Below are 57,671 nucleotides of genomic sequence, written 5' to 3' on the forward strand. Positions count from 1 at the left end.
CAGGTGTACATTGACCATCCAGATATTTCTGAAGTAATTGTTTTTGAGAATCTATGGGTTTATTTTCCTTCATACATCCTTATAACCCGACTTTGGGTGAATAAGTACCGAAAAAAAGTAAAATAATTATTTGAGTTTAAATTTGAGTCTATTCAGCGCCATAGAAACATTATTTTTGACAGTCTGCTCAGATAAAGAAAGTTGATTGGCAATGTCTTTTATTGACATATCTTCACTCCTGCTGAGTCTAAAAACAGAACGCATAGTATCAGGCATAAGAGACATTTCATTTTCTAAAAGCCTTGCAAGTTCTTTAGCGATCAGTTCATCTTCACTGGTAGTGCCGATAAGATATTGATCTTTATTAATCTCAAGATAATCAAGATGACGATTTCTTTTTTCACTTTTAATAAGCCAATCAATCATCTCATATTTGGCCGCTTTAAATAAGTAAGGATAAATGGAATCACGCACTTCAATTTTGCTTCGTCTATTCCACATAGAAATAAAAACTTCCTGTATTATATCTTCGACATCTGGAATAGATTCAATCCGCTTTTGGATAAAACGAAAAAGAATATCCGAATATCGATCGAATAAAATTGAAAAGGCCATTTTATTGTCCTTCTTTAATTCCTCAAACAATTCGCTATCAGACCACGTCTTCATGATTTCTTACTCTTGATCAATTTAAATTGCATACTAGAACTTTACATTTCTTCAGTTGCAAAGTTATAATTGGTGTGTTAAGATAGCGTTAAAATAATATTTAACAAAAAACAAATCACATTTTTAATCTGGTTTTTATTAAAAATATTCATTAATCAACTAAAATGTAGTGATCTATCGATGCTACGGTTTTACATAAAAATGAAATAATTCCGGACTAAGACTGCTTATTTAGATAAATTAGTACCTCCACATATAAAATGCAAATTCTAATTATAGTACAAAAGCCCTAGGTATTTAAACATAGGGCTTTTGAACAGTGATTCATTTCCATCTATCAAATTTATAATGAACCTTTAAAAACCCGGATGGGGTTACCACGCTCTATTTCAGCATGATTATGCCATTGGAGGTCTTTTTCTTGCTTAACAGTCAGATCCTGCATATTCATGATCTTTAACGCAAGACGTTCTGTTGCTAATTTTTTATTTTGTAATTGGGATCTTGTATCCATCGCTACGACCATTAACCCTGTCGGCATATGAAGTGCGCGAACAGCAGAACTAACTTTATTTACATGTTGTCCACCAGGTCCCGAACTTCGTATCATTTGATAAAGAATATCATCTTCCGAAATTGCTACCTCATTCTTCTCATTAACAATAAACAAAGCAATGAACCAATTTTTTCTTTTATGAAAAGTACGAAATGGACTTGTACAAGTCCATTGCAAAGAACCTGTCCACGATTGAAGAAATATATCGATATCGTGTCCTGTTAGTTTACAAATTGCAGATCTTATTAATTCCCCCTCACTCTGCTCTTGACTCACAATAGTCACCAATATCTGCTTTTCTAATGCTTCTCTTTTAAAAATACTTAACACCTTTGTAAGGAAAAAGTCACACTCCTTGGGTCCTTTTCCTGAACTTAATTGAATATATACTTCCATTTTATTAACTTTCCATACGAACAAATTTTGGTTTGAAAATTCCCAAAACTGTTACTAATTCTTTTTGATAACTCATCACTTTTTCAATATCCTTATAGGCCATCGGTGATTCGTCCATACTGCCTCCGATAACTTGAACACCAGCATCGGCTAATTTTTTACTCATTGCTGTTTTGGTAAAAAGAGATTTTGCATCAGCTCTCGAATATAATCGTCCCGCACCATGTGAAGCGGAATTTAAACTTCCCACATGTCCCAAGCCTTCTACTAAGTAGCCTGGTGCGGTCATCGATCCGGGGATAATTCCCAAAACACCTTTACCTGCCGGTGTCGCACCTTTACGATGTACAATACATTCCTGACCACCGACCATTTCCTTCCATGCAAAATTGTGATGATTTTCGATTGTCACTACAATACGCTTACCCAAGGCCTTAGCAATCCGCTGATGGATATTTTCATGACATGCTTTTGCATAGTCTCCTGCCAAATTCATTGCTAACCAATATTCCTGCCCATCATGTGTATTCAGGTCTAACCAAGCAAGGTGCTCTACTTGACGTGGTAAAGGACATTGCTTTTTAGCCAGATATGTATAATGTTTTGCAATATTTGCTCCCAATCCACGAGAACCACTGTGTGACAATACGGCTAAGTATTCACCAGCAACAAGTTTCCATTCAGGTTTGGGGTGTGTAAGTTCAATAATTCCAAATTCAACGAAATGATTTCCACCACCTGAGGTTCCCAGTTGCTTATAAGCTTTGTCTTTCAAACTTTTTAAAAGCGGGATGTCCTGAAATTCGGATCGATAGAATAACTCATGGTCACTTTTGTTTTTATGCGTTTCATACATTCCAAATTTGGTGTGTTCTGATAAGATATTTAAGAGCATCGCATCTTTCCCTCTTATGAACGAGGCTGGCAAATTAAAAATAGACATACTCATACGACATCCAATATCTACACCAACACCATAAGGAATAACAGCCTGATGTGTAGCTAAAACGCCCCCAATAGGTAGACCATATCCCGAATGTGCATCGGGCATTAATGCGCCCGCGACTGCAACAGGAAGTTTTAAAGCATCATAGAGTTGAAATTTAGCCTTTTCATCAATCACATCTTCTCCAAAAATGGAAAATGGAGCGCGCTGTTTCAATAACTCCTGCATTTTCACTTCAACAGGCTTGATCAAACCCTCTGCTAACTTGCCCCAAATCCCATGATGATGAAAGATGCTAGGGTTAGACAATACCGCACTTAATTCTTGTAAGACAGCTTCTTTCTTCTCACGCTTTCTATAACGTTGTATTTGATTTAAACCAATATTTATTGTATTATTTTGAGGAAAACCTAATTTTATGAGGTCTTTCCCTGAGATTTTACTTCCCATGATTGTATTATAAAATTGAAAAATGTGTTAAAAAAACACAGTGAATATTTGGAAACAAGTTCCAATAATTGTCAATTCGGGAAAATTTGCATGTAAAATATAGAATAAACAAAAAAGCCCGAATTATCTTCGGGCTTTTAATATAATGATTTGATAGAATCCTTTATATCTGGGCACGAAGAACCATGACCGCATCTTTTGCAGTAATGTTAATGGATGTTATAGTAACTATAGACATTTTTGTGTTCTTCGTTTAAAGGGTTATTATTATTTATCGTGACAAATATATTATTTTTTTTGAATTAAGTAAAAATTATTTTAAAAAAATTTATGATTTTGATTTTCGTATACAATCATTAATTTAATGGAGGATGTTCAATTTTAGATATAATTGTCAAGAACTAAAAAAGCTCCGGTTGATACCGGAGCTGATCTATAAAGTACTTTTATATATAAAATATTTATTGTGCAACGGAAATCAAGACTTTCCATTCGCGTGTAGTTCCATCTGCAGAATACACTTGATACTTGAAATAACCTTTAGAAAAATCGCTAACTACACCTGCAACAGGTGCCCCCTCCAATGGTTCGATCTTTGTACCATAATGGGTAAATCGAATCGCCATTTTACTTAAATCAGTTCCTTTTACTGCAATAATCGTTATTGTTGCATTTTCTGGATTAACAATATTGGAGGAAGTAGGAATAGCATTGTATTTATATCCTGTTACAGGCTCACCATATCCCAGTTCATTCGTTACTTCTATATAATTAAACAGAACGGCTGTTGTTATAAAAGCTTTATCTCCGTAAGTTCCTTCATCAAGTTCAACTCTAGGTTTCAAACAGGAAACCAACGAAAAGTGAAGTAGAAAAAAAGAGAAAACACATACTTTGATATATTTCATCATTTTATTATTTAAAATTTTCAAATTAATTTATCCGATTAGTTCCATCCAGGATTTTGTCCAAGTGTTCCACCATTTACTTGATAGAGCATTATTTGTTTTAGCGGAATACCATTTAAATAATCTCTATTTTTATCAATATACAATCCGCGTCCGCCACTTAAAAAATCAGCTACCTTAAACCAAGGATTGATACTTCCATCAGGGAAACGCGACACATTAGATCCTACTGTAAGTTTGAAGCTATTTTCATATTTTTCTACTACATAGCCATCTTTCCTAATCTGACTATACAGTGCAGGGTTATTACCTTGATCTAAGGAAAACTGTTCTGGTGTTCTGTTATAATAATCCAAATATTCTTGTAACAAAGCTCCTTTGGGCTGATATCCATTGATAACTTTTTCATACACGGCCCATCTTTTCAGATCATTGAGTCTATAACCTTCTAAAGCCAATTCTACCATTCTTTCCCTCCGAACTTCATTAACTAGAGCAGATTCGGATTTGTCGAAACCATATTCTTCATTGTAATTGGTACCTACCCCAGCATTCATTTGCATCGGTAACATTCCCACCCTTGCTCTCATTACATTAATGGTTTTGTCCAGATCTGACTGCGTAATACTTCCTAAAATCGCTTTCGCTTCAGCAAGTGCCAATAAAGATTCTTCATACCGCATCAAGATATCATCAGTCTCGCCTTTTGTGGCTTCTTGTGCAAATACAGCACCTTTAAAATTACGATACCCCGTAGATGTAAAACCTTCAGTATAGGGAGCCTGATGGGCTATAAATGGATATCTAAACGGATCGCCATCTCCGCCTCGTCCTGTTAATTTATTTTGAGGACCTCGGTCTGGTGTCCAGACCGTCTGTTTAAAACGCGGATCCAAATTATTACCCAAATCGTTTAATGAAGGTGTATAATTCTGTCCAAGCGGCTGAGGCGTGCCATCCTTTCTTAAATAAATATCAACCAGATGATTAGTTATTGAATGACCAAAATCCTTTATTTTAAAAAAGAAATTGTGACTGTAAGCTAGCTTAGAGGCATCATAGACTTTATAAAGAAAAACACCATCTATGTTACTGGCATCCTTTTGAGAAAACAATTGATTGTATGCCATCTCTTTGTCACCTGCCATCGTAAAGATACGGCTACCATGACGGTTCAATAATATATTTACAGTCGGTTCAATCAATTTCAAAAACTCTACACCATCTTGACCGGTCATAGCAAATGGTGTACCTTTTTTATTGTGATAATACTCCCAAGTTCCTTCATACAGGGCAACTCTAGCTTTTAAGTTTAATGCGGCCTCTTTATTTAATCGACCAGCCATTGCAGCTTGACCTTCACCTTTCCAGTGCAATCGATCTATAGCTGAATCGATATCACTTATTATCTGTTTAGCGACCTCGTATCGGGAAGATCTCGGTTTGTATAATTTATCCGTATCCTGTTCCGTAAGCAGTTCATTAACTATGGGTACTCCACCGAAGTTTTGCAATAAATTGAAATAGTCCCAAGCTCTAAAGAAATATCCTTCACCGATATAATGCTTTGCTGCATCTGTCTTTTCAGCATTCAAATTTGCATAATGAAGAAAGTAATTATCATTACGGAGACCAACGTAACCATTGTCCCATGTGCTGTTGACATCTGGTGCTGTAGAAGCCGTACTCCATCTATTCAAGCTTGCCGTCACCGAAGTCTGCATTATCATCACATCTGTATTTAAATCCAACCCAAGATTACTATTTCCGCCACTAACAGAACCACTCCCGCCCATCGTATTATATTGAGGTGCAAGTTTGGAATACAATCCATTAGTGTAAATCTGAAGGTCAGATGCTGTTTTGAAAAAATTAGTCGAATTGACTGATGTCAATGGATCTCTGTTTAAGAAATCTTTAGAACAAGAACCCGTCAGTACCACACATACAAACATCATCATTTTGTGGTATTTATTTAATTGTTTATGAGGTTTCATATTTATATTTTAATTTCTAAAAAATGAGATTACAAAGTCAAATTAACACCCAATGAAAAATAGCGCAATGGAGGGTACCCATTTGTACTCGCTGAGAAAAGTCCGCCAAGATTACTCAGGAGCTCAGGATCATACTTTATAAATGATTTATTATATAAAAATCCAAGATTCTCACCACTGAAATAAATATTTGCACGTTTCAATTTCACTTTAGACAAAATTGTTTGTGGAAGATCATAACCAATCGTTATATTACGTACCCTTAGATGGGCTAAGTTGAGTGTATAACGATCAGAAGCTAAGGTTCTACTGGTATTTAAAGCTGGAAAGAAAGCATCCTTATTAGTTGGTGTCCAATAACCAAGCTTGGTACTTTCTTCAAATGCTGGAGTGTAGAAATATGCAGTACCACCGCCACCTGCACTACTTCCCCATACCCAATCAGAGCTTGTAAATATTTTCCAATGCATGACCCCCTCAAGGACAGCTGAAAAATTAAAATTGTTCCAAGAGAATGAAGGAATAATCGAGTAAGATTTACGGGGATAATTAAAGCCATTTTTTATTTGATCACCCTTACTATACCAAAAACCTCCTGTTCCAGATCCAATATAACCATCACCATCTAAATCTTTATAGGTTAAATATCCAGGATAGTTATATTCTCCAGTAAGAGTTTTACCACTTAAGTCTGCAGTATTCTGAGCTATTCCATCGGCCTGATACATATAATTTTGACCAAATAGTTCCCCTACTGTCCAAACTCCGCTTCGGGCACCACTAGCATTTGCAGAATACTTGGTGACATATCCGATATAATCACTCATGTTAAACTTCACATCATATGTAAATGGTTTATTTGCCAATTGAAATTTGTCATTCCAACCAATACTCAATTCCCAACCTCTGGTTTCAGATTCCGAATTATTCAATTGTGGAGCACCCGTACCTAATACTGCTGAGACAGGATTTGCGGGTCCCATCTGATTAATAATCCTACGTTGATACCATTCATAGGTAATATTTAATCTCCTATTTAAAGTGGTTACATCCAGTCCAAGGTTGAGGACTGTTGGTTTCGCCCATGTTAGTGAAGAGCTCACTAAACCAGGAGCACTAGCTACATTCGAAAAATTACCGCCTAAAAGCGTATTTTTATTTACAGAAAATCCAAGTGTGGGTAGGTAGGTATAGTAGTTACTTGATCCCACAGAGGTCAAATCTCCTGATGTTGACCATGATACACGAGGTTTTAATTCACTAATAATGTCTTTTAAAGGCCAAAATGACTCCTTAGCCACATTCCATGCACCAGATATTGATGGGAAAAATCCCCATCGTGATTCGGGAGAGAAACGAGAACTAGCATCTTTTCTTCCTGCAAATTTGATCATGTACTTCTGTTGATAATCGTAGCTCGCAATACCGTAATATCCTAAAGTTGCCCACTCATACATATTATCACCCGCTACTGGATTATTTGCAGCGGCATTCAACGCCTCGATCACATCCTGAGCAAAAAGATCCGTTTTACTGCCGCTCAAAGACTGATAATTATTTTCTTCAGCCTGCATACCCACTTGTACTAAAACATTGTGTTTGTCTGCAAAATTCCTACTGTACTGTGCATTTAATTTAGCGAATTGATATTTCTGAAGTCCACTAGACTTAGCGATGCTACTAATATTTGCAGAGCGATTATTTTGAATTTTTGTTCCATCTGGAAGCTCTGTATATGCGACTTTATCTACTTTGGTAAATTGTGAATTATTGACCCTATAAGTATAGTCTCCGTTAATTTCAAAATATTTGAATGGCTTCAGAGTCGCTCCTCCTGTCATGACAATATCATTACGCTCATTGGTTATTGAACCACCCTCACCCATTATTCCAGCAGCACCTAATATCCATGAATAAGCATTACCAGACGGCACTTTTAGAGGAGTTGCAAAATATTGCATCATGCTACCAAAAATATCGCCATAATTAGCTATTGAGCTACCCGAACCAGCATCTGTTGCAGAGCCCGCTCTGTAATTTGGACCTTTACTTTGTTGCAAAACATAGCTTACATCAGTCCTCAAATCCAACCAATCAGCCGCTTTATAATTCAACTTTGACTGCAGATTATATCGTGTATTATTATTAAGATCTCCCTTAAATAATCCTTTAGTTCCATTGTAACCAAAACTGGAGAAATACTGTGCACGGTCTGTTCCGCCACTTAAATTTACATTGTGCTGACTACTAACCGCCGATTTGTTTAAATAAGCATCATAAAGCTTTGTGGTAGCAAAAGACTGTTCTCTTGTCCAGTTCTTAAAACCAGCATTTGTTGTTGGAAACTGACCGTTTTCAATGTACAATTGTGCCTTATCTCCAAACTGTGCCCGCAATTCATCGAAAGAGGGGTCATTCCAGTCTTTCCGAAGCCATGCTTCCATTCTTTGAATCGTAATAGCATCAACACCATCTGTTCCTGTTCCATCAGGCCAACCGTTCTTTTGCGCCATATTGATATATCTGGCCCAATCAGGAGAATTTGGTTGGGTTGGAAAAGTTACTCGTTTACCGATCTTCACATTTCCGGAATAAGTAATGGACATCTTTCCAGATTTACCACTCTTTGTGGTAATTAAAATAATCCCATAGGGAGCACGAGATCCGTAAATTGCTGTTGAAGCACCGTCCTTTAATATGGAAATACTTTCAACATCATTCGGATTAACATCCTGAATTGGTCTTTCTACTCCGTCAATTAACACGAGAGGTGAAGCAGATCCATTGATAGCGGTAAATCCCCTGATATTTAATGTTGGATTGCTTTCTGGAGCGCCGCTCGGCATTCTGATGTTCAACCCTGGAGAAAGACCGATTAAGCCATCAGCAACATTACGAATTGGACGGTTTGCTAATTTTTCACCACTTACAGTAGCTACCGCATCTGTTAAACTGCTTTTCTTTACTTTCCCATAAGCTGTAATCACTACTTCATCCATTTCGAATAGGTTTTTAGCAATCACCATCGTAATATTGGATAAGTCTTTAGCGGTTATCTCTTTTGTTGTGTAACCCACCCCTGTGATAACGATAATAGCACTGCTGTTACTCACCTTAAATTGAAAATTACCCTTTACATCGGTCCTGGTACTATTCTTCGTACCTTTTTCGGTTAGGTTGATTCCTTCGATCGGATTTCCTTGCTCATCTTTTAAAGTACCTTTCACATTAAAATTTTGTAATGGGCGGCGGGCCTTTGATGATAGATGCTTATTGATAGGCGATAACAAGTTATTCTGATCAATAGCAGTGATGGCAAATGCATTATTTTTTGAAAAGATGAGGGCTAGAGATAGCACACTCGACACTATTGACACTCGAACAATAGGGGCAATAAACTTCCCTTCCCATTTGTTTACGAGAGAAATATTTTTCATATTTGAAAAAATAAGGTTAATTAAAAAACTCGAACTCTTTTGATTCCTTTAAAAGGAGATGTTGTCGCATCTCCTTTATCATTATATATATTTATCTACCCATAAGCTGTTTATTTATATTAGATTTAATGTGGTTAATACTTTTTATTAAAAAGATGATTTAACAATAATACTCAATTTGTTTAAAGTTTACAAATATTAAATTTAAAACACAAAATATCAACAAATATATCAATTGTGTTTAGCTATTGTAAAGTACTGAGGTTAAGAAATTGTTATCTTTTCTTTATAAAATGTACATATCCTGTCGCGAATAAGGCAGTATTAACGTGAATTCTTTTTAATGATTCATTATACATTCACTTATATATTTTTTTGAATTCCCCCGCTAATTCTCACATTTTAAATATTACAGGAATTTTAAAGCTAAAAAAGCCCCCAAAAAAAAATTTCGAAAATCACTTTCCGAAATTTTGTAATAAATAGATTTATTACAAATTGATCAATTAATGTCTAAAGTCTTATATGCTTTTGCAAGATTGACTAGTTCTGGTAAAGCTCTGAAAGTAAAATAAGCGATATCATCATCTTGTCTTTCCCGAAGAAGTTTGGTATAAGCATTGATACTTGCATTAATATGTTCCAAAAATAACTTGTTCCACTTACTTTCGGACTCATCACTGTAATATAAAAAAGATTTCTCTCCTGCTTTCCAGATCTGCTCAAACTGATTTTGATCTAGATCAATGGTTTTACCCTTGATAATGTCGACCAATATCGGTTGTGTATTTTTATAATAATTTCTGATCTGTTTGCATAATACAAGTATATCCTTATTCTTACTGTGTTTTTCCATCAACTGTGTCATCACCAGCCCCTCAGTTCTCATAAAAACAATGTCCCTCAGTATATGCTCATCTTTATAATCCTGCGAAATAACAGCCGAACTTTGAAAAAGTAAAAATATAGTTATGATAATTGAGTATGTTTTTGAATGTGCTTGCATACGATTTGAATTAATGATAAATATTGGGTTGTCACTATTTTACTATAATGGAAGCAATAAATGTGCTTTCTTTTGACAATTATCATTAAAACAGGTATTTATAATAATAAATAAAGAGTTTACCACCTTTAAATGTATTTTTACTTAGAAAATTTTTTAAAGTCCAATGTACAAGTCTACTACACGACATCGAGACCAAGCTACAATTCTATTATCTTCCTATATTTTCATCATTATATGTAATTATCATAGATTTAATAATTTCTATAAAATTCATGAACATAAATCCATTAATAAACGAATACTAAAATATATAGCAACGACATTGCGGTTAAAAAAGACAAATTCACACCTTAATATTATACTAATTATTTTAGTTTTATTTCATTTTTCAAATTAATTTTAGAAGGATTTTTGCACTCAAAAATTGAACTAATTTATTTAGTATCCGGAATCTCATTTTCTCTAATAAATGAGATTAAAAAGAGAAATTAAAATAGCTAACATTTTTAGTTTAATTGATAAACTAACTTATTTTCAATAAGATATAATCACAAATACTTGTGTTTCATTTTTAAGTCATGTTATTAAAAGCACTATGAATCCCTTTAAAATCCATATTTAAAATATGTATAATAAGAAGATTTGCCAATGTTATTTTGAACAAAAAAATATGTGGTCGAAAGACAAGTTCATCCATTTAATTTAGATACTTTGCCAGTACTTCACCTATCACCATCTACTCCGCTATAAAAATACTTTACCCTCTGATGCAAGTAAATTCCATTTGAAAAATTTAAAGTCCTTTTTTTTAACCTCAACACAGGTCACAGGAAAGCTTATAATTATATTTTCGATGTTTTATGTCGTAAACATAACTAGTAGCGTCAGAGGGTTTAAAACAATATAATATCGTAATCAAAAAAAATCCAACCTAGACTATAACTGTATTTTGATACCTAATGAAATATTACGCCCAGGAAGCGGCGCGAGGTATTTCAACAATGAGTTTTGAGGGCGTGCTTCTACATTTAGCAAATTATGACCCGATAAGTAATATGTAAAAACATACTCCCTAATTTTAAAAGAATAACCAACTTGTGCGGCGAGTAATGAATAAGATGGCATCGCTGGCTCAAGATTTATATTTTTCCCAAGGTAGCGTTGCTTTAAATAATGATCAAAAGTTGTATTCCAGTAAAAACTGTTCAAAGTCATCGTAGTAGATACGCCATATCTACTTGTTGGCAAATTAGGCATATAGTCACCCTCCGCCCAAGTACGCATTTTATCATCAGCAGTATTTTTATTTTTGACAAGATCTGCAAAAGTATTTAACTCAAAACTATGTTTATCTTTCCATTTAAAATTATAGGAAGCTTCCAATTCCCATCCTTTGATTTCTGTATCAGAAGCACGCCACTCTTTCACCAGAAAACCGCCAGAACGAGATATACCGGTGTGACCGAGGTAAATATAATTATCATAATTGCTACTGAAGTATGTTGCTGCCAGATGGAACCCACCTAAATTTAATCCCGTACCAAGCTCATAAGATCTTGCCGTTTCTTTACTCAAACGATCATCTCCATTTTCCTCTACCAAAATTGCAAAATGGTCATTTCCCGCATACAGTTCGTTGACCTCTGGAGCACGCTCAGCATGAGAATATGACGCCTGAACATAAGCAATATTTAATAGATGATAACGAATATCACCAGAAAACTGATTCAGATCAAAATCTCTTGGTGTCAATTTTCCACCGGCCATGCCTCTACTGGGTGTGTAACTGTTATCAGAAAGAACACGTCTAGCCACCCAGTCATGACGATAACCGAAATTGACTGTAAATAAATTATGTTCATATTTCTGCAATACAAAAGCTCCCAATTCTCTACTTAGATTGTTGGGAAGATATTTCTGTTCCCCTACCCCATCCATCCGTATAGATGAAAAATCTAAACCACTTATAGCTGTCCAATCTTTACTGAACTGATGAAGTAGTTCTGATCTTGTCGTATGTCTACGTGTATTAAATTTGTTCACCTGATAAATACCGACAAGTTCACGATCATCAGCAAATTGCATCGAATAATTAAATTTTATTTCCGTGATTTGTGAAAAAGATGGTTTAATAGCGCTTTCCATTGATAGGATATGTGACCAAGCACGGGTATTGACGGGTTCATATATTGGAGCTGGCAAAACAACATCATGACTATGTTTTGGTTTTGCCGCTTGTGCAAATCCTGGCACACCATAATAACCTTCTAGAGCCCGGTAACCAATTCCCACGCTGTAGTTTTCTTTAATAAAGCTACTCCCAACATTAACCGAGCGGCTTTCAGCATGACTATTAGGCATAATTCCATGAGTAACCGGAACATAATCTGTTATACCGTGAACAACTTGTGTGTAAAGGGCTGTTGCTGGGTCCTGTCCAGCAATGTATTGGTCATTAGTAGGATTAGGAACCTGCTTACCACCAATAAACGAGTATTGCTGAAAAGTATAAAGATCGGCCTCGGACAATCCCCAATCGGGGTCATTCATATGGTTTTTTACAAATTGACTTATATACGGATATAAGGATAGGTTGCGGATAGTTACCCTATCTACGTGTACCTGTGCCATTGTTTCTGTCAAGTGATCGATAGTCGGGTCGTACGCAATAGGAGCTTTTGTATTTGCGGGAATCTTCAGGTTTTTATGACTCTGATTCATTCCTCCTATATTCCAAACCCAGTGTTTCCCAAGATTACCGGCAATTTGTAAGGCCTGGCGATTACCACTATTAGTTCCAATTTCAACAATTGCTCTTCCTAACGATTTTTTTGAAAGTAATGACTGTGGAACGGTATTATCCTTGAGATCAACAGCTCCACCTATTGCCTTGCCACCATATCGTACACTTGCAGAACCTTTATAAATATCAATACCACTTAAATTATCCATATCCAGATTGACATTCAAATTAGGACTCATCCCAGAAAGGTCATGCATGGAAATTCCATTGCTAAGTATTTTTACTCTATTACCGCTTAAGCTCCGAATCATAACGCTTCCAGAATTTGGTCCAAAAGAAGCATTTTGCACACCAGAAATATGACTGAGACTCGCACTCAAAGTTTGTGTCTGGATCTGATCTAGCTTTTGTCTATTAATTTCTACGCGACGAATATTGTTTGTTTTTTTGCCTATAACCTGTGCACTTGGAAGTTTTATATTTTTCAAAGTGTCAAGAGGAGTCTTAATTTGTCCCGAACTTTCCGCACAGAATAGTAAAAATGCGATGAAAAGAGGATAAGCAATAGTATTATTTGAGGTCATCATACCTTGTTTTACATATATTTTCATGCAAAGGTATAAAACAATACTGTTAATGCAACATAATTGCATTAACAGTGAGAGATAATTATTTTCTCTTTTATTTAGTAATACAGTTGGAGATTTTTAAAAAAAGTGAGAACATGCTTATAAACCTGCTCCTACTTTACTAAAAGACGGTTTTTAAATTGCTTCAACAAAATTTAAAATTATATTTATTCCTCAGATTAAATTTTTCTATGGTACTTATTATCCCGATCCAAATCATACTGTCATACAGAACCTTCTATTTATCAGAGTTTCAGCGACACCTCAGCTATATCTAGAAAAGTATAAGGCAAGCTTTTCATTAGTGCCTACCTAGAAAACTGAATTCCTTATAAAAATAGCAGAGGCATATTTTCAATCAACGTCAATACAGGTATTGTGACTGTACTAAAATTGAAACATTGGAAGCTATAATTTAACAGATTTTAATTAAAACCCTTAAAATTATCGATATGAAGTTTACTACTGACCTCACTATGGTGATGACCACTGAATTATAAAAGGTTACGCAAGCTCGCATTTTAATCAACGATAGATTACCTGCTTATCTCATTTTATAGGCTTCCCACCATTCATCCAACATGTCGATAACCGGCAGAATCGTTTTCCCCATTTCACTCAATTTGTATTCGACTCGTGGCGGTGATTCGAGATAAACTTGTCTACAGATGATACCATCACGTTCAAGCTCACGTAACTGCAACGTTAATGTTGTCTGGGCCATATCTTCCATGTCTCTTCGTAACTCGCCGAAACGCTTTGGGCATTGCTGTGCGATGGTTTTAATTAGCAATACCTTCCATTTTCCACCTATAATTTTAAAAATTCCGTTGACATCGCAACAACTTTCCGAATTTTTGATTTTTTTTTCTTCCATAAGCCACTTATACTGAGCATTAGTGCATAAAACCATACTAAGTATGCATCTTAGAACTACTTGATATCACTAATTATCACGCTTAAATTTGATCGATAAAATTACTAAAAACAATTGATATGCGTTTCCAAATTACCGATTTACTCAAAGTTTCCGTGCTCTCTGCCGGCATATTTCTATTTGTGGTCGATCTCTTCGTTATTAATGTATCTTTACCAACCATGCAGAAATCGCTGCAACTCAGTACCAGCGATACTCAGTGGATCATTATTCTTTATGTCATTGGATATGCCAGTCTGCTCATCAGTTCCGGGAATGCGGGTAATTATTATGGCAGAAAAAAGATGTACCTCATCGGCATGCTGGGATTCACGATTTCGTCATTTATATGTGGCTTTTCTAATCATATCATTATTTTACTGCTTGGCCGATTTTTACAGGGCGTAAGTTCTGGTATTATGGTCCCACAGGGAATTGCGTTGGTTACTTCACTCTTTAAACAAAAAGAAAAACGCACTCTAGCACTTGGTATTTATGGAAGTATAGCTGGTATAGCATCCGTACTCGGGCAATTGTTAGGCGGTATCCTGCCCGATCAGTCCTGGATGAGTGACAGTTGGAGGTTGATTTTTTTAGTAAATATCCCTGTAGGCATATTGGCCCAATTGTTAGTTTATATCATTATTCCTTCTTTTAAACCTGATGTTAAAGCAAAAGTCAGTTACACGCCCATCATCCAACTGTTTGTTTTATTGATTGGATTAATCTGTCCCCTTATTCTGGGGCCTGAGTTACACTGGCCTGTATGGACCATAGTGCTACTTATTGTCTCAATCTTTCTCTTAGTTACATTTCTGCAGCAACAAAAAAAACGAGAACAGTATGGACTTTCATCTCTTATCAATTTCTCATTATTCAAAAACAAAACCTTCAATATAGGTCTAGGGGCCGCATTTAGCTATTATATGGTACAGGATGCTTATTTCATTATCAATTCTAACTATTTGCAAGTTAACAAAAACTTTACACCTACCATGACGGGTATCGCATTTGTATATCAAGGCATCGGATACGTCCTAGCGAGTATTATTGTAAGCAAACATGTTCAAAAAAATGGAAAATCAGTTATTTTATTTGGATTAGCAATCATGGTTGTAGGTTTAATAGCGCATTTGTATATTTATAATCAACCTACAATAACCATCCATCAGATCCATATCTTATTTTTCTTTTACGGCTTAGGTTGCGGTACTGTACTACCTTCACTTATGACAATGGCATTGAAGGATATCAAGACTGATTTAATCGGTACTGCATCCGGCATTTACCTCACCATTCAGCAGGTTTCTATCTGTATGGGTATTGCATTAGTAGTGGGTATTTACTTTCACAATCAAAATACAATACTTTTAGATATAGAAAACGTAAGTCATGCTTACAGCATAGCAACTCTCACTTCGATTACCTTATTAACATTTGTGATTTTTTTTATCTCGCTCTTACCATACAGAAAACAAAAATAATGAAGGGAAAAAAACTTCGATCACTAATCTGCTTAAAATAAGACTTCGTAATTTACAATTTTTTATTTATTTTAAACATTTAAACCATTTTGAAGCAAAAGTAATTATGAAAAAATCACTCAATCTAGCACTAGCTTTACTATTAGGGTTCTCTGCCAATGCCCAACACAAACTTGATAAAATATGGGAAACAGATAGCATTATCAATCTACCTGAGTCTGTGCTACCCGATACGGAATCCGGAATTTTATATGTGTCAATCATGGGAAACAGTGCTGATGAAAAAGATGGAATCGGCGGTATCGGCAAATTGGACATGAATGGAAAAGTGATGGACCTAGAGTGGATTAGCGGACTTCATGCACCAAAAGGTTTAGCTAAGCACGGTAATACACTTTATGCTGCAGATATAACTGATGTTGTAGTTATCGACATACCTTCTAGTAAAATACTTCGTAAAATTCCAATTTCCGAATCCGTATTTTTAAACGATATTACTGTAAGTGACAAAGGTGTAGTTTATGTTTCAGATACACGAACAAAAAAAATTCATCAGATCATCAATAATAAACCAAGTATTTATCTTGAAAATATTAATGGAGTCAATGGATTAAAGGCGATTGGTAAAGATCTTTATATCGCCGGTGGTGATAAACAATTACTTAAAGCTAATGAAAAGAAAGAAATCACAGCTTTAGCAGAACTACCTTGTGGAGGAGATGGTATTGAGCCAGTCGGCAATGGAGATTTCGTATATTCCTGTTGGGGTGGCTACATTTATTATGTATATGCTAATGGCAAATCAGAATTACTTTTAGATAGCACAACAGAAAAGAAAAATACAGCAGATATCGGTTATGATCCTATCAAGAAGATCGTTTATGTACCTACGTTTTTCAAAAAGAGCGTTGCTGCTTATCAACTAAAATAACATATTTTATTACACCTTTTTTAATAATACTATAGTTGTTTGCAACTACTTTAAACAACTATAGTTTGTTTTTTTTGATCAATAAAATAATTTTGCCTAGATAAAGTATATGAAAAATACATCTGATAAAGGATCTATCGTCGATTTAAGTGCTTTATAAAAAAATACGCTATAAGTGTACAAGCTGCACTAGACATGTTAAGTTTTAAAATTTATAACGATGACTTCGTGACTTTTCTCTGTCCAGTTTCGTTAAGAAAAAACGTTAAGATAATAGCTAGTATTATACCCCCTATCCAGAATAATCCTGTCGATTGAAAATGAGATGATTTGTTTATTCCTAAAGACAGCGTTTGTCCGAAAAACTTACTAAATATAGGATTTAATAGCGTAGTTACACCAAAAGTTATAAAGTTCATCGCTCCCGTAGCGCTACCTTTAACCTCATCTGGGTTAGACTCTTTAATAACTGAATAAGGAATCATTGCAGCTCCTGAAGCAACACCAAATATAAAATTAGTAGTATATACAGATATCAGATCTGGAAGAAAAAGAATCTGGCCAATTGCTAAAATCATAACCATAGCACCAACTAAAAGAACTGGCTTGCGCGCACCAATTTTATCCGTTATATAACCCAATAGCGGGCAACCTAGTACCCATCCCATAGGAATCATGGCACTTGCAATTGTTGCAGCATGAAAACTAAAATCTTTATCCTCCTGAAAAAAAGCCACACCCCAGGTCATGGCAAATATCGTTGTAGGAGCAAACAATAACCCTGATATCAAACCACATAACCAGGACTGAGGATTAGAAAAAACAACCTTATAGGGCCATAAAATACCTTTTGAATCTATGGTTTTCACAGGTGCATTTTTATCTTCATTTTTCGGTATAATAAGTAACAGGCCGAAAGCCACTACGATAGTGATCAAACCAACTCCTAACCAAAAATCGCTCGTTTGTAGTCCTTTTTCAACCCACGGTCCAACAACAAACTGTCCAGCAGAGCCTGCAAGCATACCTACACATTGTGTAAATCCTATGGCAGTAGCTAGCGACTTCGCAGAAAATCCTTTTGAAGCAAGGTACACACATCCCGGAAAGGCAAATGCACAGCCAGCGCCTTGTAATAACCTGCCGGCATTACCCGCAAAAGAACTGGAGAGTACAAAAAGCAGGCAACCAAGACATAAAATCAATGTACCTGTAAACAAAGAATATTTAGCTCCAAATTTATCAAGAGCAAGACCCGCCAATAAACTAACGATAGAATAGGTGTAATAGTAGGTGCCTATAATACTAATAAGATTAACCGATGTTACGTTAAATTGTTCAGCCAATTGGGGTAACATGACTGCAGGAGATGAACGGATAACATAATCTAAAAAATAAAATAAAAGTCCAAATATCCATGCAATAACATATAATCTGGTTGATGATACTTTTTTTAGTCCCATATTACTTCTTTTATCTATATAAAGATAAGAAATTTTAAACCACCGAATTCTCCTAATTATATTAAATAATTAATCATGTTTAATCAATAATGAAATTTGTTTTTCTAAATGCTTATTTTGCTGATTAGCCTGTTCCATGGTCAAGCCAGAGGGAATGCCAGGTCTTTTATGCTTAGTATAGCGCAGCAAGGCTAGTTTCATTAGTTCTTGTTTCTTAAGAACAGCCTCATACAACTTGGGTAAATAAGTATGCTTAGCAAGGTACTCATCCCACTTGATCACTTGCGGAAATGTAGGATTAAGATAGGAAATAATTGACCTGGCCATCAACCAGTGTCCCTCCTGCTCTGGATGTATACCATCCGGAACCAGCTTATACGTGGGATCAATCCGTCTTCTGGATTCTAAGTATTTTTTCATGGGAAAATGAAGATCTATAACTTCCCAATTTTTATTCTTCCGCTGTTCTAATAGCCAAGTTGAATATCGATCCAATACTTGATTATATCCGTCAAGACCAAGATCTGGATCATCATGAACGGGCGGTGTAATCAATATAATCCGTTTTACACCACTTTTAAGCGCCTCCGTATATAATTTTTCTATACCGTCCTGATAAGCTTTGAAACGCACACTGTCAAAAGGGAGATAAATGCCGTCATTCATTCCGTAACATGCAAAAACAACATCAGGTTTGATCTTCTGCAATATATTTTCCAACCGATCGAATAAACATGGTCTTGCAAATTCACCGTTCGCATGATTGTCCTCACTAAGCCCAGAAACAGTCTCACTTGGAAGCCCAAGGTTAATTATTGCAGTACCTTTTATAAAATGACTACTTAGAAGAACACTTTCTATCATCGCGACATATCGACCATCATAAGTTATGCTATTTCCAAGAAATAAAATCTTTTCGGCTCGATTCAAATGCAACAGAGAATTAGATTTTTGTTGCGCAACTAAAATCGAACAAAAAAAACTAACAATTATTAAAAGAGAATAATTTTTCATAAGTGGTATATTTATCAGGGAACTTTGTAAGTTAAAAATTTTTGCTATTTTCAAATTAAAATTATGATGTTTAAACAATTTAAAGAATATGATCTGATAATTCTATGTCCAGAGACTAAATATAATATATTGGCTGGTAATTAATAGATTATTTTTGATTAAAATCCTCCAATTTTTGAAGTTTAAAAACAATATTAATCACCATTTAGTACTTTTAAAAAGTTTGATGGAATTAACCAAATGAGCTTTTGCTCTTAAAAATTTCCTCGGTTTAGACCAGGACTTAAAACAGAAAAATTTAATGTTGATTTTGCGATTGTCAAATCGCATATTTAACTTACTATTATGAACAAGGAAATTCAGGATTATATTATTACCTACTATCTCGATCTGATGTCGCCCGAAGAGAAGCTTGCATATAAACATGCTCATTCCACGCTAAAACTAGATGGCAGTGAAAATTTAGAGAAAATGCAACGAATATACCTGAAGACCGGATGGCTTACAAAGGATCAAACCGTATTGAGTCTTCTTAACAATGGTTTAGAAAAATTCAATGAAAATACGGCAACCCGCATATTGCGAGACCACCACCTGGATATCGTTTTCAATTATTGTCCAAAATGCCACAAGCTAGCCCGGACACCAACAGCAAAGCAATGCCGTTTTTGTTTTCACGACTGGCATAAAGAAAATAACAATATAACTAACTGTGATTTATAACTAAACAAGTAGATTAAGATGCTTTGCAAAAAAGCACCGCTACATTTGAAGCATTCTTGAAACAACATGAAATCCCAATATTTCAGATATCTCCACTGAGACTAATAATTAATTTCCAGCTATTTTTATAAAAGGATATATGCATTATTAAATTTTAATGCAATTAAAGAAGATGAAATATTACTTATAGCAATTCTAAAAATAAGTTCTATTTAAATAGTATCTGTAAACAAGAGAGCTAAAACAGAAAACAAAGATGAATCTAAAAGTGGCTTTGTTTTCATTTTGTTCAACTATCTTTGCTTTGCATTATTATTTTAACATGAAATTACTAAAAGACCGAATCTTAAAGGATGGTAAAAGCTTTGAAGGCGGAATATTAAAAGTTGATAGTTTTATAAACCATCAGATGGACCCTATTCTTATGAAATCTATAGGTGTAGAGTTTGTCCGTCGCTTTGGGCATCTACCAATTAATAAAATTATAACGATTGAAGCAAGTGGCATTGCTCCTGCAATAATGCTTGGATATTTATTAGAACTTCCCGTGGTATTTGTCAAAAAAGCTGTTCCGAAAACAATGAATAATATGTTAACGGCCTCAGTTTATTCTTACACCAAAGATAAAACATATGATATATGTGTAAGTACTGACTTCTTAACTAAAACTGACCAGGTAGTTTTTATCGACGATTTTTTAGCCAACGGAAATGCTTCTATTGGAGTTTATGAACTGGTAAAGAAAGCTGGAGCCACCATGCTGGGTATGGGATTTATTATTGAAAAATCTTTTCAAAAGGGAAATGAGCGCCTACAAGAATTAAATATTCAAATAGAATCTCTCGCACGTATTAAAACATTAGGTGATAATCTTATCGAGTTTGAAGACTAAAAATTACCTCATTCTAATTTAATCTTCTTGCATAACGCTATAGCATCCGGCTATGGGGATCAACATTCATCATTAATACTAAGAGGCTTTAGTTTTAACACTATAGCCTCATTTTTAAACTTGTGAAAATCATTTTAGTCCTTCTTCTCATGAAGCGGAAATCCACTACATCTTTGTTTTAAACAATCAAAAGTATTTCTAGTCATACTTAATATTAAAATCCTAAATTGTTTATATGATACTTTCAAAGCTTATCATATGTATACTTTTATTCAATATTTTACATTTCTGTAAATCAATATCAAAATAAATTTTACAAACAGGTTTTGATATCTACTAATTCTAGTCTATCAATAATTTACAAATAAATACGTCTTTTTAAATGAAACAAAATCCCCTTCAAAATTGTTGATAAGAAGTAAACTCCTATAATCTGCATTTTTATTAAATGGCTTATATGATGATGATTACAGATGGCTAAAGAGCGATTTATGCTGAAAGATAAGAGATCTGTATAATAATTATGAAGTAATTTGTCATGAAATCAGGTTATAATAGATCGTAACCAGTAATTAAACGATATGAATATGATAGAAAAAACAAAAATTGGTATCTGGATGGACCATTCATTTGCCAACTTGATGGATTATTCAATAAATCCTATGCAGACTAAAACTATTGAATGCAACTTTACCCACGAGGATAAGGAAGAGGCACTAAAACGTAGTGAAAGTGTCATGCATAATAAAAAACAGAATGAGCTATCCGAATATTATAAAGAAATAGCTAAAATAATCAAACAGTATGATGAAGTACTCATTTTTGGTCCAACTGATGCAAAAATTGAGCTATACAATACGATTAAAGATGATCTAGCATATGCTAAAATTAAAATCGGAATAAAACCTGCTGATAAAATGACCGAAAATCAGCAATACGCTTTTGTTCGAACATATTTCACCACTAATTAATATTAAACGGATTCTTAAAACATCTGAGGGGAGACAAAACTTGATCAGCACTGAACTCCCCCTCTTGTATGATGTCTAAAAGGTAAATAAAATCAATATCAGTTCCTTTCATCGTCCTTAAAAAACTTTCACCTATTCACTAAACACTCCAAAATTTATGATATTCCTGTTTTATAGCTAAATATATATGAAGAAAAATGCTGATGTTATTATTATTGGTGGTGGCCTTGCAGGTTTAACAGCTGCATTACATTTAACAAAAAAAGGATTAAATGTCACATTAATTGAAAAATATAGTTATCCTCGTCATAAAGTCTGCGGGGAATATCTTTCAAAAGAAATATTACCTTATTTGAATTGGTTGAACTCAGACATTTTACAAGTATATCCAACAAATATTAACACACTTATATTTACACATCAAAATGGTAAAACTGCAAAAGCAGACTTACCTTTGGGAGGCCTTGGCATCAGTAGGTATTCGCTGGATAATTCTCTATATCTACAAGCATTAAAAATGGGATGTACCGTTATTAAAGCTACAGTAACAAAGGTAACATTTAATGAAAATGCATTCACAGTGATGACCGAAAATCAGATCTTGATAGCAGAAATCGTATTGGGAGCATTCGGAAAACGATCGAACGTGGATCAGGTACTAAAACGTAATTTTATGAATAAAACTGCCCCGTGGCTAGCCGTAAAAGGACATTATTCCGGAGAATTTCCTGATGATGTAGTAGCACTACATAACTTTAAGGGTGGTTATTGTGGTATTACAAAAGTTGAAGACAATACTATAAATATGTGCTACCTGGCTGATTTAAAATCATTAAAAAACACAAGAATATTACAGAATTTGAACAAAATGTTCTTTACAAGAATAAACACATCAAATACTTTTTTGAAAATAGCACATTACTTTTTGATAAACCACTTACAATAAGTCAAATATCATTTGATAAAAAACCGATCATCGAAAACCATATATTAATGATCGGTGATACTGCCGGCCTTATCCATCCCCTCTGTGGCAATGGCATGGCCATGGCTATGCACAGTGCTAAAATTTCGTCAGAGCTAATCGTCGACTATTACACAGGTAAAATCGTATCCCGAAAATTATTAGAAAAAAAATTCACACAACAATGGAAACAAAATTTCGAAAAGAGACTCTTAATCGGAAACCTGTTATCGAAAGCACTTCAACATCAAACCATCACAACAGTGTTGATCAGGATCGCAACGATGTTCCCTTCTCTTCTTCCTTTGATAATAAAGCAAACACACGGTAAAGCAATAACAATCAAATGAGAATAAATACCGATAATAGGACAGAAAAAAACGAATTAATGGATGATTTTTCACTCCAAGGTGAAGAATTACGAGAAGCTCTAGATAAAATTGCACGCATCAATCAATTTCTTGGAGGCAATAGTATTACACTTAATGGCGTAAAGCAATTGTTAACACACGTTGATCGATCTAAACATATCACTGTTGCAGATATAGGTTGCGGTAACGGTGATATGTTACGTATGTTAGCCGAATACGGTATTAAGAACAATATTAACTTTAAAATGATCGGTATAGATGCAAATGAATATACGGTCAACTATGCTCGAAAATTATCAACAAGCTACGCTAATATTGACTATGTATGCACTGATATATTTGAAGAAAATTTCAAGACATTAAAATACGATATTGCACTTTGCACCTTAACTATTCATCATTTTACTAATGAAAAAATAATAGATTTAATCACTATCTTTAGTCATAATGCCTCTGTAGGAATAGTTATAAACGATTTACAGCGCAGCAAATTGGCTTATAGACTTTACCAAATGGTATGTTTTGTTTTTAGATTAAACAGGATGTTGCAAGAAGATGGATGTACATCAATATTGAGAGGATTTAAAAGAAATGAGCTGCAAAGTTTTGCAAGAAAACTAAATTTAAAGAATTATACCATCCAATGGAAATGGGCCTTTCGTTACCAATGGATTATACCTAAAATATGAATGTAAAGATCGTAACTGTTGCAAAACAACTACCGAAATATTCAAGCGATACAGTTGAAATACTTCCTATACTAGATACTTGGCTTTATGGACAAGAAACACGTTTTATAAAAAAAGTAAAAAAAATATTTGAAGGTGCGGCAGTAAATACACGGTATTCAATTATGGATCCTATTGAAGTATTCACAGCAACTTCTTTTGAAGATAAAAATAACATTTATAGCCGTGAAGTTATTATCCTTGGTGAACAAGTGCTTGAGAAAGCACTTAAAAAAGCGGGATGGGATCCAAGCACCTTAGACTATATTATTACTGTAAGTTGCACCGGTATTATAATCCCTTCTTTAGATGCGTATCTTATAAATAAACTGAAACTACGACAGGATATCGTCAGATTGCCAGTTACAGAGATGGGCTGTGTAGCAGGAGTATCGGGTTTGTTATATGCCAAAAACTTCCTCAAAGGCAATCCTAACAAACGAGCCGCAGTAATAGCGATTGAAGCTCCGACTGCTACATTTCAACTGGATGATTTTTCAATGTCAAATATTGTAAGCGCGGCTATTTTTGGTGATGGGGCAGCTTGTTGTCTACTTTCTTCTTATGAAGAAGATTATGGTCCCAACATACTTGATGAACAGATGTATCACTTCTTTAATACGGAGCATATTATGGGATTTAAACTGACCAATAGTGGTTTGAAAATGATACTTGGCACTGAAGTTCCGGATACCATAGCACAACATTTTGGTGATATTATACATCCATTCTTAAAGAAAAATAATTTAGAAGTCAGAGACATAGACCATATGATATTTCATCCCGGAGGAAAAAAAATCGTAATGACGGTCGAAAAACTATTTTCAGAGTGGGGTAAAAATATTGATCACACAAAAGAAATATTATTGCAATATGGCAATATGTCAAGTGCAACTGTTCTTTATGTCCTAGAGCGCGTCATGGATAAAAATCCCATACAGGGAGAATTAGGGTTGATGTTAAGTTTTGGTCCAGGATTTTCTGCCCAAGGGCTTTTATTAAAATGGTAATGTACAATGAACGTAAAAGATATTATAGCAAAATTACCCTATAGTAAACCATTTTTATTCGTCGATGAGTTGCTTCATATTGATGAAAATGGAAGTATGGGTACATATACCTTCGATGAAAATCTAGATTTCTATAAGGGACATTTTAAAGAAAAACCGGTTACTCCTGGAGTGATTTTAACAGAAACTATGGCGCAGATAGGTCTTGTTTGTCTCGGCATTTACCTTCTTAATAATGAGCTAAAAAATACTTCAATTGCATTTACATCTGTCGAAATGCAGTTTTTAAAACCTGTATATCCAAATGAAAAAGTTACTGTAATTTCTCAAAAAATATATTTTAGATTCGGCAAACTCAAGTGTAACATCAGTATGAAAAACGAAGCCGAACAGATTGTTAGTCAAGGTATATTTTCAGGAATGTTAACCACTGAGCTATGAATCGAGTTGTAATAACGGGATTAGGGGTCGTTGCTCCAAATGGAGTTGGCGTACCTGCTTTTACCGATGCTATTAAAAATGGTATATCTGGAATACGCCAGGATGAACAATTACAGCAATTGCAGTTTTCTTGTCAGATAGCAGGAAAACCCCAAATTACAGATGAAATAAAGTCAGCGTATTTTACCGATCTTGAACTTAGAGGTTTTAACAGTAGCGGAATACTATATGGCGTCATTGCAGGTGTTGAAGCCTGGAAAAATGCTGGACTTCCGATAGAAAATAATAATGAGCCTGATTGGGACAGTGGAACTATATTTGGATCAGGAACATCAGGCATTGATAAATTGCGCGAAAGTATCTATAAAATTGATGATTTACAGACGCGTAAACTTGGTAGCAGTGTTGTTGCTCAAACTATGAATAGTGGTATAAGTGCATATCTGGGCGGAAAATTAGGACTAGGAAATCAGGTAACCACGAATTCTTCGGCATGCGCAACAGGGACCGAAGCAATAATAATGGCCTATGACCGTATAAGATCAGGAAAGGCAAAACGCATATTAGCCGGCAGCACTTCAGATAGCGGCCCCTACATTTGGGCTGGATTTGATGCTTTAAGAGTTTGCAGTTCTAAATATAATGAAGATCCTGAAGCAGGCTCCCGTCCTATGAGTGCAACAGCAGCAGGATTTGTACCTGCATCCGGTGCAGGAGCACTAATTATTGAGGACTTGGAAAGTGCGCTAAAACGAGGGGCAAATATTTACGCAGAAATTCTAGGTGGTAGTGTAAACTGTGGGGGACAGCGGGGAAATGGTACGATGACTGCTCCAAATAGCAAAGCTGTTCAAAGATGCATTATTGATGCTCTCAAAAACGCAGCTATTTCAGCAAATGATATTGACGCAATCAATGGTCATCTTACAGCAACTGCTAAAGATAGTATTGAAATAGAGAACTGGACAAAGGCATTGGGCAGAAGTCATATTGATTTTCCCTACGTCAATTCATTAAAGAGCTTGATAGGACATTGCCTCAGTGCTGCAGGAAGCATTGAAAGTGTAGCTACAGTGCTGCAACTTCATCATGGGTTTTTATTTGGAAATACAAATTGCGATGATCTACATCCAGAAATAGCAACTCATATTGATGCCTCAAAAATACCGACAAAATCTTTTAACATTAATTTAAATGTAATAGCCAAAGCTAGCTTTGGATTTGGTGATGTGAATGCTTGTGTAATATTTAAAAAATTTGAAATTTAATCTTATGAATAAAGAAATGTTGATAGGTAAGTTAAAGGAAATTATAAAACCTTATACCACGAATTTAGAAGAATACGAAAACCTAAATGAAGACACCGATTTTATTAATGATCTTAACATCAATTCTGCAAATCTGGTAGATATTGTACTCGATATTGAACAAATATTTGATGTTGTCATCGATAATGCTGATATGGAACGTATGTTAAACGTGAGAACAGCCGTCGAAATTATAGAAATCAAATTAGCGCAGAAGTGATTGGTAATGATATCATAGATATACAGAAATCCCGTCAAGAAAGTAATTGGAAACGACATGGGTTTCTGGAAAAACTATTTACAGAAGAAGAACAGTGCTTTATAGCCAATAGTTCTGATCCAGAAATTATAGTATGGCTGATGTGGAGCATGAAAGAAGCTGCGTACAAAATCCTAAATAGACAGACAAAAAAAAGAGAATTCATTCCTAAGAAACTGATTTGTAAAATATTATCACAAACCTGTTTTAGTGCAACTGGTCAAGTATTTTATATCGGAAATATCTATCATACAAGAACTTTTTTAGCTGATGATTTTATCCATACTATTGCTGTTAATGACTTAGAAGATCTAGATCTCGTAGTGGAAATAGACAAAAAAGAAATGCTAAAAGATATAAATGGAATACCTTGGTTATGTATTACAAACTCAAATCAATATAAAGCAGCTTCAAATAGCAACCATGGTCGCTTTGAAAAGACAGTGACAATTAAAAGTAAATAATTCTAAATCAGGATCAGTTTAATTGCGAAAGTTGCTGAAACCATTTTTAGAAAAGGAAAAACTTTAATGATAATTAAATATGCTCACGAATATATTAGTATCCCTTTTTGAAAGAGATCTGAAAAAATTAATAACTGAAATAGAACTTTATGAAAATGAATCCAATATTTGGCGGATTGAGAAAAAGATCTTGAATTCAGCGGGAAATTTAACCCTCCATTTAATTGGTAACTTAAACACTTATATAGGTAAAGAGATCGGGAAAACTAACTATGTAAGAAATAGAGATCTTGAATTTTTAGAAAAAAATGTTCCGAGAAAAGATCTAATTACGAAAATAGAAGATACAATTGAAACCATTAGACTTGCACTAAGCCAAATAGCAGATGAAGAATTAGATAGCGAATATCCCATTTTAGTGTTTTCAAAAAAAACTTCAACAGAGTTTTTTTTAATTCACCTGACAACCCATCTCGCTTATCATCTCGGACAAATAAATTATCATAGACGTTTAATCGAAAGCTAAAAAAATTAAATAAGTTGAATTTCAATATCAAAATCCCAAATAAAAATTAGCAATTTAATAACAGAAAGACCAAAAATAAAAATCCGGCTAACTGTTGCTGATTATTTTCCTGCAAGGTTAAGTTGGATACTTTTAGTCACAATAAGTTTGATTCTAATGACTTGTAAAATTTTGGGAGAGGCAGATGAATATGACAACTTGATTAATATTATCAAATTAGGGTAAGTTTAGAATATTAAAAAAAGCCATTCTTAAAAAGAATGGCTTTACTATTTATGTAAATAAAGGTAGATTTATTTCAATTTCCAGATCAATCCCATCATAATCCAACATTCTTAATATAATTTAAAACGAGGTCGAATTACGCTCCTTCTAAACACTGTAAATGCGCAGGTTGTTTAATAGCAAAAATGAGACCAAAGAAGCTATCTATTAAAAAATAATTATTGTTTTGCATAAAAATGTTTCAGTAAAGCTTACAAATAAAAAACGCAGTAATTTATCGTATTAGATTATCGGAGGGATAATTGTTTTTACCAGAATGTGGTTAAGTCTAAAATATATAAAAATTGACTACTATTCTTTAAAATAAAGTTAATAATCTCTTTTCTATTAACCTTATAAGTCATACTGTTATTATTATAACTTATAAGGCCATTACAAGGGATTTCCTTTCAATAGTTCTTAACCACATTACGAATTCATCTTCTTTAGAACCTTTTCAAAAGTATTAATATTTCTACTTGTAAATTGATCTCTAAGTGTCTTTTTACCCAAAATCTTTCCAAATGCTGAATCAAGCGTGTTTCCTATAGGGACCTGCCAGTAGAAAATATGATTAACTATTTCTGCGCTCTCATTGGTATTTTGCGTCGCGTCCTGAAATTCAGCCATTAAAACAGTTTCTATTCCAGTATCTCCGACAAATGCATAGATATGAAAATCCGTAGTCTTTTCAAAAGGAACACTTTCCCAATATAATACCGTATCACGCTCCGACTTTATAAATAAAACAGCATCGTAAGAAAAATAAGCTGACATGGACTTTTCCAAAATTAACTTTAATTCGATCTCGTTTTTATGTGATGAAAAAACAATATTACCAGATGCGATTATGGACCTAACATCCTGCATTCCTGCATCCCTAAAAACCTGACATACATCAGTCATCTTCATGTTGGTTCCTTTGACATTTACACCCCTCAGAAAAGCACAGTACTTCATAATTCTTAAAAAATTAAATTAAAATACATACGATACATCATTATACGTTTATTTACAAATAGGACTCATTCATCAACTTGCAATTTCTTCAATATTAATTTCTCAGTTGGTAAATCGTCTTCAATCCCAATAAAATAACTTTCAAATCCAAATTTTTCAAGTAATTTTTTAGAAGCCATATTTTCTGGATCAATAATTCCAATAACCGCTAAATCAGGATATAAATTATGCGCTACATCTAGTAATTTTCGACAGATTAAAGATCCTATTCCATTTCTCCAAAAATTCTTTTTTATAATATAACCTATTTCAAGAATGCTCTCATCATGCTTATATCGCTCCAACTTGCAATCTCCCACAAATTCATTTTCTTCAGTAAGAACCTTAAAATATCCTAATTCACGTTCCTTACTATTGATTTCAAGAATACGATCGAACTTTGCTCTAGCCTGATTTTCATTCAATCCATTTCCAGAAATATATTTCATTAAATCATCTTCACAAACAAGTGTTTTGAAAGAGTTAAAATCTTCCGGTCCATACTTCTGTAAGTTTATTTTCATTATCTTCTATGATAAAGTGATTTATAAAACAATATTACGTCTAAAAGCACAACCCAGCTCGATAATAGTCTCCGTTTTGGCAATACCTGCAATACTGTCTATTTTCTCATACAATAATTGTCTCATATGCTCATGATCTTTAGCGATGATCTTTAAATATAGCGTATAATTTCCAGTAATATAGTAACATTCTGTTACCTCAGGAATTTTATGAAGCTCCTCAATTATTCTTTTTGAATCATGATCTTTTTCAAGAGATATTCCAGTAAAAGCTCCCCAATCGTAACCCAATTTTTTTTCGTCCAAAACAGGCTTAATTCCCGTAAGAATACCTTGATCCATAAGGCGTGTAATACGCTGATGGACCATTGTATTGGAAACTCCTAGCTCTGTAGCTATAGCAGAATACGCCATGCGTCCGTCTGCTTCGAGCTGTTTCAAAATCTGTATATCAAAATCATCCAAATGATTCATGGTTATTTTTAATTATTAAGTTTAGAGTTAAATTAAATTTAATAAGCTACTAATTGAGTGAATTTAAATCCATATTAGGCTATTAAAATTAAATATCGTACATTTATTTCATAATTCCAATTACAAATAATATGGCAGACTTAACAAATTTAGCAAAAAGCAATGCATTCATTGCAAAGGAAAATAAATATGGTGCCCACAATTATCATCCCTTACCTGTGGTTTTAGCAAAAGGAAAAGGAGTATTTGTGTGGGATGTTGAAGAAAACCGATACTTTGATTTTCTTTCGGCATACTCAGCGGTAAACCAGGGACATTGTCATCCAAGGATTATTAAAGCCTTAACCCAACAAGCTGAAAAGCTTACCTTAACTTCAAGAGCATTTTATAGTGATAAATTAGGTGATTTTGAAGAGTATCTTTGTAATCTGTTTGGTTATGATAAAGCTTTAATTATGAATTCCGGTGTTGAAGCCGTAGAAACAGCCATGAAGTTATGCCGTAAATGGGCTTACTTAGTTAAAGGGCTTCCTGCAAATCAAGCCAAAATAGTCTTCGCTAGTGGTAACTTCCATGGTAGAACCATATCCGTAATTTCTGCTTCAAATGATGATTCGGCAAGAAAAGATTTTGGACCTTTCTTAGATGGGGTTACACAAGTGCCTTATAACGACGTTCAAGCATTTGAAGAATTACTAAAAAATGATACGAACATTGCTGGATTTATTGTTGAACCCATTCAGGGCGAAGCTGGAATTATCGTTCCAAGTGATGATTATCTATCTCGTATAAAAGCACTTTGCAAAGACTACAATGTATTATTTATAGTCGATGAAATTCAAACTGGTATTGCAAGAACAGGAAATATGCTAGCCTCTTTTGATATTAAAGATACCAATTCAAATACAAAGCCTGATGTTTTAATTTTAGGAAAAGCACTTTCTGGAGGTGTACTTCCGGTTTCTGCTGTGCTAGCAGACGATTCTATTATGCTGACTATAAAAGCTGGAGAACATGGTTCAACATATGGTGGGAATCCCCTAGCCTGTGCAGTATCCATGGAAGCTCTTCAAGTGATCATAGATGAGGATTTAGCATTAAATGCTGAAAAAATGGGTAAAATATTCAGAGAAGGCCTTCAAGAAATGATGATAAGATGTCCCATAATTAAAGAAGTCAGAGGAAAAGGATTATTAAATGCAATTGTAATAGATAGCAAAGAAGAAGATAATACTGCTTGGGAAATTTGTCTAAAATTTAAGGAAAATGGATTATTAGCCAAACCTACTCACGGTAATAAAATTAGATTAGCTCCCCCATTAGTAATAACAGAAGATCAAATTACGGAAAGTCTATCAATTATAGAAAAATCACTTCATCAATTTGCACAAAAAATATGAATAGATCGATTAAATTAATTAAAAATAGATCGGATATTGGAGCAGGTACCCGCGGTTCCGACCTAGGGATTGACGCTATCGAAATTGCTGCAATTAATAAAGGAAGTCAATACTTCAATAACTATAATTTTATAGATATACAAACGCGCAATAACACAGTTTATGATCCGCTTGTTAATCCATTTGGTAAGAGAATAAAGCAGGTCTTACAGCAGTGCAAATTATTGGCAATAGCTGTTGAAGATAGTTTACTAGAAGAACAGTTTCCCCTGGTTTTTTCAGGAGACCATTCATCTGCAATTGGTACCATTAGTGGTATAAAGTCTGCATATCCAGAAAAAACATTAGGAGTAATATGGATAGATGCCCATGCTGATTTACATTCACCCTATACCACACCTTCTGGTAATTTACATGGAATGCCTTTAGCGGCGGTATTAGGTACGGACAATTTAGAAAATCAAATTAATAATGTTGATGCAGAAACCAAACAATATTGGAATAAATTAAAAACAATAGGAACTTCCCAAGCTAAAATAATAGCAGAACACCTGATCTACTTTGGTGTTCGCGATACCGAATTACCAGAAGAAAATCTAATTGCGGAACTGAATATAAAAAAATATCAAGTAGAGCAATTACGTGATATGGGAATAAAATCCTGTGTTCAGAGCACCCTTCAGCAATTGGAAGGATGTGACCATATTTATGTTTCATTTGACGTTGACAGTATGGACAGCGAGCTAATTTCTAACGGTACTGGTACACCAGTACCCAAAGGATTTAATCAAACGGAAATAACATCATTGCTTCAAGAAATTATTGCATCTAATAAAGTGGTTTGCTTAGAATTTGTAGAGGTAAATCCCCTTTTAGACAGTCAAGGGAATAGAATGGCAGAGGTTGCGTTCGAAATTTTAGACCAAGTGACAGGATCTATTGAAACTTTAAAATCAGTATCATAATTTCGATATGATTTCTTGGAATTGAACAATTGAAAATAAGAATTATTAGTTTCTAATTTCAATTGTTCAATTATTGTTATGCAGAGAATTCGCAACCATTTAACCCAATATACAATGATTCAGCATGTAACATTCTAATTAAAAATTTGTAACATTGTTACTATAAGTATTTAAGAACAAAATAAAATGGTAAGATAAATTCTGATCTACTATTTGTTATATACCTTAAATATATTGGCTAAAAAAATGTTATGATCGGCAAATTTTTCAGAAAATTCTATTTAGACATAGTCATCTGGACCATTTTATTGTTACTTCCCTTTATCACCTATCTCTATCAACCAGATAAGATTTCGGAGTTTAAGCCCTACTCTGCTCTATCTCATCTAGCCAATATAATATTTTTGGCAACAAATTTTTATTTACACTGCTATTATGTCGCACCAAAATACTTCTTTACACGCAGAAAGTTTCTGGTGCTTTTAATTGCTTGTGCTTTTTTATCCTATGTCGCGCTAAACTATGCTATTGTATACTTTAATCCTAATGGAGAATTGGCACATTTCACAAAAGAAAATATACTTTTCGTACGACTAGTGATCGGTCCTGGAATTATATATTCACTTTGTTTAATTACGTCATCCATGATTTTTCTATATGGGGAACAGGCCAGGCAAAAAGAATTAAATAAGCAGATTGCTTTGGAGAAAACAAAAGCAGAATTAACAATTCTAAAACTTCAGATCAGTCCACATTTCCTATTCAACACCCTTAACAACATCCGCTGGTTGATCCGTAAACAATCACCAGATTCTGAAGACACGATCGTCAAATTATCCGAAATATTGCGGTACATTCTCTATGAAGTTGATGGTGCAAAAGTAGAGCTCTTTAAGGAAATCGAGCATATGCAGAATTTTATTGCCTTACAAACACTCCGTCTTCCGATAGCTGGAAATGTGGATCTCGAAATTGAATCTAATCTAAAAAATAGATTGATACCACCTTTACTATTTATTCATTTTGTAGAGAATGCATTCAAATATGGTGTAGACAGTAAAAACAGTCCAGAAATCAAGTTTCAATTCGCACAGATTCCAGGCGGTATAATTTTTAAGTCCAGCAATAAAATACTACAGCATACAGAACTTCGAACAAGTGAAGGAATCGGATTAACCAATGTTCAGCGTCGCTTGCAACTGTTATATCCAAATCGTCATGATCTTTCCATTACAAAAACGGATGACGGTTATTTCCAGGTACTACTCAAATTGATGACCGATGAAAATTAAATGCTTACTTATAGACGACGAACCATTTGCTTTAAACATCTTAGAAGACGATTTATTAAGCTTTGACAAGGTTGAAATACTGCACAAGTTTAACTCGCCAATCGATGTCGTCGATTACTTGAGAGATCATGAAGTCGATCTGATTTTCTTGGATATACAAATGCCGGAAAAATTAGGAACACAATTTATCCGCGAACTTACTAATCCACCTTTATTTATATTCACTACAGCATATCATCAATATGCTGTGGAGGGTTTTGAATTGAATGCAGTGGATTATCTATTGAAACCAATTGCAAAAGAAAGATTGACTAGCGCTATTCGAAAGGTTGAAGACATTATGCTTTTACGAGCAAATCAAAATAATATAGTAGATCACATCGTCGTCAATGTTGAGTATAAAAAGATTAAAATATTTATCAATGAAATAAGTTACATAGAAGGATTAAAAGATTATGTTAAAATCTATATGGTAAATCGGAATGCTCCACTTCTTACCCGTAGTAACCTAAGAGGTATGGAAAAAATTCTGCCAGTAAAAGATTTTTTAAGAATCCATAATTCATATATAGTAAACAAAAATAGAATTCAGCACGTCGCTCTAACGAAATTAACACTTCCTGAGATTGCACTGCCAGTAGGCAAAAAATATGTTGGAAATATCGAAATTTTCTAAATTAAATTCTCTTGTCGATACTAACATTTGTTTCAATAACTTCATTCGTCTACACATTTACGCTGTCTGTCTACAGATCATTGTGTAGATTAAAAATCCTTATCAAATTTGTCATATATCAGACCTCTATTAAAAAGGGATAAACAAATCGATAAAAAAAGAATAATGAAAAGATATATATCAACGCTTATTGTAGCAACTGCAATATCAACTGTGCATGCTCAAAATACCGCTGAAAATTCACCTACAAACGTAAATAAGTCTGAAGGTACAATCTTTGGTCAAATTATAGACAGTCAAGGAAAACCTATTTCAAAGGCTTCGATTAATCTCTTTCAGGTTATCAAAGATCAAAAAAACAATCAGGAAGGAGAAATATTAATAAGAAGTACAAGTTCGCTGGAAAATGGAAATTTTAACTTTTCAGCTATTTCTAATACCAATAATTGGAAATTAAAAATCAGCTCAATAGGTTACGCAACGCTCGAGCTAAATGTTGATCATAGTGATGATAAAAAAGTCTTAAACAAAAATATAGGAACTATTGTACTTAAAAATGACAATCAACAACTTGCAGAAGTAACTGTCACAGGTCGAAAGGCTTTATTGGAAATGGATATTGATAAAAAAGTATTCAATGTGGAAAAAAACATCGTAGCAACTGGCGGTACTGCTATCGATGTACTTCGTAATATGCCATCTGTACAAGTAGATATCGATGGAAATGTCAAGCTCAGAAATGCTGCACCAACCATTTTTGTAGATGGAAAGCCTACAACACTTTCACCAGATCAGATCCCCGCAGATGTCATCGAAAAAATAGAGATCATCACAAACCCTTCTGCAAAGTACGATGCCTCAGGAAGCATGGCTGGAATTTTAAATATAATCCTTAAAAAAAATAAGAAAACAGGATATAATGGTATGGTTACCCTAGGTGGAGATCGATTTGGCGGAACTAATTTTATGGGAAGCCTCAATGCACGTCAAAACAAATTAAACCTGTCATTTACAGGAATGAATATGCGAATGCGTACGAATACTGAAGGAGATAGTCATAGAACGAGTAATATAAATAACATAAATTCAACTGTAGATCAAGATATTGAAGGAAAAACAAAAGGTATGATCACTTTTGGAAGACTTGGTTTAGATTATGATTTCAGTCCACGAACTTCATTATCAATTGCCGGAGTTTTGGTTGAAGGGAAATTTCGTCCAAATGAAGAAACCCTAATATCAACACAATCTGAAGGAAAAACCTCATTAAGCAATCGAATTTCGGAATCCGAACGAAGCTTTAAACCAAGAGGTCTACAGGCCGGAATAGTACAGAAATTTAAAACAGAAGGTGAGGAATTAACTGTTGACTTTAATTATTTCGGAGGTAATAATAATTCAAACGGTCTTTACACCACAAATTATCTCAATGATATAAACCAGATAACAGGCACAAAAAAACAACAGAACATCGGTTCTGGAAATAATAAATTTATTACTATCCAAACGGACTATGTTAAACCTTTCAAAAATGGAATGAAATTGGAGACCGGTCTTCGTGCCCAAATTAATAAATTAAAAAATCTCAACGATAATTCAATACAAGATATTGGTGAAGAAGACTTTAAAAATATTTCTTCAGCATCTGCTAATTACGATAGTAAAAATAGCGTTTATGCCGCTTACGTTTCACTCGGAGGAAATTTTAAAGATTGGGTATCCTATAAAGTAGGTCTACGTGCTGAAAACTCAACTTATAATGGAGAACTTTTAAATACTAATGAAAAATTTAAGAACAATTATCCATTAAGCCTATTTCCATCTGTGTTTTTAAGTAAAAAACTGACCGAAAAAGATCAAATCCAGATGAGTGTCACGCGTCGCGTGAATCGTCCTAATTTTTTTCAAACGATACCTGTTATCGATTATACAGACAGCTTAAATATTACGAAAGGTAATGCCGATCTTGTTCCTGAATTCACGACTTCTGGCGAGCTTTCGTATAGTAGAACACATGGAAAAGGCACTTTTTTAGCTTCAGTTTATTATAAATCTACCAATAATTTGATTACCAGATTTTTGACTCAGGAATTAAATCCAGTAACAGGCAAAATGGATTTTATAAATACCTATATTAATGCCAATTCTAGTAAAAACTATGGTGCAGAATTTACATATACCAATAATCTTAAAAAATGGTGGGATTTAACCGCAGACCTTAATTTCTATAATTCAAAAATAGAAGTTGACGACAGTACCCCGTCTGAAGCAATGTGGACAGTATTTGGAAAATTGAACAACACCTTTAATGTTAAAAACAATTGGAATCTTCAAGTCGCATTTGAATATCAAGGCAAAACAAATATGCCTGTCACACAAGGTCAGTCATTTGGTCCTCCAATGAATCAAGCACAAAGCTCATCCCAAGGATTCATCAAACCTTTTTATGGTGTCGATCTAGCTCTCAAAAAGAGTTTCTTAAAAAATCAAGCTGCCTCAGTAACTTTAGCTGTGAATGATATTTTCAGAAGCCGAGGTAATACAATTGTATCTTCAGGAGAAGGGTTTACACAATCTTATTATCGACTTTCAAATCCTCAACTAATCAAATTGAACTTATCTTATCGCTTTGGAAAAATGGATATGAATATGTTTAAGAAAAACAAAAATCAAAATTCGATGGAAGGAATGCAAATGCAGTAATCTACCCGTACAATAACAAATAGAGGGGTGTATATAGATCTTAATCTATATACACCCCTTTATTTTAATCTAATTGATTTAACTTACAAAAATGAAGAAGTTGATTAAGATACTAACATTAAAATAGGGACCTTGGCATTAACTGCCAATTTTTTTGAGGCACTTTTTTGAAAAAACGAAGCGATAAATCCAAGTTTACGGGGTACCGTGATCAATACATGAATATTATGTTCTTGAACATATACATTTAGTTTCTCAACAAAATCTTCACCTTCCAAATAAGAGTAAGTCGGTTCAAGACTATCTAAACTTGCATGCAAAAAAGATTGTTCCTCAATTAAATCAGCTGCCTTATGCTTCCCTTGAACACTTACATTTACAACATACCATCTTAAAGATAACAATTCTTGTAAATGAAATATTGTTTTCACGGGCAATCGTTCATCTAAATGCATTAGATCCACTGCAAGGATCACATTTTTAAAGATATGTACTTTATCCATATCTGGCACCAATAAAAGGTTATACAGATGTGCCTGTATCAGCTCATTGGTAATAGTACCAATACTATTTTTACCATTATCATCATTTCCTCTCATGCCAGCAATAACTAGGTCAACATGCCCCTCTTCGGAAATTCGCTCCATGCCATCTAAAACAGTAAAACTATCATGTCTTGTATGGACGTTTGTAGCTGGTGAAACATTTAATAATTCCTGTTTCAAAAGAAGCATTTTTGAGTCTACTGCCGCAATATCTGTTTCATCTACAAGAATTGGTGGCGGTATAAACTCGCCAACATAGTAAAATCCTCCATTTAGATACCCTAAGGAGTGGTATATGATGACTTTTTTTATAGCTGTTTGCTTAGCAAGGGTCAAGAGTTGATCGAAAGCATGTCTAGCAGGAACAGAAAAATCGGTTAAAAAAACAATTGTTTCCATGATCGTGATTTCTTGTAATGTATACTCGATTACTAAACAACCGAATCTTATTTTTAGTTTAAAAATTAAGAAAATAATACACATTAATCTAAATGCATAAATAAATATTCCGAATAAACTAGAAATGTCTTATGACCGATTACGCAAGTTGTTTCATATTTATAATTAGTTTTTCGCACCGAAATTTGTTAATTTTAATTTTTTCGGTTTTCAATTATTGGTCTGTTCCCATAGTTTATAGTAAAATACGTTGAAAACCTGGCAATTGTCTTTAATAATTATATAAAACTTATGTACATATATAATATCCACTGGATCCTTAAATTTATTTTTAATTTGGCTATAATCATCCTGATCAGTAGATTCTTCTATGCTCCTTTTGATGATAAGTTAGCTGATACAAACCTTGTTTACATATTACCATTTATTGGATTAATCAGTAGCTATTTATATCTCTCAGCTTGGTTTGGTTGGAAAAAGAGCTTTTACATCATACTTTATTTAGTAGCATACCTGATCTTCATGGGATATTTTTTGCTAAATCATCTATTGCCAAAATGGGTTGATAATACAATAATAATCTTAACTGTATCTGTAATCGGTTATTTTTGCTATCGCATTATTAATCGTATTATTAAAACAATGATTTATCGCTGTAAAGGAATTAAGAGCCGTATTAATACATACGTAATTCGAAATAAAAGAAATAAGTGATCTTTTCAGGGAGCTCGAGAATGACGTTAAAAACATAAGAACTTATACATAGATATGAAATCTAATATCGATAAACTGAAGTTTCCAATTGGTAAATTTATTGCGCCAAATACAATAGATAATGGAACGATAACAAAATGGATTGGAATTATACAATCTTTCCCAGAACTTCTAAAAAAAGAAGTTCAAGAATTATCGGAAGAAGCATTACAAAAAACCTATAGACCTAATGGTTGGTCAATAAGGCAAATAATACATCATTGTGCTGACAGCCACATGAATAGTTTAATCAGATTTAAACTAGCTTTGACAGAAGATATACCCGTTATAAAACCATATGCTGAAGATCTTTGGGCAGAACTTATTGACTCAAAAGAACTTGCTATTAATTCTTCTATAAATATGCTAGAAGCTCTACATTACCGCTGGGTAGTTTTACTACAAAATATGACACCTTCGGATATGGCCAGACAATTTAGACATCCTGACTCGAACGAACTCATTAATATTAAAACAAATATTGGACTGTACGCTTGGCATTGTGAGCATCATCTTGCACATATTAAAATTGCAAAAATGAATAAGGAATAGTCAATTTAAAATATTATGAAGGTAAAAAGTTTTTTATAAAAATAAGCTAGCATTTTTTTGTAAAATTGCATTAAATTAAAAAGGTAAATTGAGATATTTTTTCCATATCGCCTATCAGGGTCAGAATTATAATGGTTGGCAAAGACAACCTGATGTAGAAAGCGTACAAGAAGTTTTGGAAAATACACTCCATAAAGTATTAAAAGTACCAACCACCATATTTGGTTGTGGCCGTACAGATGCTCAAGTCCACGCTAGTCAGTACTTTTTTCATGCGGATATTGAGAAAGAATATGATTTCGACTTATTATTTCGACTCAATAAGGCTCTTCCTGATAACATCGCCATTTACGATATAATAAAAATGGAAGGTAAGCCGCATGCTCGTTTTGATGCAGTGCATAGAGAATATGATTACTTTATTCACACGTACAAAGATCCTTTCTTAAGCAATCAAAGCTCATTATACTTATATCCCAAATTAAATTTAGACAAAATGAGTGAAGCTGCAAAATTGCTCTTAAAATATAAGGATTTTCGTCCCTTTTGCACACATCCTGATAAAAATGAACATACAATCTGCCATGTAACAGCTGCAGGAATATTTGTCAATACAAAAGGTGATAGAATTCGGTTTAATATTTCCAGTAATAGATTTTTAGGTAAGATGATCAGAATTCTAACCGGTAAACTTTTAAAAATAGGTAATGGGGAACTAAGTATTGATGAATTTGAAAATCATTTAATTACATTAGAACTTCCCAAAATATTGAGACCGGCCCATCCAATAGGTTTGTATCTATCCAAAGTTAACTATCCATACCTAAATCTTCCACCACGCACTGATTTTTTAACACCTTCCCAAAGTTGCGACTGGATTTCTATTTAGATACCCAGTATTAAAAAAAATAAAGTATGCAATCCTATCTAGATACTTTTCATAACAAATAATGTTAACCTTCTGATATTAGTGTTATTACTTTATCAATCGGTCGACCGATAACGGCCTTACCATCTTTTACAACAATAGGACGCTCAATTAGAATAGGATACTCCAACATAACGGATATCCATTCTTCATCCGAAAGAACAAGATTTTTAAACTTTTCTTGAAAAATTGATTCATTACGTCGTATCAGCTCAAGAGGTTTTAATTGAAGTAAAGTGACCAGCTCAAGCAATTCATCTTTACTAGGAACATCTTGAAGATACTCCCGTATTGATAAATCTACATCTTTCGATTTCAATAAATCTAATACAGCACAGCTTTTACTACACAATTTGTTATGATATATCTTTATCATGATCCAAAATCTAGAGTATTATATCTTTTTTAATCACTTGAACTTCAGCACTAATTCGTACTTCATCACTAACCACAATATTACCAGCTTCTGTAACAGCATCCCATGTTAAACCAAATTCCTTACGACTAAGTTGCCCGCTTAAAGAAAAGCCTGCTTTTGTTTGGCCATAACTATCGACCACAATCCCGCCAAACAAAACTTGTAATGTAATAGCTTTGGTAATATTTCCTATTGTCAAATTTCCGGTTAGTTGCGCTTCATCCCCGATTCCTACATATTTAACACCAGTAAATTCTAAATAACGGTAGGCTTCAGCATTAAAAAAATCAGCTGACTTCAAATGTTCGTCTCTTTGTGTATCATTGGTATTGATAGAATTTATCTCCGCTTTAAATGCTATATTCTTAGCGGTATTAAAATCATTAGAAGTAGTTTCAAGATCAAGTGTGAACTTCCCAAAATAACCTGTTATCGTTGTAATCATTAAGTGTTTCACTTTAAAAGCGACTTCACTATGACTTGGGTCTATTGACCATTTGTATGTTGCCATAAACTGTTATTTTAATTAATTAGGTAGATATCTAATAATTGCAAAAATAAGGATTACTAAAAATCTAAAAATTGATTTAGATCATTTGTTTGATACGTTGAGTATGCTACTTTAGGCTAAATTAATTCCTATTCTCAACGCTTGCAATCCTTTAACACCCTGTAATTCTTCCAATTCCAATTCTTCTAGATCATCTAATAAAGATCCGCTCTTTTGTAGATATTGAATATATCCTAAATATTCCTTTTCCTCACGCTTTGTAAAATAGACAATAGCAATTTTACCCGGCTGAGTAAGGCGTTCGTTCGAACCTTTAATAGTCACTTTATCGATTCTCTTTTTTATAATCTGATAGCGAATATTATAAGCTCCCTCTACATCAAATCGGTGTTCATCTGTTCTAAAATTAATATCGATCAACGTAGCATTAACAAAAATAAGCTGCGTTGTTAGTAAACGTTTCTCCATTTGATCCAACAGACTATGTGTAATTTTTGCAATCGCCGCCATTGACGTCAATTGCCAAAGTCGGATATTTTTTAAGTATATCTCATTGAACTTTTTGTCTGGAGCGATAGATTGGCCTATGTAAATATCATATTCAATACCATCTGATCTAAATTTTTCAAAATAACAAGGGTAAGAATTTTGCAATTCCTTTTCAAATAACTCCAGATAACCACTTATTCCACTATTAATTAAACGTATCGATTTTTCTAAAACATTACGATTCTTATAAACAACCCCATTTAAAGGATGGATAGCATTTTCATATGCGGCAATAATCGGATGAGATTCTTTTAAATTCTCCTTAAAATAAGTGAGAACTTCAGCCACATTTTGATTAAAAAAGTCATTAAGCTGAATCTGCATACTATCCATTAATTCTTCATTAATTTCCTGTAACCATCTGCGGCAGTTAAAAATCATTTCATCAAGAATAACAATACTATTTAAGTGTTTCAATTGAATTAAGACATTCTCCAATAATTCTAATTGAACAATCATGTCCTGAAAAGCCGCCTTATTTCTTTCAATAGTTGAATTTCGAATATCGATGGCACCGTACAACGGATATATTTGTTCAAATTTAATATCACCAACAATAGGTTTAGGTTTATCTTGTTCTATTCTTTGTAAATATTCCCAAGCCTCTTGATTAAACTTCCACTGTACTGCAGATTGAAGAGATGTAAATTTTTCCTTTATAACCTCGTTTATTTTTGTCTGAAACTCAACAATTTCATCTTTTAGCAACTGTGCTAGTAAGGTACTTGCACTAAATATTCGAGCCAAAATCTGTTCATCAAGAACTGCATCTGTTTTTGTAAAGACTTCGATAACACCTACGATCTCTTTATTATGGGCTATGGGAATCAATGCATAGTTGACGATGCCCAGATCTTTCAGTCGTTCCCAAAGGAAGGACATAGTTCTATCTTCAATAGGAAAATCTTTACTAAAAACAAGAATTTGGGGTTGCTTAATAAATTCATCCAGCAACTCTTGAATACGTTGCTCACTTCCTTTATTAATTTTTAATAAATCCAATAAAGCTGACGTTTTCTTTTCTTTAAAATCAAATACGACTTTGTTATTCAACTTAAAAAAAGGTAAAAGAGAAAATTCAATAGCAGGATTTCCTGCTAATGTCCTTAACGCCATAATCACGTGTCCATAAGAATCTGCTTCATCAATTCCCCTTATAATGATATTTTTTATATTTTCAAGCGCCTGTTGCTCAGTAATATCAGTAACTGTTAAAATAGAAAAACCATCCATTTTGATTTTATTCAATGGAATCAAAGTTTTTATTATCTCAAAATTTAATGTTTTTGAAAACTCATCAATTACTTTTATCCGATCAAAAACAGGTAAATTTCCGATTACTTTTACATCTACAAAAGTATGATCGATATTGATCCGGTAATACTTTTGTAGTCCAGTCAATGCATCGATAAAGGAATGAATTATCTCAAAATGCTTAGCAGATTTTATCCCATATAACCTTTCTAATATAAATGAATACAACATCTGGATTTTCTCAGAAAACCCAACAGAATCATGTGCTAAAGCAAGTTGATTATCACATCTATACTGTTCAAGTAAAGCATAGAATCTATCTGTTCCAAAACATATTTTTTGTCCTAAAGGAAAGCCCAATGCCCAATAAGTGTCCTCATCATCTTGTAATACTGGATTTAAAGATGCATGAATTAATCTAAATTCGTTTTCAAATTGGTGAATATTGTGCTTCTCCAAAGGACCATATTTTGCAAATGCTTGATTAAAATCCTTTAATACACTAGCTAAAAAGTTCTTTTTAATTGATATTTCATTTTCACCTTTTCTTTTCAGATAATTCAAAAATGGGTCAAAAGAAAGGTGGGTTTCAATTTCAGGAAATTGATCTTCCTCCTCATTTATTATAGTAAATAATGCTGATTGCATATTAAAAAAATTAAATTACTAACACGACCCATTACATTTAAGATGGGAATGTTATGCAGAGTAGATTCAGTTCGTTATTTATTTGTGATTTCTGTTTTATAAGGTATCCGGTATGCATAATCTGCCTTAATACCCTTATTATCGTAAGTATAATAAGTAATCTGAGTACTTCTATCCAATAATAGATCCACAGTAACAAAACCCTGCATTGAATTTTTATAAAGTAAGTTACTATTACTTTTTATAGATGAGCTTTTTGCTCCAGAACCGCTAACAATTTGATATTGATCTCTTTTTTTTATAAACTGTAAGCCGTGATCGTGACCAGATATGTAAACATAATTCGGAACTCCCTCAAATACCGCATTTACTTGTAGTTTTAAACGTTTGTAATCCGAATGATTCATATCTTCAGGATTTGAAAACACTGTTGATCTCATTAATGGATACAATGATCCAATTACAGGTAATGGAAGGTAAAAATTTTTATTCAATATTGTAAGTGGAAAAATATGGTCCTTCCACGAATAGTAACCCGCATGAACACCGTATGAATAAAAAGGATGATGTGAAGCAACCAAAATTGTTTTATTTTTATTCTTATGAACCAATTCCTTCAGTTTTTCTATAACTTTAACTTCAGAATCACAGCCACATCTAATATTTGTATCGATCTTTTCATGAGGAAAAAGCCACCATTCACTATCATATGCAATAATAACCAGATGATCTGAAATAGGAATTTCTACCGGATCAGGACAGCCATTTTTAGGAACTAATTGCAAAAGTGAATCTTGTTGTGCATCCAGAAAATTTCCTTGAGCTCTGATCTTTGCTAGTCCCTGTTTCCCCATCTTATCCCAATCATGATTGCCGGGTATAAAATATACTGGTGCATCAGCTGCTCGCATAGGTTCATACTGTGACCGTAAGATCAATGCTGTTTCCAATTCTTCCTTACTACCGGGTAGCCCCATACCACTGGGGTAGATATTATCCCCCAAAAACATAACAGTTGTCTTCCCTTTTAAAACCAGTGCGGCGGCAAGTGGAATAATCGTTTCCTGTTTAAAATTAATCTCACCGGCATCACCAATAAAAATAACTCGGTTTACTACACTATCTTGTGCAAATACCCCAGTCATTAAAAATGAAAGAAGTGTAACACATAAAAATTTCAACATCTTTTAATTCAATTTAAATTTTAATAATGTTGCTTTATTTGCTTTATCTCCACCCTCATTACCAATATATAAACTGCCCGAATCATCAAATGCAATAGCTTCAGGCTGATTAAAAAGTGACGGATCTAATGGAAATGCGCCAACCACCTCCCATTTGTCATTTGCAACAACTAACATTTTATTAATCGAGGACAAAATATACCACTCGTTTGTCCGCTTGTTTTTAGTCAAAGCTGATGGCCGAAACTGTTTTCCTTTTAAACTACTAATTAAGTCAATTTGTTTCTCATCAATTTTAAATTCCCCTTTTTTGAAAAAATCACCCTCTTTAGAAAGTCCCAATACATAACCAGTAACTTTGCTAGACGATTTATCAACAGCACATTTCTTACATATAATATACAATAAACTGTCTGATTGAGAGGCCGCTAGTGATTCATATTCAGCTTTAGGAATCAGGTCTTTTCCTACTTTAACATTTGTAGCTTCCCTTTGAAGTATATCACTGTAAGGAAACGAATAGACTGTACCTTTACTTTCTAGCACTACAATATATCCATTACTGATGGCAAGTCCCTCGTAGTCACCTTTCTTTGCAAACTTGATCTGCTGGTACTGGTGTTCACCTGGCGCAAAATAATACACCAGACCATTTTCATCCTCGTTTGCAAATATATGTTTGGAGCTTTCTGCAGGAAATGCTATTCCAGATAGTTCATGAAGAGCATCTGGTAAAAATAATTTTTCTCCTTTATTGAAATCATAGCCCTTTGGGCTCCTATAAACTTGAGTAGTTTGTGCACATGCTGTCAAGAAAAATAGACTAGCAATAGGCATACATATCAATAATAATTTTCTACCATTCATTTCCTTACTCATTTATTTGTTTACAATAATCATAAATACACTCTTGGGCGCGAATACCTTTATCAACAGATCTTTCGATGGAATCCATATGTTCATCCAGAACTTCAGCAGACGTATCGTCTTCCAATTGTATAGCAATAATTGTTTGAATCTCCTTTTTTAATCGTCTATTAACAATCGGAAAACAAACTTCTATCCTATTGTATATATTACGGTGCATCCAGTCTGCTGATCCTAAATACACCTGTTCTTGACCATTATTGTTAAATATAAAAACTCTACTATGTTCTAAGTATCTATCTACAATACGTCTAAGGCTAATATTTTCACTTAGACCGGCAACACCCGGTATTAGACGACAGATACTCCTGACTATTAATTGAATTACCACTCCAGCTTGACTTGCCTCATACAACTTTTGGATCATGCCCTTTTCTTCTAAATTATTGACCTTAATAATGATCCATGCTGGCAATCCCATCTTTGCAGATGCAATTTCCTGATCGATGAGCTGCATAAAACCTGTTGCCAAATTATATTGTGACACCAGTAAATACTTGAAATGGGTACTATAATAGGAAGTTTGATCTCGTCTTTTTTTTAACACATTAAACACCTCCATTACTTCTTGTAAGATTTCTTGCTGAGCAGTCAATAAAACATGATCAGCATACCTATGGGCTGTTTTTTCATTCAGATTGCCCGTAGAAAGTAAACCAAAAAACTGGACGGCATTACCTTGTTTTGTTTTTACTAAAGCAATTTTAGCATGCACTTTTAAATTTGGAATACTATATAGTACATTTACACCTGCTGCTTTTAATTTCTTTGCCCAATAAATATTATTTTCCTCATCAAATCTCGCTTTTAATTCCACGAAAACAGTTACTTTTTTTCCATTTTTGACTGCATTTAATACTGCATGTAGAATTTTAGAATCACTAGCTACCCGATACATGGATATATATATTTCTTCCACATCTCGACGAACCGCTGCCTCATTAAAAAATCTAAGCACCACATCATAAGACTCGTAGGGAGTATTAACGAGGATGTCTTCAACACTAATTTCATCTAACAAAGATAAAAATGAAGATTTAAACCGATAAGGTATTGGAGGTTGAGGTCTATATTTCCACTCTTTTTTATCAATCGGAAAAGAAAAAAAATCTTTTAGATTATGATAGTTACCTCCTTTGATACAACTAGATTTGCGAAGTTTAAACAACTTAATCAATGCACTTAAAAGATCATCTGGAAGATCTGGCTGATAGAGTAAACGTGTCGCTAGCCCAAAATCTCTTTTTCTGATCTGCTTTTCAATTTTCAGAAGCAACGAGCCTTCAAATTCATTATTTAACTCCAAATCTGCATCACGAGTCACCTTAAATGAATACATACCTGTAATGAAGTGATCTTTGAAAATATCTGGAAAGTTTTGCCTAATAATATCGTCAATAAAAACAATATACTTCTTATCTTCAGTGGCAACATAATAGAATCTGGGAACTTGATCCGACGGAATAGAAATCATTCCCAACTTATCAAGTTCCCCTTCTTTGAAAGTAAAAACAAAATAAAGTTGATTGTTTTTTGGAAAAAAAGTGATATCTTCGATAATAGATATTTCTAAGTATGATGTAATCTGTTCATAAAAATAATCTTTAGTTTGGTTAACAATAGTATCGGGGATTGTTTCATTATAGATGAAATGAATGTTAGCTGATTTTAAAGCAGGAATAATTTCACTTACCAAGATACTTCCAAAAAGAGATAACTGTTTTTTTATGCATAACTTTACCTGTTTGTAAATTTTAACGTCTTGCGAGTCATTATCTATGTTTTCCTGATGTTTAATCTTTTTCAAAGCAAGCAGTACGGGCATTCTAACCCGATAAAATTCGTCCAGATTTGAAGAGAAAATTGCTAAAAAATTAATTCTCTCTAATAGCGGAACTTGTTTTTTACCTGCTTCTCTCAAAATACGCTCATTAAACGATAACCAGCTCAAATCACGATTATAGAGACGTGTACTCACTTCTTCACTTTCAATGTTTAGCATACATTAGGAATTAATCAATACAACAATAATAAACGCACATACGGATACAATCAACCCGTACATAAAAATATTATAAGCTAATCGAAGTAATTTGAACTTTCTGCCCAACACAACACCCTGAGAATAGACATCTTTTATTAAAGTACTATACAGATAATCACGCTCTTCCATCATAAGTTTCATTCCGCTATTATAACTCTCTAGATTCATTCTGTAAAAGTTACCAAAAAACAACAAATTGACTTTTTTACTTTTCAAATCTTCATCGGTGTATTTTCCGTCCGGAACAGATGGTCGCGTTGCCAAAATAGCAATCACCATAGTTGCTAAACTAGTAAATAATAAAATTGATGTAGGAAATATTAAATGAGCATTATTGTCTAATTTACGTAATAGGAGAGCAATAACAACAGATAATATTATCGAATTAACAGTGATTAGGATATTGGATTTATTATCAGCCATATCACTTAAACGCTGATTATTAGTCGAGGTGATGCGAAACATTGTCTCAATCCCTCTTTCAGGTCTCCCGTTCTTTTTTTCTTGATCAGCAGTTCCAGAATTTTCTTTTTGTTTCAAAACCGTCATATTCTGCTGCTTTTTATTTTCTAGTAAATTACGACCATAATCCGTATGATAATGATGAGCTTCCATTAATTTAATCGTATTTTTTCGCCACTCATCTTTACTCACTACATATCCACAAGCTTTCGCTTCTTGACGCATCAATTTATTGCGGGCATCAAAACGATCGCTGCCTAAGTGAAATAAATCAGCATCACAAACAATTTCTTCCAATAGATTCTTTGGTGATTGCGGTAATTTTGTCGCTAGTATACAGCCAGACACAGACTGAATAAAACTATCATCAACATCTTTTGAATGAAGGAAATCTGAAGCAATGGCCGCACTCCTCTCTTCATGACTATCTTTGCCATGAACACAATAACCAAGATCATGAAAATAGGCTGATAACGTTACAATTGCGGTCTTGCGCTCTTCAAGATTATAATAACTTGCCATTTTCTGAACTGCATCCACAACCTCCTGCGTATGTGCATCATTATGGAAGCTGAATTTTGAAAGGTCATGTTCATCCATATACTTATGTACAAATTCGGCCGTTTCCTTTATCAATTGAGAGTAGTCCATAAAATATAAATTAGTTTGGGTTGATCGTAATCAATACTGATTCAATATACATTACTATTATTTAAAGATAAGAATTAAATAATATCTTCTTAAGATCCATCCAAACAAAGATCATTTATTTTTGGCAGATATGGATGAAAATAATCATCCTAAAAGATACGATAAATAATAATATTACATTTTTCAAAAAAAGCCGAATACATTTTTGTATCCGGCTTTTTTTATCATTATTTATAAATTAAGGTTACATATAGCACTTTCTCTTATTTAAACTGATTTATAGGTTTTGATACCGTTCTGAGTTTCGTATCATTATTTTGTAATTCCACCCATGCAAAATATACCTGATCTCCTACAAGCTCCATCTGAGGAAAACCACTCTTTCGACTAGATGAAAGTTGTGTAACTTTTCTCAACGGACCAGTTGTACCATCTTTATTAACGAGCATCGCATATAGATAAGTTAAATCACCTTCAGTTTGCATCCAGCTTACTATCGCTTGGTCAGTATCAACAAGGGCTACATCAACACGTCCAAGTGCACGCTTGTTACTGATCAATATAGGATCCATAAAATGCTCTCCACCATTATCTGAAAACACCAGTTGCACACGAGGAGTTTCATCTGATGCAGTAAACCATGCAACCGCTAAAGTATTACCAATAGCAGCTGATTTTGGTCCATTTACAGGACACCCCTGGATAAACCAATTATCGGCATGAATAGGAACCGGTTTAGTCCACCCATTTCCCACCTTTCTTACAATAACAATATCACGTATATTATCAGAAGTACAGTCTCTATACAGTACCACCGGCCCATTTGCTGTTAGACTAGTAGTCGTTTGACAGCAAGTACATGCACTGTCATCAACAATAGTTTCATCTTTTATTTCACCCTGAGCTGTTACTTCTGCAACCCTTACACTCATTGTTCCACTATGATGTCCATGAGCATGAGCATCAGTAACCATATTACGACCATCTAACCAAGTAATCAAAAAACTACTGTCACGATAAGGAATCATAGATACAAATCCATGTTCAGTAGCCGTATGGCCACTGTGCAACAATTTATAATGAGTAGATCCTTGATGATCAGAAACATTAAATTTAATATCATAAGCCATCTTACCTGTGGTTGAGAGTTGTAGATAATGACTCAATATCTTCCCTTTATGCATAGCAAGCATAGGATAATCGGCCCAATTCACAAACCAGTTTTTACCAGAAGCTAGTAGTACCTGTGGTTGCCATTTCCCGTTTTGAAGCTTACTGTACCGTAAGCTAGGATTCGAGTTAGATACTGTATCTACCCAAGATAAATATAATTGCCCCGCATAAGACGTTAGATGTGGCAGAACAGCATTTGATCCTTCTTCAAATGGAATTTCCTGAAAATCAGTTTCCTTTTTCAGCTTATTATCACATGCAGACAGCAATAGTATCATATATAGCAATCCAATTATTTTAATTGTATTTTTCATAAGAATAACTTTTAGTAACCAATAGTTTGTTTCATTCCACTAGCGCTAATTTCATTAGCCGGAATCGGATAGATCATTTTTACAGATATAGCTGGTATATTCAAATTTTTACTATTAAGTCCAGTATTGATATGATCAGTTAGCTTCCTTTCTAAAGCCGTTCCAGTTCTGATCAAATCATAGATTTCATGCCCCTCTAGTGCTAATTCTTTCCGTCTCTCCTTTGCAATTCTATTTAATAACCCCACACCACTTTCAGTAGCCCTATCCCGTTGAAAATCGCCAGTTCTTCGTTTAATCAACATATTTAAATAACGAAGTGCAGCTTCTTCTCCTCCTGTGGCCCCATTTGCACAAGCCTCAGCAGCAATTAACACAATCTCTGAAAGCCTGATGACAGGAATGTTATGAATACTTAAGCCAGACCCACCACTTCTATTGATGTATTTCACAAAAGCATTCTTCGTCCCTTCCTTATCAGTCAATAGTAGATTAGCACGTGGATCTGCAACATATTCCTTCAGTAAATCACTAAAAGTCTGTGTCGCTAAAATATCTCCCTGTCCCCCTGCTCTAAAATCAAATTGAGCACCTAAACCATTACTCCCCGGCGAGTTATCATTTGTGACACTTAGCTCAAATATTGATTCAGAAGTATAATCTGAAAAAACATAATTCGTCAATCCCATCAGTTTTTCTTCAGGTATAACTTCCATTACTTTTTGAGCATAATGAAGTGCCATCTGCCAATTCTCTTGATACAAATATACTCTTGCCATAAGCGCCTGTACTCCAACTTTAGTAATATACTTGGAACTCCCTGCTGCGGGAACACTCTCCTTTAGCAAAGTTTCAGCCATCTGTAAATCAATCAAGATCTGATTGTATGTCTGTGCCAGGGTTCCCCTTTCAATAACCACCTCATTTGGTGTAAGCTTTAATGGAATCCCCTGTGACTTTCCTTTATCCTTTATCCATGGATATGCAAATGTTCTGGAAAGATCAAAATAGACCATTCCACGTAATGCTAAAGATTCAGCTTTAATTTGTGCACGAAGTGCATCATCACCAATAGCACGATCTATATTAGCCAAAATTAGATTGAGGTTGCCGATTACTTTATAACATTGCAACCATAATATGGACGAACTACCGTTGTTATTACCACTTTCTTCATAACGATATTCGATCTGTTCATAATTTCTTGGATTGTATATGGTTTGTACGAATCTAAAATCTGCACTTTTTACGGCAGATCGCTTATATAGCACTCTTCCCAAATAATTACCATTTGAAATTTCATTATATGATCCCGCGAGCAAGCGTTTTAACTTGTCTACCGAATTGATCACCAGTTCCTCTGATATGACATGATCCGGCTTTTGATTTAATAAGTCCTTCTGACACCCCATAAAGATTGTCAAAATCAGCATAAAAGCTCCACTTATATAGTATTTATTTCTCATGTAAGATATCTTATAATTTGAATTGAACGCCTATTAAAACACTTCTCGAAGTTGGCGTTTGAAATAAATTAACTCCATTAGTAATTGCTTCAGGATCAAAATCGTCTAATTTTGTCCATAAAAGCAGATTATCGCCTTGAATAAAACAGGTAGCACCTTGCAAAAACCTAAATTTATCCAAATGATAGCTCAACCGTATATTTCTAACCTTTAAATAATCGGCATTATATAGATGTCTGGTAGACACATCATTTGAAAAAGTATTATTACCATTAATGCGTATCGGTACTTTTGAATCTGGATTAAGTGGGGTCCAAGGGTTCAATTGAGCTTTTGTGCTTGTAAACTGTGGTAAAAAACCATCATCATCACGTTTAAATGCAGTCCAATCATAAGCTTTGCCTCCAATTCCATAATTTAACAATACATCAAGACTAAATTTTTTGAAATTAAATTGATTTAAAAAACCTCCTTGAACCTTTTGTACAGCGTTTCCGAAAATTCCAAATCCGGCCTCCTCTGCATTTGTCGTCAGCTCGCCTGTTCTTCTTCCATCTTTAAGAACATGGTAGCTTGCCAAACCATTTTCATGGTTTACTCCAGCATAATCTCTTAGATAAAATGAATTTAAGCTTTCGCCAACTTTAGTAATAAGGGGATTTTGACCGTTGGATGAACTATAGGTCGGAATAAGATCAGATGGTAACTTAGTAATTTCATTATGGAGGATGGTCCCATTAATACGTGTATCCCACTTCAAGTCCTTATGGTCAATTACTCTGTATTTCATACTAAATTCCCAACCCCAATTCTTCATTTCGCCATAATTTTGCAATTGGCTAGTGAATCCTGTAGTTGAAGAAACTGGTATATTTAACAATAAATTGCTCGTTTTTTTATTAAAATAATCTAATGTAATATCTAAAGTATTAAACAATCGCGCATCTAAACCCAGATCAATATTTTTACTTAGCTCCCAAGATAAATTCGGATTAGCTAACTGTCCATAAGACAATCCCGATTCCGAAGCATAAGCCTTACCTGCCGTCGTGAAAAAACCTAAAGAAGCATAAGAAGCTGGCGGCAGATTTCCGTTAGTCCCCATACTTCCTCTAAGTTTTAAAAGATTAATTTTATTATGATTAATAAAATTCTCATCAGAGATTAACCATGCTCCCGAAATCGACCAAAAATTACCCCAACGAGAATCTTTTCCAAATCGCGATGAGCCATCACTTCGTATACTTCCAGAAATAAAATATTTATTGGATAAATTATAATTCAAACGACTGAAATAAGAAATCAAAGCATAGTTATCCGATTGACCATTCCATGACCACAATGTTCCAATACTGCTCGAAGACAATAATTCATTATCCAAAATATCATATCCTGAATTATTAATGGACTTCATTTTGGATTCCTCTGCCTCAAATCCAGCAAGAATATCAAAAGAATGCTTATTTATCCTATTTTGATAAGACAATATATTAGAAGTCATTAATTGAGAGCGCTGTCCCTGAGCAACATAAAGCGCCCCATTCCATTGTCCTCCTCCAGCTCCAAATACTTTATTATCATATAAAGTCTCTTCCAGACTTTGATGATCAATACCTAAAGTTGATTTAAATTTAATTGAATAAGGTAATACTAATTCTGCAAAGGCTGCCCCCCTTAACCGCAAATCTTTATTTTCATATTTCCCCACTTCAATCACTCCGATAGGGTTAGCATTTTTTTCAATGAGATTTGGTAGGTCTGCTATTCCCTGATAACCGTTTTTATCATATATAGGAGCTGCCTGCGGCAAGACCCTAGCCATAAATAAAGGATTTAATCCGCCAACGTATTCTGAATCATACTGTCCGCTATTACGGTCTGATTGAGCGACAGATAAATTTGCTCCTAAGTTTAACCATGATTTAGCCCTATTCTCCATATTCAACCTACCGGATTTTCGTTCGAGGTCAGATTTGATAATCGTACCATTTTGTTTTAGATATTCACCCGATGCGTAAAAAAGAGTCGACTCATTCCCACCACTTGCTGCAATAGAATACTGTTGTGTAGTTCCTGTTCTGTAAATGGCATCTAACCAGTTTGAATTCGCATCATCATGACCATAAACGGAAGAATAATCTTTTTGAGCCAAAGATTGATAATGTTGTAACAACTGTGAATCGTTATAAATACGGGTATAATCCGATCCTTCATTATTTTGAATATATTGATTCACCTGACCAACTTGCCAAAGCTGTTTAAAGTCCTGATTTGAAATAGTCTTCTCTTTAGTTAGATTAGAAAGTATTCCGCCTTGCGAAAGTACACTGAGAATAGTTTCCCCCTTACGTCCTTTTTTTGTTGTGATTAAGATAACACCATTTGCAGCTCTTGAACCATACAGAGAAGCAGCGGCCGCATCTTTCAAAACAGTAATACTTTCAATATCATTTGAATTGATAGATGTCAGTGGATTAATTTGATTAACGGCACCGTTACCTCCTATTTTTGAATTGTTATCACTGTTCATAACAACTCCATCCAATACATAAAGAGGTTCTCTAATTCCATTAATCGAACCCATCCCCCTAATCTGAACACTCGACTTACCACCAGGTTGACCGGTAGTATAAACATGAAGGCCTGTCACATTTCCCTGCAATGAATTCTCAAAACTTGCCGCTGATGTTTTCGTTAAGTTATCCGCTTTTATCTCCTGTAACGAGCCCGTGAAATTACGCTTATTGGCACTGCCGTATGCAGTCACCACAACTTCATCAATAATACTCGACTCCTCTTCTAGCGTAACCAAGACTTTATGCCCTGCATTAACTTGGATAAGCTTATTTTTAAAACCAACTGCAGAAAATTGCAATGTGGCAGTATTATTATTAGTTTTTAATGAAAATTGACCGTACTGGTTCGTTTGAGTGCGATTAACTGTTCCCGCCTCGACTACAGTCACATGAGCAATTGGCTTACCCTTAGCATCCTCAACGGCCCCAGTAATCGTAATCTGTTTAAATAAAATCTGGTCTGGATATACTCCTGCAAATAGCGTTCGACTATTGATCAATTGCAATGTAATGATCAAGCCGAGCACATAACCTAGTCCCATAGGACTTTTAGATAGTGGCATAATGACATAAAATACTTGTTTGGCTCACATGACAGTCGCTTACATTATAGGTCATATAATGCAACAAAAAACTTCATAATCGGAACCATCCAATTGTTAAAACTGATGTAAAATAAGGCCTGTAGCCATAGGATACTGATGTGAAGTTCTCTAAAACTTCAATTCAGAAACAAAATATTTTATGTAAACTGGGGAGGACGAAAAGGATTTCCTAGATATATTTTATGATAATAAACTGGGATATAAGCAACTTTACTAGATTTTTGTATAATAGGACTTAAGAAACAATGTTGAATTTCTTTGATCCAATCAACTTGAACCATTGCATTATCAACCGGAAGGCGATCAGATTGTTCCTTTTTCTTGGATTCTGCGATTTTCTTAGCCAAAAAACAAGTACCATCACAATGCAACATCGGTTTATCTTTGTTCACACAAAAATACTCCTTGATATAGTCGACATTCGCCAAATAAAAAAGCGTAGGAACAAACGGTTTCATTAGAAAGACCATAGTCATTGTCATAATAAAAATTCGTCCTAGATTCATTCTTTGTTGAAAGTCAATTTGGGCAAAAATAGCTTTTATAAATATCCAAAACAAAGATTATCTATTAAAAATAAATATCAAATACTAAAGTGAATATTCACACAAATAAATACAACAAAATATATAACAGTTAATTATAAAACTTTTCTAACTTAATAATAGAAGTATAATTCCAATCAAAGCTGGTAATGCTTGCTTAAAAAAAATACCTTTTTCTGCTGTTGCAGCCCCATAAATACCCGCTATAAAAACACAACTTAGAAAAAACAAAGCTATATTATGTTGCCATAAAGAGTCTCCTATTAAAAGCGACCAAAAAAGACCGGCAGATAAGAAACCGTTGTAGAGGCCTTGATTTGCGGCTAGAGCTTTGGTATCCTTAAATAAGTGTTTAGGTAAAGATCTAAATGTTTCCTTACCCTTGGTTTCCCATGCAAACATCTCTAACCATAGAATATAAAGATGTTCTACAGCAACAATACCAATCACAATTTTTGCTATAATTCCAATAATTCCTTCCATGTAAGTAATATAAAAATGAATTTAATCAATATTTTTTAATAAGAGGTTTATCAATAATATTTAGTAAGAAATTAACACTTACCTTTTATGCATCAGTAATAATGGAATACTGGTATTTAATGTTAACTTTTTTGTTTCGCTTTTATGAAATAAATTTTCTAAAAAACCTCTTTTAAGAGGTACTGCAACAATGAGTCCAACTTGTTTAGACTGTGCAAATTGTAGTAAAACCGGCACGGTATCTTTACTTTTTAAATAGTGAAACTCAGGATTGAGATCATCGATAAGCTCATGTAAAACGGTCTGCTCCTGTACTAAAGATACCGCATCCATATCATTTTCCTCACCAACATTGACTACAAAAAGATGTGCGTTTAGATCACGTACAAACTCTTTTAGCTTCTTATCAGGAAGAATTTGAACAATATTTTTTAGGTCGCAAGCCAGCATTACATTATCCATACGATATGATTTCAAGTTTGAAGGAACAAGCAGAAGATCTAAACTATGGTTTTTCATTAAATGGGCAGGTATTTTTCCAACACTGTTTTTACCCCCATCATCACTTCCATTTATACCTAATACGACAAGATCAATATTCTTCTCCTGTACGATTTCATGAACAGCCTCAACAACAGGTTTAGAGTCAATCAGAACATCGATCTCGACATCTTGCAATACTTCTAATAATTCATTGCGTAATTTTTGAAGTCTGGCAATTGAATTTTCAAATAATTGATGTTCATCACCTAAAATAGGAATTTTAATCCCATCAGGCACCAATGTGTCAATACCTTGGGGGCCAAATGAATGATAAATCAATATCCGTTGTATACCAAGCTGTAATCCATTTTCTTTGATATAACCTATTGTTTGCTCTGTAGCGGAAGAAAAATCGGTGAGAATAAGAATAGACTTCATAATCAAATCATTTAATTGATAGCTACATATTCATTTTACTAGAAAATAATTGACCAACAAATCAATATTTTCCACATTAAATATCCACACAACAATTATGCCTGTATAATGAACCTAAACAATATAACACAGTAAAAATGACAACGATTATATTAAAATAAATCATCGAATCGAGTACTGGCTTTCATTGATTATCATACTAATTTTCATTAAATTAGTAATGAACTAATCTATGAGCAAGATCAATGGATTAATATTGGTC

Annotated in this window: 50 protein-coding genes (1 of these 50 running past the window's edge); 21 read left to right on the top strand and 29 right to left on the bottom strand. The window is 34.0% G+C overall.

Annotated features, from left to right (window positions below; all coding sequences use genetic code 11):
• From JAZ75_RS20540 to JAZ75_RS20585, 10 genes are all read right to left on the bottom strand, one after another.
• Positions 1-73, bottom strand: the 5' end (the start) of a protein-coding gene (locus JAZ75_RS20540; RefSeq protein WP_208698069.1) for a FecR family protein. 1,025 nt of this gene lie to the left of the window's left edge; 73 of the gene's 1,098 nt are visible here — the first part of the coding sequence; it begins with the start codon at positions 71-73; its stop codon lies beyond the left edge, outside the window.
• Positions 74-126: 53 nt separating this feature from the next.
• Entirely contained in the window at positions 127-669 is a 543-nt protein-coding gene (locus tag JAZ75_RS20545; protein ID WP_208698071.1) for an RNA polymerase sigma factor, read from the bottom strand.
• A 343-nt stretch (positions 670-1,012) separates the two neighbouring features.
• Complete coding sequence (gene prfH, locus JAZ75_RS20550) at positions 1,013-1,621, bottom strand: peptide chain release factor H (protein ID WP_208698073.1); 609 nt, start codon at positions 1,619-1,621, stop codon at positions 1,013-1,015.
• A gap of 4 nt (positions 1,622-1,625) precedes the next feature.
• Complete coding sequence (locus JAZ75_RS20555) at positions 1,626-3,017, bottom strand: RtcB family protein (protein WP_208698075.1); 1,392 nt, start codon at positions 3,015-3,017, stop codon at positions 1,626-1,628.
• A gap of 461 nt (positions 3,018-3,478) precedes the next feature.
• Complete coding sequence (locus JAZ75_RS20560) at positions 3,479-3,928, bottom strand: DUF5018-related domain-containing protein (protein ID WP_208698078.1); 450 nt, start codon at positions 3,926-3,928, stop codon at positions 3,479-3,481.
• Positions 3,929-3,963: 35 nt separating this feature from the next.
• Positions 3,964-5,922: a RagB/SusD family nutrient uptake outer membrane protein gene (locus JAZ75_RS20565; RefSeq protein ID WP_208698080.1), complete on the bottom strand. Its 1,959-nt coding sequence runs from the start codon at positions 5,920-5,922 to the stop codon at positions 3,964-3,966.
• A gap of 29 nt (positions 5,923-5,951) precedes the next feature.
• The gene (locus JAZ75_RS20570) at positions 5,952-9,359 is read right to left on the bottom strand and encodes a SusC/RagA family TonB-linked outer membrane protein (RefSeq protein WP_208698082.1); all 3,408 of its coding nucleotides are present in this window, start codon (positions 9,357-9,359) and stop codon (positions 5,952-5,954) included.
• Positions 9,360-9,861: 502 nt separating this feature from the next.
• Complete coding sequence (locus tag JAZ75_RS20575) at positions 9,862-10,365, bottom strand: hypothetical protein (protein ID WP_208698084.1); 504 nt, start codon at positions 10,363-10,365, stop codon at positions 9,862-9,864.
• A 939-nt stretch (positions 10,366-11,304) separates the two neighbouring features.
• The gene (locus JAZ75_RS20580; protein ID WP_232789281.1) at positions 11,305-13,722 is read right to left on the bottom strand and encodes a TonB-dependent receptor; all 2,418 of its coding nucleotides are present in this window, start codon (positions 13,720-13,722) and stop codon (positions 11,305-11,307) included.
• Positions 13,723-14,284: 562 nt separating this feature from the next.
• Complete coding sequence (locus tag JAZ75_RS20585; RefSeq protein ID WP_132768348.1) at positions 14,285-14,653, bottom strand: winged helix-turn-helix transcriptional regulator; 369 nt, start codon at positions 14,651-14,653, stop codon at positions 14,285-14,287.
• A gap of 83 nt (positions 14,654-14,736) precedes the next feature.
• Here JAZ75_RS20585 and JAZ75_RS20590 point away from each other — a divergent pair, with 83 nt between their 5' ends.
• Positions 14,737-16,140, top strand: a complete 1,404-nt coding sequence (locus JAZ75_RS20590; protein WP_208698086.1) for an MFS transporter — start codon at positions 14,737-14,739, stop codon at positions 16,138-16,140.
• A 106-nt stretch (positions 16,141-16,246) separates the two neighbouring features.
• Positions 16,247-17,071 carry a YncE family protein gene (locus JAZ75_RS20595; RefSeq protein ID WP_132768351.1) on the top strand — a complete coding sequence of 275 codons (825 nt, stop codon included), beginning with the start codon at positions 16,247-16,249 and terminating at the stop codon, positions 17,069-17,071.
• Between the two features lie 212 nt (positions 17,072-17,283).
• Here JAZ75_RS20595 and JAZ75_RS20600 read toward each other — a convergent pair whose 3' ends face one another.
• Both JAZ75_RS20600 and JAZ75_RS20605 read right to left on the bottom strand, forming a co-directional pair.
• A complete protein-coding gene (locus JAZ75_RS20600) occupies positions 17,284-18,534 on the bottom strand; it encodes an MFS transporter (protein WP_208698088.1) in 1,251 nt (416 codons plus the stop codon).
• A gap of 69 nt (positions 18,535-18,603) precedes the next feature.
• Positions 18,604-19,548, bottom strand: coding sequence for an SGNH/GDSL hydrolase family protein (locus JAZ75_RS20605; RefSeq protein ID WP_208698090.1), 945 nt, complete (start codon positions 19,546-19,548; stop codon positions 18,604-18,606).
• A 345-nt stretch (positions 19,549-19,893) separates the two neighbouring features.
• Between JAZ75_RS20605 and JAZ75_RS20610 the strand changes: the two genes are divergently transcribed.
• The 12 genes from JAZ75_RS20610 (at position 19,894) to JAZ75_RS20660 (ending at position 28,204) form a co-directional block, all read left to right on the top strand.
• Positions 19,894-20,271 carry a hypothetical protein gene (locus JAZ75_RS20610; protein WP_208698092.1) on the top strand — a complete coding sequence of 126 codons (378 nt, stop codon included), beginning with the start codon at positions 19,894-19,896 and terminating at the stop codon, positions 20,269-20,271.
• A 256-nt stretch (positions 20,272-20,527) separates the two neighbouring features.
• A complete protein-coding gene (gene xpt, locus JAZ75_RS20615) occupies positions 20,528-21,163 on the top strand; it encodes a xanthine phosphoribosyltransferase (RefSeq protein ID WP_232789282.1) in 636 nt (211 codons plus the stop codon).
• 587 nt (positions 21,164-21,750) lie between these two features.
• On the top strand, positions 21,751-22,134 hold the full coding sequence (locus JAZ75_RS20620; protein ID WP_208698094.1) for a hypothetical protein: 384 nt from the start codon (positions 21,751-21,753) through the stop codon (positions 22,132-22,134).
• Between the two features lie 187 nt (positions 22,135-22,321).
• Positions 22,322-23,080, top strand: coding sequence for an NAD(P)/FAD-dependent oxidoreductase (locus JAZ75_RS20625; RefSeq protein WP_232789283.1), 759 nt, complete (start codon positions 22,322-22,324; stop codon positions 23,078-23,080).
• Positions 23,081-23,127: 47 nt separating this feature from the next.
• Positions 23,128-23,448, top strand: coding sequence for an NAD(P)/FAD-dependent oxidoreductase (locus JAZ75_RS26045; RefSeq protein WP_232789284.1), 321 nt, complete (start codon positions 23,128-23,130; stop codon positions 23,446-23,448).
• On the top strand, positions 23,445-24,158 hold the full coding sequence (locus JAZ75_RS20630; RefSeq protein WP_208698096.1) for a methyltransferase domain-containing protein: 714 nt from the start codon (positions 23,445-23,447) through the stop codon (positions 24,156-24,158). The genes JAZ75_RS26045 and JAZ75_RS20630 overlap by 4 nt, the downstream gene beginning before the upstream one ends.
• The gene (locus JAZ75_RS20635) at positions 24,155-25,207 is read left to right on the top strand and encodes a type III polyketide synthase (RefSeq protein ID WP_208698105.1); all 1,053 of its coding nucleotides are present in this window, start codon (positions 24,155-24,157) and stop codon (positions 25,205-25,207) included. The genes JAZ75_RS20630 and JAZ75_RS20635 overlap by 4 nt, the downstream gene beginning before the upstream one ends.
• A gap of 6 nt (positions 25,208-25,213) precedes the next feature.
• Positions 25,214-25,648, top strand: coding sequence for a 3-hydroxyacyl-ACP dehydratase FabZ family protein (locus JAZ75_RS20640; RefSeq protein WP_168126650.1), 435 nt, complete (start codon positions 25,214-25,216; stop codon positions 25,646-25,648).
• A complete protein-coding gene (locus JAZ75_RS20645; protein WP_208698107.1) occupies positions 25,645-26,916 on the top strand; it encodes a beta-ketoacyl-[acyl-carrier-protein] synthase family protein in 1,272 nt (423 codons plus the stop codon). Before JAZ75_RS20640 ends, JAZ75_RS20645 begins: the two co-directional genes overlap by 4 nt.
• A 4-nt stretch (positions 26,917-26,920) precedes the next feature.
• On the top strand, positions 26,921-27,175 hold the full coding sequence (locus tag JAZ75_RS20650; protein WP_208698109.1) for an acyl carrier protein: 255 nt from the start codon (positions 26,921-26,923) through the stop codon (positions 27,173-27,175).
• Complete coding sequence (locus JAZ75_RS20655) at positions 27,172-27,678, top strand: 4'-phosphopantetheinyl transferase superfamily protein (protein ID WP_021188341.1); 507 nt, start codon at positions 27,172-27,174, stop codon at positions 27,676-27,678. The genes JAZ75_RS20650 and JAZ75_RS20655 overlap by 4 nt, the downstream gene beginning before the upstream one ends.
• Before the next feature lie 79 nt (positions 27,679-27,757).
• Positions 27,758-28,204, top strand: a complete 447-nt coding sequence (locus JAZ75_RS20660; RefSeq protein ID WP_208698111.1) for a DUF1572 family protein — start codon at positions 27,758-27,760, stop codon at positions 28,202-28,204.
• A 693-nt stretch (positions 28,205-28,897) separates the two neighbouring features.
• On the opposite strand, the gene JAZ75_RS20665 is transcribed toward JAZ75_RS20660, so the two are convergent.
• The 3 genes from JAZ75_RS20665 to JAZ75_RS20675 form a co-directional block, all read right to left on the bottom strand.
• Positions 28,898-29,428 (bottom strand): DUF1697 domain-containing protein, encoded by a 531-nt coding sequence (locus tag JAZ75_RS20665; RefSeq protein ID WP_208698113.1) that lies wholly within the window; start codon positions 29,426-29,428, stop codon positions 28,898-28,900.
• Between the two features lie 65 nt (positions 29,429-29,493).
• Complete coding sequence (locus tag JAZ75_RS20670) at positions 29,494-29,991, bottom strand: GNAT family N-acetyltransferase (protein ID WP_183912912.1); 498 nt, start codon at positions 29,989-29,991, stop codon at positions 29,494-29,496.
• Between the two features lie 21 nt (positions 29,992-30,012).
• Complete coding sequence (locus tag JAZ75_RS20675) at positions 30,013-30,465, bottom strand: Lrp/AsnC family transcriptional regulator (RefSeq protein ID WP_132768379.1); 453 nt, start codon at positions 30,463-30,465, stop codon at positions 30,013-30,015.
• Between the two features lie 131 nt (positions 30,466-30,596).
• Here JAZ75_RS20675 and rocD point away from each other — a divergent pair, with 131 nt between their 5' ends.
• The 5 genes from rocD (at position 30,597) to JAZ75_RS20700 (ending at position 37,501) form a co-directional block, all read left to right on the top strand.
• Positions 30,597-31,865: an ornithine--oxo-acid transaminase gene (rocD, locus tag JAZ75_RS20680; RefSeq protein ID WP_132768381.1), complete on the top strand. Its 1,269-nt coding sequence runs from the start codon at positions 30,597-30,599 to the stop codon at positions 31,863-31,865.
• Positions 31,862-32,830 (top strand): arginase, encoded by a 969-nt coding sequence (locus tag JAZ75_RS20685; protein ID WP_208698115.1) that lies wholly within the window; start codon positions 31,862-31,864, stop codon positions 32,828-32,830. Before rocD ends, JAZ75_RS20685 begins: the two co-directional genes overlap by 4 nt.
• A 251-nt stretch (positions 32,831-33,081) precedes the next feature.
• A complete protein-coding gene (locus JAZ75_RS20690; RefSeq protein WP_132768384.1) occupies positions 33,082-34,122 on the top strand; it encodes a sensor histidine kinase in 1,041 nt (346 codons plus the stop codon).
• Positions 34,112-34,798, top strand: coding sequence for a LytR/AlgR family response regulator transcription factor (locus JAZ75_RS20695; RefSeq protein WP_021188335.1), 687 nt, complete (start codon positions 34,112-34,114; stop codon positions 34,796-34,798). Before JAZ75_RS20690 ends, JAZ75_RS20695 begins: the two co-directional genes overlap by 11 nt.
• A 165-nt stretch (positions 34,799-34,963) precedes the next feature.
• Entirely contained in the window at positions 34,964-37,501 is a 2,538-nt protein-coding gene (locus JAZ75_RS20700) for an outer membrane beta-barrel family protein (RefSeq protein WP_208698117.1), read from the top strand.
• Between the two features lie 104 nt (positions 37,502-37,605).
• Here JAZ75_RS20700 and JAZ75_RS20705 read toward each other — a convergent pair whose 3' ends face one another.
• On the bottom strand, positions 37,606-38,445 hold the full coding sequence (locus tag JAZ75_RS20705) for a universal stress protein (protein ID WP_208698119.1): 840 nt from the start codon (positions 38,443-38,445) through the stop codon (positions 37,606-37,608).
• A 768-nt stretch (positions 38,446-39,213) separates the two neighbouring features.
• On the opposite strand from JAZ75_RS20705, the gene JAZ75_RS20710 reads away from it, so the two are divergent.
• Positions 39,214-39,750 (top strand): YfiT family bacillithiol transferase, encoded by a 537-nt coding sequence (locus tag JAZ75_RS20710; protein WP_208698121.1) that lies wholly within the window; start codon positions 39,214-39,216, stop codon positions 39,748-39,750.
• A gap of 88 nt (positions 39,751-39,838) precedes the next feature.
• Complete coding sequence (gene truA, locus JAZ75_RS20715; protein ID WP_208698123.1) at positions 39,839-40,639, top strand: tRNA pseudouridine(38-40) synthase TruA; 801 nt, start codon at positions 39,839-39,841, stop codon at positions 40,637-40,639.
• A 64-nt stretch (positions 40,640-40,703) separates the two neighbouring features.
• On the opposite strand, the gene JAZ75_RS20720 is transcribed toward truA, so the two are convergent.
• The 13 genes from JAZ75_RS20720 to JAZ75_RS20780 all read right to left on the bottom strand — a co-directional run bounded on the left by JAZ75_RS20720 (position 40,704) and on the right by JAZ75_RS20780 (position 57,409).
• A complete protein-coding gene (locus tag JAZ75_RS20720) occupies positions 40,704-41,054 on the bottom strand; it encodes an ArsC/Spx/MgsR family protein (protein ID WP_208698125.1) in 351 nt (116 codons plus the stop codon).
• 10 nt (positions 41,055-41,064) lie between these two features.
• A complete protein-coding gene (locus JAZ75_RS20725; protein ID WP_183912899.1) occupies positions 41,065-41,607 on the bottom strand; it encodes a YceI family protein in 543 nt (180 codons plus the stop codon).
• Positions 41,608-41,718: 111 nt separating this feature from the next.
• Entirely contained in the window at positions 41,719-44,058 is a 2,340-nt protein-coding gene (locus JAZ75_RS20730) for a hypothetical protein (protein ID WP_208698127.1), read from the bottom strand.
• A 74-nt stretch (positions 44,059-44,132) separates the two neighbouring features.
• On the bottom strand, positions 44,133-45,242 hold the full coding sequence (locus tag JAZ75_RS20735; RefSeq protein ID WP_208698129.1) for a metallophosphoesterase: 1,110 nt from the start codon (positions 45,240-45,242) through the stop codon (positions 44,133-44,135).
• Positions 45,243-45,245: 3 nt separating this feature from the next.
• Entirely contained in the window at positions 45,246-46,121 is an 876-nt protein-coding gene (locus tag JAZ75_RS20740; protein WP_208698131.1) for an SdiA-regulated domain-containing protein, read from the bottom strand.
• Positions 46,114-48,171 (bottom strand): polyphosphate kinase 1, encoded by a 2,058-nt coding sequence (gene ppk1, locus JAZ75_RS20745; RefSeq protein WP_208698140.1) that lies wholly within the window; start codon positions 48,169-48,171, stop codon positions 46,114-46,116. The genes JAZ75_RS20740 and ppk1 overlap by 8 nt, the downstream gene beginning before the upstream one ends.
• Positions 48,172-48,174: 3 nt before the next feature.
• Positions 48,175-49,326, bottom strand: coding sequence for a Pycsar system effector family protein (locus JAZ75_RS20750; protein WP_208698142.1), 1,152 nt, complete (start codon positions 49,324-49,326; stop codon positions 48,175-48,177).
• Between the two features lie 263 nt (positions 49,327-49,589).
• Positions 49,590-50,813 (bottom strand): hypothetical protein, encoded by a 1,224-nt coding sequence (locus JAZ75_RS20755; protein ID WP_208698144.1) that lies wholly within the window; start codon positions 50,811-50,813, stop codon positions 49,590-49,592.
• An 11-nt stretch (positions 50,814-50,824) separates the two neighbouring features.
• The gene (locus JAZ75_RS20760; RefSeq protein WP_208698146.1) at positions 50,825-52,279 is read right to left on the bottom strand and encodes a RagB/SusD family nutrient uptake outer membrane protein; all 1,455 of its coding nucleotides are present in this window, start codon (positions 52,277-52,279) and stop codon (positions 50,825-50,827) included.
• A 10-nt stretch (positions 52,280-52,289) separates the two neighbouring features.
• The gene (locus tag JAZ75_RS20765; RefSeq protein ID WP_208698148.1) at positions 52,290-55,418 is read right to left on the bottom strand and encodes a SusC/RagA family TonB-linked outer membrane protein; all 3,129 of its coding nucleotides are present in this window, start codon (positions 55,416-55,418) and stop codon (positions 52,290-52,292) included.
• A 179-nt stretch (positions 55,419-55,597) separates the two neighbouring features.
• Positions 55,598-56,020: a hypothetical protein gene (locus tag JAZ75_RS20770; RefSeq protein ID WP_208698150.1), complete on the bottom strand. Its 423-nt coding sequence runs from the start codon at positions 56,018-56,020 to the stop codon at positions 55,598-55,600.
• Between the two features lie 93 nt (positions 56,021-56,113).
• The gene (locus JAZ75_RS20775) at positions 56,114-56,488 is read right to left on the bottom strand and encodes a DUF1304 domain-containing protein (protein ID WP_232789285.1); all 375 of its coding nucleotides are present in this window, start codon (positions 56,486-56,488) and stop codon (positions 56,114-56,116) included.
• Between the two features lie 78 nt (positions 56,489-56,566).
• The gene (locus JAZ75_RS20780) at positions 56,567-57,409 is read right to left on the bottom strand and encodes a universal stress protein (RefSeq protein WP_208698152.1); all 843 of its coding nucleotides are present in this window, start codon (positions 57,407-57,409) and stop codon (positions 56,567-56,569) included.
• Positions 57,410-57,671 lie beyond the last annotated feature (262 nt).

The organism is Sphingobacterium sp. UDSM-2020 (genome assembly GCF_016132525.1).
Classification (GTDB): domain Bacteria; phylum Bacteroidota; class Bacteroidia; order Sphingobacteriales; family Sphingobacteriaceae; genus Sphingobacterium; species Sphingobacterium anhuiense.

Excerpts from the sequence above, each read along its gene's own strand:
- JAZ75_RS20750 (WP_208698142.1), bottom strand. The coding sequence starts at position 49,326 with ATGGACTACTCTCAATTGATAAAGGAAACGGCCGAATTTGTACATAAG.
- JAZ75_RS20710 (WP_208698121.1), top strand. The coding sequence starts at position 39,214 with ATGAAATCTAATATCGATAAACTGAAGTTTCCAATTGGTAAATTTATT.
- JAZ75_RS20665 (WP_208698113.1), bottom strand. The coding sequence starts at position 29,428 with ATGAAGTACTGTGCTTTTCTGAGGGGTGTAAATGTCAAAGGAACCAAC.
- JAZ75_RS20740 (WP_208698131.1), bottom strand. The coding sequence starts at position 46,121 with ATGAGTAAGGAAATGAATGGTAGAAAATTATTATTGATATGTATGCCT.
- JAZ75_RS20730 (WP_208698127.1), bottom strand. The coding sequence starts at position 44,058 with ATGCAATCAGCATTATTTACTATAATAAATGAGGAGGAAGATCAATTT.
- JAZ75_RS26045 (WP_232789284.1), top strand. The coding sequence starts at position 23,128 with ATGATCGGTGATACTGCCGGCCTTATCCATCCCCTCTGTGGCAATGGC.
- JAZ75_RS20660 (WP_208698111.1), top strand. The coding sequence starts at position 27,758 with ATGCTCACGAATATATTAGTATCCCTTTTTGAAAGAGATCTGAAAAAA.
- JAZ75_RS20620 (WP_208698094.1), top strand. The coding sequence starts at position 21,751 with ATGATAGAAAAAACAAAAATTGGTATCTGGATGGACCATTCATTTGCC.
- JAZ75_RS20775 (WP_232789285.1), bottom strand. The coding sequence starts at position 56,488 with ATGGAAGGAATTATTGGAATTATAGCAAAAATTGTGATTGGTATTGTT.
- JAZ75_RS20565 (WP_208698080.1), bottom strand. The coding sequence starts at position 5,922 with ATGAAACCTCATAAACAATTAAATAAATACCACAAAATGATGATGTTT.
- JAZ75_RS20600 (WP_208698088.1), bottom strand. The coding sequence starts at position 18,534 with ATGGGACTAAAAAAAGTATCATCAACCAGATTATATGTTATTGCATGG.
- JAZ75_RS20675 (WP_132768379.1), bottom strand. The coding sequence starts at position 30,465 with ATGAATCATTTGGATGATTTTGATATACAGATTTTGAAACAGCTCGAA.
- JAZ75_RS20570 (WP_208698082.1), bottom strand. The coding sequence starts at position 9,359 with ATGAAAAATATTTCTCTCGTAAACAAATGGGAAGGGAAGTTTATTGCC.
- JAZ75_RS20635 (WP_208698105.1), top strand. The coding sequence starts at position 24,155 with ATGAATGTAAAGATCGTAACTGTTGCAAAACAACTACCGAAATATTCA.
- JAZ75_RS20605 (WP_208698090.1), bottom strand. The coding sequence starts at position 19,548 with ATGAAAAATTATTCTCTTTTAATAATTGTTAGTTTTTTTTGTTCGATT.
- JAZ75_RS20645 (WP_208698107.1), top strand. The coding sequence starts at position 25,645 with ATGAATCGAGTTGTAATAACGGGATTAGGGGTCGTTGCTCCAAATGGA.
- prfH (WP_208698073.1), bottom strand. The coding sequence starts at position 1,621 with ATGGAAGTATATATTCAATTAAGTTCAGGAAAAGGACCCAAGGAGTGT.
- JAZ75_RS20650 (WP_208698109.1), top strand. The coding sequence starts at position 26,921 with ATGAATAAAGAAATGTTGATAGGTAAGTTAAAGGAAATTATAAAACCT.
- JAZ75_RS20765 (WP_208698148.1), bottom strand. The coding sequence starts at position 55,418 with ATGCCACTATCTAAAAGTCCTATGGGACTAGGTTATGTGCTCGGCTTG.
- rocD (WP_132768381.1), top strand. The coding sequence starts at position 30,597 with ATGGCAGACTTAACAAATTTAGCAAAAAGCAATGCATTCATTGCAAAG.
- JAZ75_RS20755 (WP_208698144.1), bottom strand. The coding sequence starts at position 50,813 with ATGAAAAATACAATTAAAATAATTGGATTGCTATATATGATACTATTG.
- JAZ75_RS20580 (WP_232789281.1), bottom strand. The coding sequence starts at position 13,722 with ATGAAAATATATGTAAAACAAGGTATGATGACCTCAAATAATACTATT.
- JAZ75_RS20735 (WP_208698129.1), bottom strand. The coding sequence starts at position 45,242 with ATGTTGAAATTTTTATGTGTTACACTTCTTTCATTTTTAATGACTGGG.
- JAZ75_RS20590 (WP_208698086.1), top strand. The coding sequence starts at position 14,737 with ATGCGTTTCCAAATTACCGATTTACTCAAAGTTTCCGTGCTCTCTGCC.
- JAZ75_RS20555 (WP_208698075.1), bottom strand. The coding sequence starts at position 3,017 with ATGGGAAGTAAAATCTCAGGGAAAGACCTCATAAAATTAGGTTTTCCT.
- JAZ75_RS20545 (WP_208698071.1), bottom strand. The coding sequence starts at position 669 with ATGAAGACGTGGTCTGATAGCGAATTGTTTGAGGAATTAAAGAAGGAC.
- JAZ75_RS20685 (WP_208698115.1), top strand. The coding sequence starts at position 31,862 with ATGAATAGATCGATTAAATTAATTAAAAATAGATCGGATATTGGAGCA.
- JAZ75_RS20695 (WP_021188335.1), top strand. The coding sequence starts at position 34,112 with ATGAAAATTAAATGCTTACTTATAGACGACGAACCATTTGCTTTAAAC.
- JAZ75_RS20780 (WP_208698152.1), bottom strand. The coding sequence starts at position 57,409 with ATGAAGTCTATTCTTATTCTCACCGATTTTTCTTCCGCTACAGAGCAA.
- JAZ75_RS20610 (WP_208698092.1), top strand. The coding sequence starts at position 19,894 with ATGAACAAGGAAATTCAGGATTATATTATTACCTACTATCTCGATCTG.
- JAZ75_RS20720 (WP_208698125.1), bottom strand. The coding sequence starts at position 41,054 with ATGATAAAGATATATCATAACAAATTGTGTAGTAAAAGCTGTGCTGTA.
- JAZ75_RS20630 (WP_208698096.1), top strand. The coding sequence starts at position 23,445 with ATGAGAATAAATACCGATAATAGGACAGAAAAAAACGAATTAATGGAT.
- JAZ75_RS20705 (WP_208698119.1), bottom strand. The coding sequence starts at position 38,445 with ATGGAAACAATTGTTTTTTTAACCGATTTTTCTGTTCCTGCTAGACAT.
- xpt (WP_232789282.1), top strand. The coding sequence starts at position 20,528 with ATGAATCTAAAAGTGGCTTTGTTTTCATTTTGTTCAACTATCTTTGCT.
- JAZ75_RS20725 (WP_183912899.1), bottom strand. The coding sequence starts at position 41,607 with ATGGCAACATACAAATGGTCAATAGACCCAAGTCATAGTGAAGTCGCT.
- JAZ75_RS20670 (WP_183912912.1), bottom strand. The coding sequence starts at position 29,991 with ATGAAAATAAACTTACAGAAGTATGGACCGGAAGATTTTAACTCTTTC.
- JAZ75_RS20625 (WP_232789283.1), top strand. The coding sequence starts at position 22,322 with ATGAAGAAAAATGCTGATGTTATTATTATTGGTGGTGGCCTTGCAGGT.
- ppk1 (WP_208698140.1), bottom strand. The coding sequence starts at position 48,171 with ATGCTAAACATTGAAAGTGAAGAAGTGAGTACACGTCTCTATAATCGT.
- JAZ75_RS20700 (WP_208698117.1), top strand. The coding sequence starts at position 34,964 with ATGAAAAGATATATATCAACGCTTATTGTAGCAACTGCAATATCAACT.
- JAZ75_RS20585 (WP_132768348.1), bottom strand. The coding sequence starts at position 14,653 with ATGGTTTTATGCACTAATGCTCAGTATAAGTGGCTTATGGAAGAAAAA.
- JAZ75_RS20595 (WP_132768351.1), top strand. The coding sequence starts at position 16,247 with ATGAAAAAATCACTCAATCTAGCACTAGCTTTACTATTAGGGTTCTCT.
- JAZ75_RS20575 (WP_208698084.1), bottom strand. The coding sequence starts at position 10,365 with ATGCAAGCACATTCAAAAACATACTCAATTATCATAACTATATTTTTA.
- JAZ75_RS20560 (WP_208698078.1), bottom strand. The coding sequence starts at position 3,928 with ATGATGAAATATATCAAAGTATGTGTTTTCTCTTTTTTTCTACTTCAC.
- JAZ75_RS20690 (WP_132768384.1), top strand. The coding sequence starts at position 33,082 with ATGATCGGCAAATTTTTCAGAAAATTCTATTTAGACATAGTCATCTGG.
- JAZ75_RS20760 (WP_208698146.1), bottom strand. The coding sequence starts at position 52,279 with ATGAGAAATAAATACTATATAAGTGGAGCTTTTATGCTGATTTTGACA.
- JAZ75_RS20640 (WP_168126650.1), top strand. The coding sequence starts at position 25,214 with ATGAACGTAAAAGATATTATAGCAAAATTACCCTATAGTAAACCATTT.